The organism is Streptomyces sp. NPDC096079, assembly GCF_040303145.1.
Taxonomy (GTDB): Bacteria; Actinomycetota; Actinomycetes; order Streptomycetales; family Streptomycetaceae; genus Streptomyces.
Window position 1 is genome coordinate 56,547 of sequence record NZ_JBEOST010000020.1, and the last position, 56,397, is coordinate 112,943.

Here is a 56,397-nt window from a genome sequence, read left to right on the forward strand (position 1 = left end):
CGGGCCAGATCGTCGCCGAGGCCTCGGGCCGGCCCTTCCCCTCCTACGTCGACGAGCACATCCTCAGGCCGCTGGGCATGACGCGTTCCACGGTCGCCCAGCCGCACCCGGAGCCGATCGCGGCGCGTCTCGCCCACGGCTACCGGCCCGGCGGTGCGTCCGGCTGGACCGAGGACAGGGGTCAGTACGGCGCGTGGAGTCCGGCCGGGCCGGGGGCCGTCAGCACCGCCGCCGACATGGGCCGTTGGATGACCGACCAGCTCGCCGGGACAGCTCCGGCGAACCGCCTGATGCAGCAGGTGCACCACCGGCAGGATCCCCGGCTGCCCGGCGTCGGCTACGGCTTCGAGGAGTGGCGGCGCGACGGCCGGACCGGCTGGTTCAAGGACGGCGACATCCCCGGATTCCACTCGAACCTGCTCCTCGTCCCCGGCCGTGATCTGGGGGTGTTCGTCGTCTTCAACGGTGACGGCGAGGACGGCCGGGCCGCCTGGGACGGCAAGGACCTGATCAACCGCATCATGGACGCCCTGATCCCGGACCGCCCCGCGACCGCGGCCCCGAGCGCGGCCGGCGATGCCGCCACGGACCCCGCCCTCGACTCGTACACCGGCACGTACCGCCCCGCCCGGGTCAGCCGAACCGGCCTCATGGCGGTCGAAGGCCTGGACTCGTCGGTCGACGTGGAGAGGGACGGCGCGAACGGGCTGCGCACCACCGGTCTCTCCCTCGACCCCGACCAGCCCGAGCAGAGCTGGCTCGCCCTCGGCGACGGCCTCTTCCGCGAACGCGGCGGCCACGGCGCGACGCTCGCCTTCACCAAGAGCGGGGTACTGGTCTCGTCGGCGACGCCTTCGACGGCGTACGAGGAACTGACCTGGCGCCAATCTCCCTCCCTCCACAGGGGATTGCTCGCCTTCGGCGTAGGCGGACTGATCATCGGCGCGCTCGCGTTCCCGGCAACCGCCCTGCTGCGCCGCGCCCGTGGCCGGACCCCGCATCCGCCCGCCGCCCGGGCCACCCGGGCAGCGGCCGCGGTGACCGGCCTGATCGCGGCGGCCTTCACCGCCGCACTCGCGGCGGTCGTCGCGGACGGCAACGCGATGATGGAGACGGTCCCCCTGGGGTCGCCGCTCCTGTCGGCCGTCACGATGCTGGGTACGTCACTGGCGGTCTTGACCCTGGGCGTGGTGGCGGGGGCGGTCGCGGCCTGGCTCCGCGGATGGTGGACCGTCGCGGGCCGCCTGCTGTTCACCCTCACGGGAGCGGCCGCGACCGCGACGACGAGCATGCTGCTCCTCTACCACCTGGCGGGGTTCCCGTTCGCCTGACCGGCCGGGTGGCCTCGTGGCGCAAGGGGCCGGAGTGCGTCCGTCGCGCGGATCGGCCGGTCGGCTCGTCGCGTGTACGGCGGCTCTGATCAGGGTGGCGACCCGGGTGGGCTCGGACAGGGTGACGGCGTGGGAGGCGTTCGGGAGTTCCACGACGGTGGCGCCGGCTCGGGCGGCGCCGGAGCGTTGGAGTTCGGGGCTGATCATGCGGTCCGCGCCGGTCACCAGGGCCCAGGACGGTGTGGTCCGCCACGCCGCCGTGGACACGGTCTCGGTGAAGGCGGCCGTGGCGAGCGGGCGTTGGGCAGCCGCCAGGACGCCGGCGACGTCCTCGGGCACGTCCGCCGCGAAGACGGAGGGAAAGGCGGCCTCGTCGATGGTGAGCTCGACCGCGGAGTCGCCGTCGCGGAGCGGGTACGTCCGCTCCTTCAGGCTGTCCGTCAGCGGGGTGGCGGGGAAGCCCGCCTGGAGCCCGTGGAGGCTCTCGCCCTCCCGGGGGACGGGGGCGGCCACGTAGACGAGCCCCACGACGTGGTCCGCGGCGCCCGCCACGGTGATCAGCGCACCGCCGTACCCGTGGCCGACGAGTACGGCCGGGCCCTCGACCTGCGCCACGAAGGAGGCCAGATAGGCGGCGTCAGGCGTCAGGCCCCGGAGCGGGTTCGAGGGCGCGATCACCGGGATGCCGCTGGTCCGCAGTTCCGAGATGACGCCTATCCAGCCTGTCGCGTCGGCGAAGGCACCGTGCACGAGGACGACGGTGGGGGTGGTCATGCGCGTTCTGCTCTCGGTGTCGGGTCATGTCGGGCCGGCGCCGGTGGTCGTCGTCGCGAAGGCCGAGGTCGCCAGTGCCTGCCATTCGCTGGGGCTCATGCCGTAGGCGCCGCGGAACGATCGGCTGAAGTGCGAGGGGCTGCTGAAGCCCCAGCGGTGCGCCACCGCCGCCATGGTGACCCTGCGGTGGGTGCGGCCCAGCTCCAGCCGGCAGAACTCGAGCCTGCGCCGCCGTATCCAGTGGCTGACCGTGCTGCCGTCGTTCTGGAAGAGCTTCTGCAGGTACCGGACGGAGATGTGGTGGGCGCGTGCGATCGACTCCGGTGAGAGGTCGGGGTCCATCAGGTGCTCTTCGATGTAGCCGTGGATGCGGGTCAGCGTCTCGTTGCCGGTCCCGGACGCCTCGTCGGTCCCGTCGGTCGTGTCCGCGTCGAGGAGCTCCATGACCAGGACGGAGAGGAGGTGGACGGCCGTCCGGGCGCGCCGGTCCCCGATCGTGGACCGGCGGAACTCCGCCTTGGCGGCGAGCGCGGTCAGGAACTCGGACACCAGCGCCCCGATCCCCTCCCCGCCGCGTACGGGTACGCCGAGCACCCGGTCCAGTTCCGCCTCCGTGAGGCCCAGGTAGCAGCGGGGCACCCGGAAGAAGATCATCCGGCAGTCCTCGCCGAACCGCAGCGGATGCCGTCGGGCCGGGTCGCAGAAGACCAGGTCGTTCGGCTCCAACAGGGTCCTGGCGGTGCCGTGGAGCACCGTGACGGGTCCACGGACGAGGACGCCGAGGTAGACGTGGGTCCGGTCGTTCGTCTCCGGCATCTCGGAGAGCATCTGGACCAGCCGCCCCGGGCGGGAGGAGGGCGGGGCGGGATCGGGCGCCTGCCGGGGCGCCGGGTCGGACGTACGGGACATCAGTGTGAGGGGCATGGGAGTTCCTGGCGTGGGTTCGTGCGGGCGGTGTACGGGTTCACACCCCGGTCGCCGGCTCCTCCGCCAGGAACTTCTCCACCACGGCGTTGAAGGCCGGCGGGTTCTCCAGGAACGGGAAGTGCGAGCCGGCCTCGTGGGAGGCGAAGACGTGCAGGCGCGCGCCGGGAATCCGCTCGGCGACGAAGCGCTGCGAGTCCGGGTGCACATGGCTTCCCTCGCAGCCGATCACCAGGGTCGGCACGTCGATCCGGGGGAGCACGTCGCGCCAGTCCTGCGCGCAGTGGTCGAAGAGCAGCGGCACGCCCGCGTAGGCGGGTGTCGACCTGATCTCCTCGGCGACGAAGGCCAGCACCTCGGCGTCCGGCTCACCGGAGAACATGCCGCGCACGAAGTCGGCGCGGACCGTGTCGCCCTCCGGCCCCGCGAGGGCCGCTCCCAGGTACACGAGTCCCGACACGTCGAAGACGGCGCCGGCGTCCCGCTGTTCCCGCTCGTTCATCCAGGGCACCGCGGCGACCGCCGCGGGCTGGTCGACGGCGACGAGACGCCGGATCCGCCCCGTCCCGTACTGGTCGACGAAGCTCCACCACACGGAGGCGCCCATGGACCAGCCCAGTGCGTCGAAGCGGTTCAGCCCGAGGTGGTCGACGAGTTCGAGCACGTCACGGGAGAGCCGGGCGACGCGGTAGCCGTGACGGGGTTTGTCGGACCTCCCGTGGCCGCGGAAGTCGACGGTGACGACGCGCCGGCCGGGCGCCAGCCCCTCGACCTGGTGGCGGAACATCGCCTGCGTCTGCCCCCAGCCGTGCAGCATGACCAGCGGGACGCCCGCGCCGCCGGTGTCCCGGTACGCGAGCCGTACGCCGTCCGTCGTGATCAGTTCCTTCATGACCTCTCCCCTGGTCAGAGGCGGTACTCACCGTTCCCGCCCGTCCCCACCATCATCGAAGGGGGCCCGCCGCCCGCACCACCGCGAGCTGTAGGAATCGGGCCGTGGATCCTCCTCGCTTTGTCGAAGCGAGTCGGCGGTCAGGCGGCTCCGTCGGAGCCCGGGGCGAGGAGTTCCTCGATCCTCAGGCCGAGGTGGAGCGTGAGCCGGTGGGCGCCGTCGTCGAGGTCGAGGCCGGTGGTCTCCTGGATCCGGCGCAGCCGGTAGTAGAGCGAGGTGCGGTGGATTCCCAGCGCGTCCGCGGTGCGGGGAATCGATCCCGCGTGTTCGAGGAAGCACCGCAGGGTGTCCCGCAGCCGGTCGCCGCCGTGCGCCTCGGTCAGGGTGCGGAGCGGCCGGGGGACCAGGGACGTGTTCAGGGCGTGCTCGGGGAGCTGGAACAGGACCGCGAGCTCCCCGAGCAGCTCCCAGTCGCCGGCCCGCCGCAGGGCGGGCAGCCGGCGTGCCGCGCGCGCGGCGACGAGCGCCTGCTCGTACGAGGTCCGGGCGTGGTCCGGTCCGGCGTGCCGGCCTCCGACGCCGACCACGGGGTCCGCCGACGGGCCCAGGAAGGTGCGGAGTTCGTCGAGGACGCGGGCGGACTGGGCGGCCACCTCGTCCGGGCCCGGCGGGCGGTCGCGGAGCTGGAGCATCGTCGCCCGCTCCGTGCCGATCGCGATGAGGCCGCGCGCGGAGCGCGTCTGCCGGAACCCGTCGAGCGCCGCCCGCAGGGCGGCCTCGGAATGCCGTACGGGCTCCGCCGCGCCGCCCAGTTGGACGACGGTGACCAGGACGTGCTCGGCCGCTCCGAGCAGTCCGAGTTCCCTGCCGCGCCGGCGTGCGGCGGTCCGGGTGGCGGCGTCGGTGCCGACGAGTTCGAGGACGAGGTCCCGCTCGTCGGCCCTCCGGGTGTCGGTGGCGACGTGCTCTGCGTACATCTGGGCGGCCATGGCGTCCGCGGCCCGGGCGATGGCACGCGTCTCGTGCTCCGCGAGCGCCTTCTCGGGCACGACCACCAGGAGCAGTCCGAGGAGGTGCCCCCGCTCGCGCAGCGGCACGACGTACCGGGGCAGCAGTCCGAGATCGTCGCGGCCGTCGATGAACCCGGCCCGGTGCCACTGCGTCACGCCCTGGGCGAGGACGTAGCGGATGGTCGCGTTGTCGGCGCGGCCCTGCAGCAGGGTGCCGATCCGTACCGGGTCCTCGTCACCGAAGTGGCGGCTCGTGCAGACCATACGGACCAGCGGGTCGTCGACGGCGACGGAGCGGCCGAGCCGCTCCGCGAGCTCGTCGACGAGCGCCTGGAGCTCGGGGCTGCCAGGGCGGGCTCGCTGGGGCCTTACGGTCATGCGCTGTTCCTCTCTCGACCAACGGTTCCCGCGGACGTCTCCTTTCCGCGGGCTCTTGATCATTCTGAGGAAGCGACGACGTCGGCACATCGCGTGAATCGTCCATTGCCCCGACGCCCTCGTGGGATACGAAGCGACTACTCTCCGCTGTCACGGTGCCTCGCCAGCCGGGTCAGCTCCCCGCGCGAGGTGACGTCCAGCTTGGTGAAGGCCCGCCGCAGGTGCGCGCTCACCGTGTGCGGCGAGAGGGCGAGGTGATCGGCCGCCTCTCGGTTGGTCAGCCCGCGGGCCACGAGCCGTACCACCCGCGTCTCGGCGGCCGTCAGCTCGGGCCACGCGCCGGAGCGTCCCGGGGACCGGGGCCGGCGGCGGACGCCGAGGGCCCGCAGGCGCCGGCGGACGCGTGCGACGTCCCGCTCGGCGCCCGCCCGCGCGTACAGCGTGAGGGCCTTGTCGAGGTGCGGCACCGCTTCGGACCCGCGGGTGACCGCCAGCTTCGCCCCGGCGTCCTCCAGGGCCGACGCCCGGGCCAGCACGCGGGGGCAGTCCTCGTACCGCCGGACGGCGTCCAGGAGGGTGGCGAGGTCGTTGTCGAGGAGTCCCCGGGCGTGCGCGGCGGTGGCCGCGAGGAACGTGAGGTCGGGGTTGAGCGCGGCTCGCCGCTCGGCCAGGGCCACTGCCTGCGCGGCCCGTTCGTGCGCGCCGGCCCGCAGCGCCAGGCGGACGAGGACCGGGGCGTCGGCGGGGTCGACCAGTCCGGCGTAGGCCGGCCGGTCCGCGGCGGGCGAGGTCATCACCTCGTCGAGTTCGGCCATGGCACGGTCGGGCCGCCCTTCGGAGTCGGTCTTCAGGGCCAGCATCCAGGAGCCGAAGTGCCGGACGACGGGCGCGGCGTCGCTCCGCATGCGCCGCGCCTCCGCCGCGTACGCCCGTGCGGTCGGCCGGTCGTCGGTGTGCAGGGCGACGCGCATCATCACGTACCGGAGCGTGACGTCGGCGAGGTTGCCCGGGCCGAGAGGGTCGGCCGGGGTGGACGCGGCCTCGGCGTCGGCCCGGGCCTCCGCCAGCCGTCCGGCTTCCAGAAGGATCCGGGACCGGGTCATGAGCCACATGCGGGTGGCTGCCGTCCGGCCCTGCTCCCTGGTGACCCGGATGCCGTCGTCCGCGGCGGCGAGCGCCTCCGCGGAGCGTCCGGTGGTGTGTGACAGGAGCGCGTGCCACAGGGCCTCCGGAACCCACAGCGAGGTGCTGACGCCCAGGGCGTCGGCCAGCGCGGCGGCACGCTCGGCCTGCCGGAACGCCTCGGTCAGGTCCATGCGGTGGAAACTCACGGCCGAGCGGACCGTCGTCAGCGTGGCCTCGGCGGAGCGGTCCCCCGCCGCCGCCGCGGTCTCCCACGCCTCCGCGGCGGCCCGCTCGGCCTTCGCGTGCTCGCCCGCCATCGACAGGCCGGCCGCGAGCATGGCGAGCAGCCTCCCCCTCACGTCCACGGGGATCCCGGGCAGTGCCGCGCCGGCGCGGGCCTGCCGGACCGCCTCGGAGAAGTCGAAGGGTACGGCGAGGCGTGCCAGGGCGAGGCGTACGCGCGCCTCGTCCCCGGGTCCGAGACCATCCGTCGCCAGAGCGGAGACTCCCAGCTCACGGGCCCGGACGGCCTGGCCCGTCTGCCACAGCAGCGGGATCGTCTCGGCGATGATCCGGGCCCGTTCCGGAGCGTCGGCCGGGGTGAGTTCCAGGGCCCTGAGGCTGCGCTCCGCGGCGGGTCCGGGGGCGGTGGCCGCGAGTTCCGCCGCGTCGGTGCGCAGCCGGTCGGCCTCCGTGGCGTCGGTGCGCGGCCGGTCGGCCTCCGTGGCGTCGGTGCGCGGCCGGTCGGCCTCCGTGGCGTCGGTGTGCGGCCGGTCGGCCCCAGGGGGGTCCCCCGGTCCGGCCGTCCGGGCCTCCGGCACCTGCCCCGGTCCGGTCGTCCGGGCCTCCGTCCCGGCCTCCGTCGCCTCCCCCGGTCCGGCCGCGGCTTCCACGGTCTCGCGGATCAGGTCGTGGCGGAACGCGAGGCGATCACCGCTCTCGGAGAGCAGGTCGGCGTCCAGGGATTCCCGGACCGCCGTGATGAGCGCCGCAGAGGACCTGCCGAGCCGTTCGGCCAGCAGCGCGACGGTGACCGGGCCGCCCACGGCGGCCGCCGCCCGCACCAGCTCCCGCGCCCCGTCGGACAGCCGGTCCAGGCGGCGCGCGACCGAGGGGAGTTCCCGCGGGGCGGGGGGTCCGGCCGACAGCCTGGCCGTGCCGCCCTCGATCGTGACCTCCGCCCCGTCCCGCAGCGAGCCGAGCAGTTCGACGAGCAGCTGCGGGATCCCCTCGGCGCGGCGGGCGACACGGAGGACGTCCGGGGCGGGAGCGGCACCGAGGACGTCCTCGGTGATCCGTGCGGCGGCCCGGTCGTCCAGCGGTCCCAGCGCCAGCTCGTGCGCGCCTGCCCGCCGGATCCTGTCGAGGGTGGTGCGCACGCCCGACGGCACGCTGCCGCCGCGCACGGCGAGCAGCCACAGGATGGCGTGGGACGAGAGTCCCGCCGCGAGGGTGTTGAAGGTGAGGAGGGTCAGGTCGTCGCACCACTGGAGGTCGTCGAGGACGACGAGCAGGGGGCCGTTTCGAGCCGTCTCCCGCAGCCGGTCCCCCAGTTCCTGGAGCAGCCAGAAGCGCCGGCCGGGTGTCGTGGCGAGGTCCCTGAGGCGGACGGCGCCCGGCAGCGGTTCCTCGCCGGAGAGCAGGCCTTCGAGGAGCGGGCCGAGCGGTGCGACGCGCGCGTCGGGGTCCGCCGCTCCCTCGAACACCCTCGTCCCGCGCCGCCTCGCGGCTGCCGCGGCCTCCGCGAGGATCCTGGACCTGCCGATGCCGACGGGGCCTTCGACGCGGACGATCCCGCCTTCGCCGCGGTCGAGCGCGTCGAGCCGCGCCTCGATGAACGCCAGTTCGGCGTCCCTGCCGCGGAGCGGTGGCCGTAGGCCGTCGCCTTCCCCGGGCACGGCCCTCGTCGTCACTCTGTTCACGCTCATACGGCGGATCAGTATGAACGATGCGCACCACGCCGGCGGAGCCCGGCCCGGGGGCCGGGCGACGCGGGGAGTTCCGGCGTCACCCGGCGGTGCGGCGGTGGAGCGTCACTTCGCCAGGAAGGCGAGGAGGGCGGCGTTGACCTCCTCGGCGTGGGTCCACAGCAGTCCGTGCGGGGCGCCTTCGATCTCGACGTACTGTGCGGACGGCAGCGCCTTGTGGAAGGGGCGCGCGGTGTTCTCGGCGGGCAGGATGCGGTCGGCGGTGCCGTGCACGATCAGGGCGGGGACGTCGACGGCCGGGATGTCGGCGCGGAAGTCGGTGTACCAGGTCGAGGGTGCCGCGGAGGCGGCGAAGGAGCCGCCGCCGGCCGCGGTGTTCCAGCTGTTGCGGACCGCTTCCTCGCTGATGCGGGTGCCCAGGTTCTCGTCGAGGTTGTAGAAGTCCTGGAAGAAGGCGGTGTAGTAGGCGTAGCGGTCGGCCTTCACCGCGGCGACGACGCCGTCGAAGAACTCCTGGGGGGCCGCGCCGTCCGGGTTGTCGTCGGTCTTGAGCAGGAAGGGCTCCAGCGAGGCCAGGAAGGCGACCTTGGCGACGCGGGCGGAGCCGTACCGGGACACGTAGCGGGCGACCTCGCCGGTGCCCATGGAGAAGCCGACGAGGACGGCGTCCCTCAGGTCGAGGGTCTCCATCACGGTGTTCAGGTCGGCCGCGAAGGTGTCGTAGTCGTAGCCGGTCGTCGGCTGGGAGGACTGCCCGAACCCACGGCGGTCGTACGTGATGACACGGTGGCCCGCGTCGAGCAGCGCGGCGGTCTGCCGCTCCCAGGAACGGCCGTCGAGCGGAAAGCCGTGGATGAGGACGACCGGCTGACCGGCGCCCTGGTCCTCGTAGTGGAGCTCGATCGGGCTCGTGTTCTCCTGGCCCACGGTGATGTACGGCATGCGGTGCTTCCTCGCTTCGGGGTGGCCGGTCCGCGCGTCGGATCGGCGCGGTGCCCGTCACGCTAGGACCGTTCCCGCGCCTCCTGTTGCCGCACGGCGCACCGTGCCTTGCACGGGGGCGCAGAGTTCGCTCAGTCGGCGGCGGCCGGATCGTCCTCGCCCTCGGCGAGGACGATCCGCGCCATGTGGACCCGTGAGCGCACGGAGAGCTTGCGGAAGACCGACGCCAGGTGGGTGTTGACGGTGTGCGGGGAGACGACGAGGGCCTGGGCGGCCGACCGGTTGGTGTGTCCCGCGGCGATCAGCCGGGCCACCTTGCGTTCCGAGGCGGTGAGCGCCTCCCAGCCCCGGTCGGGGCGCGGCCGGGGGCCTCGCGCGCGCCGTCCGGAGCGCCGGGTGGCGCGCTCCGGTTCGTCCCGGACCCGGTCGGCCTCGGCGTGCGCCCCCGCCTGGGCGTAGAGGTCGTGGGCCCTGGTCAGGGCGGCGGTCGCGGCGGGGTCGCCGGCGGCGCGGAGGGCGTGCCCGTGGTCGGCGGACGCGGCGGCGAGGGGCAGCGGCCGGCGGCCGGTGAGGAGGACGCGGACCGCCCGCTCCAGGAGTGCGGGGTCGGCGTGCGCCAGGGCGGCGGCGTGGGCGGCCGTCCCCTGGGCGGTGGGCACGCCGGGGTTGCGGGCGGCGTGGGCGGCGGCCTGGGCCGCGAGGTCCTCGGCCAGGTTCCGGTCGCCGCCGCGCAGAGCGATCCGTACGGCCTGGACGACGTGGGGGCGCAGCAGCCGCCACCGGAGGAAGGGGTGGTCCCGCTGCGCGGAGCGGACGAGGTCGGCCGCTGCCGCGTGGTCGCCGTCGGCGTCGGCGACCACGGCCTCCAGGTAGCGGTGTGCGGCGTGGTTGCCGGTGTTCGGCCGGTCGGCCACGGTCGCCCGCACGAGGTCCAGGTGTTCCCGGGCGGCGGCGCGGTCGCCGCGCAGCAGCGCGAGCAGGCCGCGGTTGACGCGGATGTTGACCAGGTTGCCGGGTACGCGGAGGTCCGCTTCGAGCCGCTCGGCGGTGACGAAGTCGGCGTCCGCGTCGTCGAGTCGGCCGAGGCCCATGTTCAGGGTGCCCTGGGCCCAGATCAGCATGGCGGGGCGCAGCGGAGCGTCGCCCGCGGTCCTGAGCAGTCGCCGTACGGTGTCGAAGTCGTCCGCGTGGATGCGGGCGACGGCCTCCTCGGGCAGGAAGGCCGTGTCGAACACGCTGAGCGCCGTGTGGTGTGCGACGGCGGCGGCGCAGTCGCCCGCGTTGAGGGCGATCTCGCCGAGGCCCCACAGCGCGAGGACGCGGGCCTCCCGGTCTCCGGACCGTTCCGCCTCGGCGAGCGCGCGTTCGGCGGTCTCGCGCGCGGCTTCGAGGTCGCTCCCGCGGGAGTGGGCGAGGGCCTGCCGGGCGGTGAGCCGGGCGCGGATCGCCGGGTCGGTGACGGCCGCCAGCGCGGCCGTCGAGCGGCGGGTCAGCTCGTGGACGTCGTCGAGGTGCCACAGCGTGTCGCCGAGTACGGACTGCAGGCGGGCGAAGACGTCCAGGGGCGGCCGCCGGGCGAGCAGCGCGTCGCCGGTGTCCCGTGCCTGGGTGTACCGGCCCGCGCGGGTCAGCGCGACGACGGCCCGTTCTCCGACGTCGAACAGCGGGGGCGCGTGCGGCGGTACGAGTTCCAGGGCGCGTACGGCCAGGTCGGCGGCGAGTTCGGGCAGCACGGCGATCACGTCCGTGGCGGCCGTGCCGAGCAGCTCGACCGCCTCCTGGTCGCCGGGTTCGGCGCTCTCCAGCAGGTGCGGTACGGCGTCGGTGGAGCCGCGGCCCGTCGCGACGAGCCGGCGCGCGGCCTCCCGGTGCAGTGCCCGGCGTACGGAGGGGGCGAGGTCGGCGTACACCGCCTGCCGGAGCAGGTCGTGGCGGAACCGGAGGCGGTCGCCGTCGTCGTGGAGGAGGGCGGCGGCGATCGCCTCGTCCACCTCGGCGCCGAGTCCGGAGGCGGGCCGGCCGCACAGGGCGGCGGCGTCCGCGAGGGAGAACGCGCGGCCGAGGACGGCACCGATCCGCAGGAAGTGGAGGGTGTCCGGCCGGAGATCGGCGAGCCGGTCGCGTACGCCGAGGATCAGCCGCGGGGGCGGTTCCGGCCCGTCCGCGCCCGACGCCGCGATGCCCGTGAGCATCTCCGCCGCGAGGAAGGGGTTGCCTCCCGCCCCGTCGAGCAGCTCCGCGGCCGGTGCCGGTACGTCTTGGCCGAGGACGTCCCGTGCCAGCTCGGCCAGGGCCGTGTCGGTCAGCGGCCGCAGGGGGAGGGTCGTCGCCCGCGGGCCCCGGCCGTACAGTTCGGGGTCGTTCCGGCCGGTGAGCACCCAGAGGACCGGGGAGCTGAGCAGCCGGGCCGGCAGGACGCCGAGGGCGAACCGGCTCAGCGGGTCGGCCCAGGGGACGTCGTCGACCGCGATCAGTACGGGCGTGCCCGCCGAGCGTTCCTCGATCAGCTGGGCCAGCCGTTCGACGAGCCAGATGCGCTGGTCGTGGTGGCCGGCGAGGTCCGCGAAGTCCGCGCTGGACAGCAGCGGCGGGTCACCGTGCAGGAGGCCCGAGGCCAGTGAGGCGAGCGGTGCCAGCTCGTGCAGTTCCTCGGCGCGGCCGTGGCTGACGAGGAATCCGCGGGCCCGGGCGAGCGCGACGGTCTCCTGCAGCAGGACGGTCTTCCCGATCCCGGGTTCGCCCAGGAGCTGCACGACTGTTCCTCCCTCGCCGTCGCGCACCGCGTCGACCAGGGAGCGAAGCCGCTCCAGCTCGGCTTCGCGGCCGCGCAGTCCGGGCCGGCTCAGGCCCGCGCTCCCGGGCGCCGCCCCGTTCGTCCCCCCGGGCCGGTCGGGGCTCATCCCTTGACCGATCCGGCGAGCAGGCCCCGGGCGAAGTGCCGCCTGAGCGCGAAGAAGACGAGCAGCGGGACGAAGGCGGCCACGAAGGCGCCCGCGGTGAGCCGCTGCCACTCGTTGCCGTACGTCCCGGCCAGGCTCGCCAGTCGGACCGTCATCGGCGCGGTCTCGGCCGTGCCGCCCGAGAGCGTCAGTGCCACGAGGAGGTCGTTCCACACCCAGGTGAACTGGATGACGGCGAAGGTGGCGAGGGCCGGGCGGGCCAGGGGCAGCACGATCCGGAGCAGCAGCGTCCCGTGGGACGCCCCGTCGACGCGGGCGGCCTCGATCAGGTCGCGGGGCAGCCCGGCCAGGAAGTTGTGCAGCAGGAAGACCGCGAACGGCAGCGCGAAGGCCGTGTGGGCGAACCAGACCGGGCCGAACCGCGCCGGCCCGGTGGGCTGCCACCCGGGCAGGAACAGCCAGCCCTGGGAGAAGAGCTTCAGGAGGGGGACGAGCGCCATCTGGAGGGGCACAATCTGGAGCGCGAAGATGCCGACGACGAGCGCGTCCCGCCCCCTGAAGTCGATCCACGCCAGGGCGTACGCCGCGAAGAACGCCAGCACGAGCGGGAACAGCACCGAGGGAAGGGTGATGACGACGGAGTTGACGAAGTGCTCCGCGAGCCGCCCCGCCCCGTTCCCTCCACCGGACATCACCTCGCCGTAGTTGTCGAGCGTGAGGTGCGGCGCGCCGAACACGGTCCACCAGCCCGTCGTCTTGATCTCGTTCCCGGGGCGGAACGAGGAGAGCAGGAGGCCGAGGGTAGGCGTCGTCCAGAGGACCGCGATCAGCACGGCGATCGTCGTGAAGGCGCGGGAGGCCAGACGCGCGCGGACGCCGTTCATCCCGCCCTCCGCCGGGCCCGGACCTGGTGGGCGACGAAGGGGGTGACCAGGACGAAGAGGAGCACGGCGAGTGCCGCGCCACGGCCCGTCTCGCCGTAGGCGAAGGCCTGGTCGTACATCTCCAGGGCGAGCACGCCGGTGTCGAACTGTCCTCCGGTCATGGTCTTGACGATGTCGAAGGCCTTGAAGGTGCCGATCGCCTGGGCGAGGACCACGACGAGCAGCGTGGGCCTGATCGACGGCACGGTGATCCGCCAGAAGACCTGCCGGGCGGAGGCTCCGTCGAGTCGCGCCGCCTCGGTCAGCTCACCGGGGACGGCCCTGATCGCGCCGGCGAGCAGGACGGCCGCGAAGCCCGCCTGGGTCCACACCATCGCCACGATGAGGAAGAGGACGTTCCAGGGGGAGTCCACGAGCCAGGGGCGCGGTTCGCCGCCGAAGGCGACGACCAGCTGGTTCAGCAGCCCGATCTGCCCGGCCGTCGCGGGACGGTAGGCGTAGACGAACTTCCAGACGACTCCGGCGCCGACGAAGGAGATCGCCATGGGCATCAGGACGAGGGACAGCGCGAACGTCCTGAACCGCGACCGCACGACGGCCGCCGCGTAGAGCAGACCGACCGCGGTCGCCGTCAGCGGTACGAGCACCACCCACGCCAGGGTGTTGCGCAGCGCCACCCGCGCCCGGGGGTCGGTGATCATCCAGCGGTAGTTGTCGAAGCCGGCCCACGCGTCCCCTCCGCTGTCGGTGAACGACAGCACCAGGGTCCGCAGCGCCGGCAGGAGAAGACCGACCGTGAGCAGCAGCAGCGCCGGGGCCAGCAGGATCAGGGCCGCGGCCCTCCCCCGTACCGGCGCCCGGTGCAGTGTCAGCAGGATCAGGGAGACCACCGCCGCGAAGGCGGCGACGCCCTGGAGCAGGTACAGCAGCTTGGGCTGCTGGGCGACGGCGTCGAACGACATCAGCGGCTCGGCCAGGACCGCTCGATGGAGGCGGCGACCTGCCGGCTGCTCGCGCCGCCGATCCAGTCGACCGCTCCCTGCCAGAACGTCCCGGCGCCGACCGAAGCGGGCATCAGGTCCGAACCGTCGAACCTGAACTGCGTCCCCGGATCCTGGAGCAGCTGGATCGAGAGCCTGTCGACCGGGTTCGCGGCGTTCGCGGGATCCACGCCCCGGTTCGCCGAGACGAAGGGGCCCTTCCTCATGCGGGCGTTCGCGAAGTCCGCGGAGGCCAGGTACTCCTGGAACGCCCGCACTTCGGGACGGTCGGCGAACGCCGCGGCGAACACCCCACCGCCGAGTACGGGGCGGGCGCCCGGCTCGGTCCCCGGCAGGAGGAAGGCGTAGACGTCCTTGTCCGGCCCGATCTCGGTGCCCTTCGGCCACAGGTCGGCGTAGAACGAGGCCTGGCGGTGCATCGCGCAGTCGCCGGAGAGTACGGGTGTGCCGGCCTCCTGGTAGGAGATCGACGCCATCGACCGGGCCGGCCCGAAGCCGCCGTTCGCGAACCGGTCGTTCTTGAGGATGGACCCCACGGTGTCCATGGCCTCGATGACCCGCGGATCGTCGAACGGGATCTCGTGGGCGACCCACTGGTCGTAGACGGCCGTGCCCTGCCGGCGCAGCAGGACGTCCTCGATCCAGTCCGTCACGGGCCAGCCGGTCGCCTCGGCGGACTCGATGCCCGCGCACCAGGGTGTGACGCCCGAGGCGGCGATCTTCTCCGTCAGGGCCGTCAGCTCGGACCACGTGCGGGGAACGCTCAGTCCCCTGTCGCGGAAGAACGTCGGCGAGTACCAGACGAACGACTTCACGTTCGCGACCAGCGGCGTGCCGTAGAGGGTGCCGTCCACGGTCGCGTAGCCGTTCCAGTCCGCCGACCAGCCCTGCCGCGCGAGGGCCTCGACCCCGGCGCTCGCGGGCTTGAGGCTCCCCGCCCGCGCGAAGCGTTCCAGGAGCCCGGGCTGGGGGAAGAACGCCACGTCCGGCGCGTTCCCGCCGTCGACCCGGAGCTGGATCCGGGCCTCGAACTCCCCGTCTCCCTCGTACTGGACGTCGATGCCCGTGCAGGCCGCGAAGTCCGCCCAGGTCTCTTCGAACAGGTCGGCCTCCCGGTCCCGGTTCTCCGCGTAGACGGTGACCTGGGTGCCGGGGTGTTCGCCGTACCCGGCGTACGGCCGGCAGTCCGCGGCGGTGTGCTGCTGCGCACCGCCGTTCCGCGGGGATCCGCAGGCGGTGGCAAGGGCGGCGAGGGCGATGACGGCGAGCGTGAGCCTCGCGCCGAACCTCATGGGTGTATCTCCTCCGATCGCCCGCCGAAAGGTTCTCGGGGGCGATCAGAAGCTATCAGCGCTCGAACATCATCGACTAATCGTTCGATCCTGAACTATCCGGTCAGCGGAGCGTGGCCCGGGCCGCGTCCTGGATCAGCTCCACCACGGCCCGGGGCTGGGCGAGCATGACCAGGTGGGAGGAGTCGACCTCGACGGTGGTCATGCCGGCGCGCTCGTAGCCGTAGCGCTCCACGTCGGGGTTGATCGTGCGGTCGGAGGTGGCGACCAGGCCCCACGAGGGCTTGGTCCGCCACGCCGCGACGGGCGCCGCCTCCGCGAAGGCACGGGCCGCCAGGGGGCGCTGGGACACCGCGAGCACCGCGGCGGTCTCGGGGTCGACGTCCGCCGCGAAGAGCGCGGGGAACTTCTCGGGCTCCACCGAGACGTCGATGCCGGTCTCGGTGGAACCGGCCACCGGGAACGGGGTGCGGACGAGCGCGTCGGCGAGGCCGGAGTCGGGGAAGCGGCCCTGCAGCTCGCCCAGGCTCTCGCCCTCCTCCAGCGCGTAACCCGCGAGGTACACCAGTGCCCGGACGTTGTCCTCCGTGCCGGCGAGGGTGATGACGGCGCCGCCGTAGGAGTGCCCCACCAGGATCACGGGGCCCTCGACGGCGCGGATCACCGAGGCGATGTACGCGGCGTCGTCGACGAGGCCGCGGTTGGGCACCGCCGGAGCCACCACCTCCATGCCGGCGGCGGTCAGTTCGGGGATGACGCGGGCGAAGCCCGAGGCGTCGGCGAAGGCGCCGTGGACCAGGACGACGGTGGGGCGGGCGTGTCGGGACATGGGGGAACTCCTCGGTGGAAGGCGGGGAAGGCGGGGAAGGCGGGGAAAGGGGAGGGGAAAGGGGAAGGAGACGCGCGAGGCGGCCGCGGGGTCTCAGAGTCCGAAGCGGGCGCGCCGCGCCTCGGGCACCAGGTCGGCGTACTCGGGGTGCTTGCCGATCCAGCCCCGGACGAAGGGGCAGTACGGCAGGACGCGCAGCCCCCGGGCCCGGGCGTCGTCGAGCGCTCCCCGGGCGAGGAGACCGCCGAGGCCCTGCCCGGCGAACCGGTCGTCGATCTCGGTGTGGAGGAAGGCGATCTCGCCCTCGGAGAGGTGGTACTCGGCGAAGCCCGCGGTCTCGGTGCCGTCGCCGGCGAGGATCTCGTACCGGGACTTCTCGGGGCGGTCCGTCACCTGCGGTTCCATGGGTGCTCCTGTGCGGTCGTGGGGTCGGGGCGGTCTTCAGAGGGTGCGGCGCACGCCCGCCTGGCGCTCCAGGTTGCGGAGCTGGACGGACAGGTCGCCTTCCACCGCGAGGTGGGCGGGGCCGCTGCGGCCGATGGGCAGGACCTGCTCGCCGCGCATGTCCTCGAGCATCAGGGCGAACGCCGTGTACATCGCGACGAGCGCCACGAGGAGGCCGAGCGCACCGGACGTGCGGGTGAGCCATTCGGCGCCGGTGATCCCCGCGAGCCCGGTGGCGGCCCAGCGGGGCAGGGAGGCAGCGAGCACGAACCACAGCGCGCGCTTGGGCCGGGTCACGGCGGTCATCAGGGCCCCGAAGCAGAGGAGCGCCAGGTTGAACACGCCCAGGACCTGCGGGCCGTCGGGCGCGCCGCTGAGCATGACGAGCGCGTAGGGCAGCCAGCTGCCCGCGAACACCGCCATCAGTGTCGCCGCGATCACGTCACGGGCGCCGAAGGCCAGGACGCTCACCAGGAGCTGGAGGACGAAGGCCGGCAGCACGGTGAAGGCGACGGCGGCACGGGCCGCCTCGTCGAAGACACCGAGCTGGAGGCAGCCCGTCATCACGGAGGCGAGGGCGATCGTGAAGAAGCCGAGCGGCATGGGTGAGGCGATGGGGCGCAGGGTGATCCGGGTCATCGACCGGAGGTCCGGTTCGAAGCGGCGTGCCGGGGGCGCGTCCGGTGGGGGTGGGGTGTCTCCGCCGTCGGCGGCGGGGGAAGGGGTACTCATGGTGCGGTCTCTCTCAGTGCTCGAAGCAGGGGTCGACGAAGGACGGCGTCGCGTCGGGGACGGTGCCGCGGGCGACGCGCCACCGGCGGTGCCGCTCGGACTCCGCCGCGGCCTCGGCCACGAGCGAGGCCTGACGGGCACCGCTCTGGTAGCCGCCGAAGTGGGCGACGGGGCTCCATTCCGGGGTGACCGGCGGGACGGCCTCGTCGAGGCCCTCGTACTCCGCGCTCGCCCAGACGATCCGGCCGCCGACGACCGTGAGCACGGACTCGATGCCGGGGACGGCGTCCTCGGGCACGGTGAGGAAGTCCTCGGACAGGACGGCGAGGTCGCCGTACCATCCCTCCCGCAGGCTGCCCTTGACGTCCTGTTCGCCGGTGAGCACGGCGCCGCCGCGGGTGTAGAGGCCGAGGGCGGTCTCGCGGTCGAGCGCGTGCCCGGACGGCCGGAGCGCGGTGCCGCCGACGGTCCTGCCGGTGATCAGCCAGTGCAGAGCGACCCAGGGGTTGTACGAGGAGACGCGGGTGGCGTCGGTTCCGGCGGCGACGGTCAGGCCCCGGTCGAGCATGGCCCGGACGGGCGGGGCGTGGGCGGCGGCCTCGGCGCCGTAGCGGTCGCGGAAGGCCGTGCCCTGGAAGGACATGCGGTTCTGGACGGACAGGGCGCCGCCGAGGGCCGCGATCCGGTCCAGGCTGTCGGCCGACACGGTCTCCGCGTGGTCGAAGAGCCAGCGGTTGCCGCCGGGGAAGAGTCCTTCCGCGGCGAGCTTCTCGAAGACGGCCAGGTCACGGCGGATCGTCTCGTCGTACGTGGCGTGCAGCCGGAAGCCCCAGCCGTTCTCCATCAGCAGCCGGACGGCCTGTTCGAACTCGCCCTCGTATCCCGCGGTCAGCTCGGGACGGGGCTCGGAGAAGTTCTCGAAGTCGGCGGCCGCCCAGGTCAGGTTCTCGCCCGCGCCGTTCAGCCGGAGCCACTCGTCCCCGTCCCCGGGCCTGACCGTCGCGGTCCAGCGCTTCAGGTCGGCGAGTTCCTGACCGGCCGTCTGCGGGAACAGGTGGTAGGCGATCCGCAGGGTCAGCTCCCCCGCCCCGGCGAGGTCGGCGACCGTGGCGTAGTCGTCGGGGAAGTTCTGGAAGCCGCCGGCGGCGTCGACCGCCGAGGTCAGTCCGAAGCGGTTCAGCTCCCGCAGGAAGTGACGGGTCGACGTCCGCTTGCCGGCCGCGTCGAGGGCCGGCGCCTTGGCCAGGGTCGAGTACAGGACGAGCGCGCTCGGCGCCGCGAGGAGCACTCCGCTGGGCGCCCCGTCCCGGTCCCGCACGATCTGTCCACCGCGCGGATCGGGGGTGTCGCGGGTGAACCCGGCGGCCCGTACGGCGGCCCGGTTCATCAGCGCCGACTGGTAGAGGTGCAGGACGAAGACCGGGGTGTCGGGCGCGGCGGCGTTCAGCTCGGCGACGGTCGGCATCCTGCGCTCGGCGAACTGCTCGGCGGTCCAGCCGCCCACGACCCTGATCCACTGCCCCTTCGGGGTGCGGCCGGCCTGCTCGCGGAGCATGGCCAGGGCGTGGCGGAGGCTGCGCACACCGTCCCAGCGCAGCTCCAGCACGTAGTTCAGGCCGCCGCGGATGACGTGCAGGTGCGAGTCGTTGAGGCCGGGGACCACCCTGCGGCCCAGGGCGTCGACGACCCGGGTGTCCGGGCCCACGAGGTGGGCGAGGTCGTGGTCGTCGCCGAGGGCCGCGACCCGGCCGTCGCGGATCGCGACGGCCCGTGCCCCGGGGCGGGCGGGGTCACCGGTGAACACCTTCGCGTTGCGGACGAGGAGGTCGGCCTGCGCGGGCTCCCGCCGCGGGGCGGGCTGGAGGCCCGCCACCGGCATGCTCGTCGGGCGCCGGGTCATGCCAGTGCCTTGCGGAGGGTGTCGACGGCGAGGCCGATGGCGAGCTCCGCGCCCCGCGTCTCGCGCAGGGCGTTGAGCATGACGAAGTCGTGGATGACCCCCTGGACGCGCAGGGCGGTGACGGGGACGCCGGCCTGGCGCAGCTTGTTCGCGTATGCCTCGCCCTCGTCGCGCAGCACGTCGGCCTCGGCGGTGACGACCAGGGCGGGCGGCAGGCCGGTGAGCTGTTCGGGGGTCGCGCGGAGCGGGGAGGCGGTGATCTGTGCCCGGTCGGCCTCGTCGGTCGTGTACTGGTCCCAGAACCACCGCATGGCGTCGCGGCGCAGGAAGTGGCCCTCGGCGAACAGGTGGTACGAGGCGGTGTCGAAGTCCGCGTCGGTGACCGGGTAGAAGAGGACCTGGTGGGCGATGCGGACGTCGCCGCGCTGCTTGGCCACGAGGGTGAGGGCGGCGGTCATGTTGCCGCCGACCGAGTCGCCCGCGACGGCGATCCGGGTGCCGTCGAGGTCCTTGTGGTGGCCCTCGCGGGCGATCCACTGGGCGACGCCGTAGTTCTGTTCGATGGCGACGGGGTAGCGGGCCTCGGGCGAGAGGTCGTACTCGGGGAAGACGACGGCCGCGCCCGTGCCGACGGCGAGTTCGCGGACGAGCCGGTCGTGGGTGTGGGCGTTGCCGAAGACCCAGCCCGCGCCGTGGATGTAGAGGATGACGGGGAGGACGCCGGTGGCGCCGCTCGGCCGGACGATCCGGGCGCGGACGTCGCCGGCCGGGCCGCCGTGCACGGTGACCCACTCCTCGTCGACGGCGGGGAGGGGCACGCCCTCGCCGCTCTGGACGTCGTCCACGGCCTTGCGGCCCTCGGCGACGGGGATCTGGTGGAGGTAGGGCGGCCGGGCGGTGGCGTCGGCGAAGGCCCGGGCGGCGGGTTCGAGGACCGGGGCGGGCGCGGGGGTGTGCCTCGTGGGCTGCATGAGGGTTCCTTGTCGGAGGGGTGAAGAGGTCGGAGGGGTGAAGAGGTCGGAGGGGTGAAGGGGACGGGTGTGGGGCGCGCGGGCGTACGGGCTCGCGAGCGAGGACGAGAGGTGGCTGTCGGGCGGGCGCGCGGTTGCGGGGGTGCGGCAAGGCGCGGCGGGTGGGCTCCTCGGCTCAGAGGGCTCAGAGGCCGTACGCCTCCAGGAGCCGTAGCCAGACCTCGCTCACCGTCGGGAACGCGGGCACGGCGTGCCACAGGCGTTCCAGCGGGACCTCGCCCACGACGGCGACGGTGGCCGTGTGGATGAGTTCGGTGGCCATCGGTCCGGTGAGGGTGCAGCCGACGACGACTCCTCGGGTCTCGTCGACGACGAGCTTGGCGAGGCCCCGGTAGTCGTCGGCGTGGAGCGCGGCGCCGGCGACGTCGTCGACGCGGTACTCCACCACGCGCACCGCGAGGCCCGCCGCGCGGGCCGCGCGTTCGGTGAGGCCGACGCTCGCGACCTCGGGCCGGGTGAAGACGGCCTGCGGGACGGCGATGCGGTCGGCTCCGGCGCTCCAGGGCCGCAGGCCGTCGGTGGCGGCCGGGCGTCCCGCGGCGCGCTCGGCGATCGCCGCGGCGCAGGCGCGGGCCTGGTACTTGGCCATGTGGGTCAGCGGCGCACGGTGGTTCACGTCGCCGACGGCGTAGAGCCACGCGCCCTCCACCGCGGTGACCCGGCAGGTGTCGTCGACCTGGAGCCAGGCGCCGGCCGGCAGGCCGACGGAGTCAAGGCCGAGGTCCGTGGTGCGCGGCCGCCGGCCGACGGCGGCGAGGACCTCGTCGCATGCGAGGGCGGTGCCGTCGTCGGTGCGCACGGTCACCGTGCCGGTGCCGGCGTCGCGGGCGACCCCGAGGGCCGACACACCGAAGCGGATCGTGACGCCCAGATCGCTCAGCCCCCGGGCGACCTCTTCGCCCGCGCACGGTTCCCAGCCGGTCAGCAGGGCCTGGTCGCGGACGAGCAGGGTGACGGAGGAGCCGAGCGAGCGCCAGGCGGTGGCCGTCTCGCAGGCCACGACTCCCCCGCCGATGACGACGAGCCGCTCGGGCACCGCGTCGGCGGTGGTGGCCTGCCGGTTGGTCCACACGCCGATCCGGTCGATCCCCTCGACGGGCGGAAGGGCGGGTTCCGTGCCGGTGCAGATCACGACCGCGCGCCGGGCCCGCAGGGTGCGGACCGTGCCGTCGGTCCCGGTCACCTCCACGGTGCGCTCCCCGGCGAGCCGTCCGTGCCCCCGCACGAGCGCGATGCCCGCGCCGGCGAGCCAGTCGGCCTGGCCGCTGTCGTCGCCGCGCCCGGTGAAGCGGTCGCGGCGGGCCAGCACGCGCGCCGGGTCGAGCGGCGCCGTGACGGTCTGCCGGGCCCCGTCGACCGAGCGGGCCTCCGCCCGGGCGGCGCCGGGCCGCAGCAGGGCCTTGCTCGGCACACAGGCGCGGTAGGAGCACTCCCCGCCGACCGCCTCGGCCTCGACGACGACGGCGGTCAGCCCCGACCGGACGGTCCGGGCGGCGACGACCTCGCCGGCCGGTCCGCCACCGATCACGACCACGTCGTACGTGTCCATCAGCCGCGTACCAGCGGGGTGTCCACGAGGTGCTCGGCCAGGAACCACACCTGCGCCTCGCCGGTGCGGACGACCTGGGAGACGAGCAGGTCGGTGCTGCCCTCGTCGCCCTCGGCGGAGATCCGGGCGGCGGCGTCCCGCGCGTCGACCAGGATCCGCTCGTGCGCGTCGAGGAGCCGCGACAGCATGACGGGAACCGGCTCCACGCCGTCCGGCGGCCGGGGGATCGAGGTCAGCTCCGCGACGTGCCGCGGGTCTCCGGCGGCGACGCCGCCCAGGCTCTGGATCCGCTCGGCCAGCGCGTCCACGATGGCCAGCTGGGCCTCCGCGTGCCGGTCCAGCATGAGGTGCAGCGAGTAGAAGGTCGCCCCGCGCATGAGCCAGTGGTGCTTCTTGTAGAGGGAGTACAGGATCTGCGTGTCGGCGAGGACGCGGTTCAACCGCTGGCAGGCGTACATGCGGGTGTCGTGACCGAGGCCGATCGGCAGCTGCTTGAGCGTGCCGAACGCCTGGGTCTCGGCGCCCTTCTGGTGCAGCAGCGGCTGGCCGCCGCCGTGCGGGGTCGTGAGCGTGTCCATCGGGTGCTCCTGTTCGGGAGAGAGGGGAAGGGTCCGGCCGTCCGGTCGGGGGCGCGGGCGGCCGGACCCGGTCTGTGTGGTGCGCGCTCAGCGCCCGGCGGGTGCCGGGGCGGGCGGCCGGTGCAGGACGAGCCGGGCGAGGAGCCCGCTGCCGAGACCGGCCGCGAGCGCGAGGGCGGCCCACCCCAGGGGGTACGGGGTGAGGCCGAGGGCCGCGTCGAGGGACCAGGCGCCGGGTCCGGTGGCGGCGAGGGCGGCGGCGGTGCCGATGAGGACGAGCGGGTACTCGTAGCCGTCGTTCTGCACCCACAGGCCGTTGTGCCGTTTCACGGTGAGCGCGACGGTCATGACCCCGATGGTCCCGGTGGCGGCGAGCGGGGTCAGGAGGCCGGCGGCGAGCAGCAGACCGGATCCGATCTGGCCGCCGCCCGCCGCCAGTGCGGTGAGGACTCCGCCGCGGAAGCCATCGGCGCGGAACTCCTCCGTGCCGCCTTCGAGTCCCCTGCCGCCCAGGTGCGAGCTGATCTTCTGCACGCCGTGGCCTGCGACGAGCAGCCCCACCAGCAGACGCAGGATCAGAAGGCCGGTGTCCAAGGAGGTCAGCCGGCCGCGTGCGCGCCGATGACGCTCTGCGCGTACACGACGCCCAGGCCGTACGCGCCCGCGTGCGCCTTGACGATCTCCATGACCGCGCCGTACGTCTCCTGTCGCGCCCAGTCGCGCTGCAGCTCCAGAAGGACCTGGACCCAGGTGACGGGCACCGCGCCGGCGGCGATCATCCGCTGCAGGGCGTGCTCGTGGGCGGCCGGGCTGACGCCGCCGGAGGCGTCGGTCACGACGTACACCTCGTACCCCTGCTCAAGGGCCGAGAGGGCGGGCAGCACCAGGCAGACCTCGGTCCACAGACCCGACAGGACGATCTTCCTGCGTCCGGTCGCCCTGACCGCCGCCACGAGCGTCTCGTCCTCCCAGGCGTTCATGGTGGTGCGGTCGATGACCTCGTTCTCGGGGAACACCTCGGCGAGCTGCGGCAGCAGGGGGCCGGAGAACGACTCGGCGGCGACCGTGGTCAGGACGGCGGGGACGTCGAAGGCGCGGGCCGCCTTGGCGAGGCCCACGGTGCTGTTGATGATCGCGGCGCGGTCGCCGCTGCCGGTGCCGAAGAACATCTGCGGCTGGTGGTCCACGAAGACCATGACCGCGTTGTCGGGCGTCAGCAGGTCAGCGCTCGGGGCGGCCTGCACCGTGGTGATGTCGAACATGGGGGTCCTCTCGGAGGGAATCGGTGACGTGCCCACCGCGACCGCGGCTCGGCACCTCTTCACGCTAGGAGCGACCCGGCGGGCGGCGTTGACCTTCCGCGCCCAGGCGTTGGCACGACGGCGCACAACCGGTCGGGGGCCGGGGCGGCACGTGGTCTCCCGGCGGAGGGCACGGCTGTGGGGGCGCCGGTTCCGGTGCGGCGGGCCGGATAGGGTGGGCGTGCTCCGGAGGACCGGGGCCCGAGCACGCGTGGGGTGGGGAATGCCGAAGCACCGGTTGTCCAGGAAGGGGCGGTACATCGCCCTGGCGACCACGGGGGTCGTCGTCGTGGCCGGTGCCGGGATCGCCGCGCAGACCTCGATGGCCGCCTCGGCGTGGCCGGCCCAGAGGACGTACACGGGCCGGGCGTTCGACGCCTGTACGGCGCCGTCGCTGTCCGCGATGAAGGCGTGGAAGAAGGACGGGTACTACGGCGGCGTCGCGGTCTACATCGGCGGCAGGAACCGCGGCTGCGCCCAGCCCAACCTGACCAGGTCGTGGGTGAAGTCGGTCGACACGCTCGGCTGGCGGGTCGTCCCGCTGTACGTCGGCGCGCAGCCGCCCTGCCAGAAGAGCGGCAACAAGGAGCGGTTCACCGCCGCCACCGCGGCCTCGGTCGGGGCGAGCAACGCCAACGACGCGGTCGCCAAGGCCGCGGCGCTCGGCATGAGGGCCGGCAGCCCGATCTACCTCAACATGGAGTCGTACGACACCGCCGACCAGGCGTGCAACGACGCGACCCTGACCTACGTGCGGTCCTTCACCAGGACCCTGCGCGCCAAGACCTACCGCGCCGGCCTCTACGGCTTCAGCAGCTCCGGCGCCAAGGCGATCGCCACCGCCAAGAACCGCACGGACCTGCCGGGCAACCTCTGGTACGCCCTGTGGAACGGCCAGGAGACGACCACCAGGGACTGGCCCTGGGACCCGAAGCTGTACACCGACCACAGCCGCGGCCACCAGCACAAGGCCAACAGCAAGGAGACCCGCGGCGGCTACACGATCAACGTCGACCGCAACGCCTGGGACGCGCCGGTGGCCATCGTCGGCTGACGGCAAGTCCCCTGTGTTCCCCGCCCTTTGGTTGACTCGGCAACATCGCGTGCGGGGCGCTCCGAGCTGCGGTCCGGCGCCGCCTCGATATGCTGGTAGAGGGGAATTGTGCTAGGGAGTACCACTCGTCACACAGGGTGAGAGCGATCGGCCGGCGATCACCCCTCGCACACGGAGCCCCTTCGGGGGCGCTCCCGGGGGTGGGACGCACCCACTGTTGAGGAGTCGCCATGCCCATGCTGCTCATCAAGGGTTTCTACGACATCAAGGGCTCGCAGCCGGACGGGGACACGGTCCACTTCACGGCCGACGACCCGGCCGAGTGGGGTCTCGTCGGCGGAGGCGGCGGCCGTGCCGTCGAGCACAACGCGGCGGGACGGACGACGCTCCGCCTGGACGCGGTGGACGCGCTCGAGACCCACTACGGACCGGGCCGTGTCCACCAGCCGCTGCAGTTCGCCCACGCGGCGCGCGACGACCTGCTGAAGACGCTCGGCTTCACCGACGTCCAGCGGCAGAAGGAGACCGTGACCGCCACCACGCCGGAGACCGTTCCCGGCTGGGTCCTCACCCGTGGCGCCGACATCCACGGCCGCTGCATCGCCCTGGCGGGAGCCGGTGCTCCGCCCGGCACCAGCGGCCTGGACATCGACGTGGACGTGGCCGTGCTGCGGAAGACGGTCAATCACCATCTGATCGTGGAGGGGCTCACCTACCCGATGTTCTACCGGAGCCTGTTCACCACGCTCCGGACGGAGCTGGCCGCCGTGGCCGTGCAGGCGCGGGAGGCGCGCCGGGGGCTGTGGGCGAGCGACGTCACCACCACCGGGGCGAAGGTCACGGGGCTGTCCTCGCTCACCGACGACGTGGTGATCCTCCCCAAGCTGTTCCGGCGCGCGGTGGACTATCTCGCCCTGTCGATGCCCCTGTCGTGCTTCCCGGCCTTCCTGGCCGGTGTCCAGGACCGGTACTCCGTCCTGTCCACCGGCGAACGGCGCGCCGGGCTGCACCACATCGTCGAGGTGACGAACGGTCATACGGTGCGGATGACGCACCAGCCCGAGGACCTGGTCTTCGAGGACGCCTGACCTCCCCTTCCGGTCGGGCGTCGAGGGCTCAGCCGTGTGCGGCGGCCGTCAGGGCCGTGAGCACACGGTGGGTCTTGCCGGCGGGGAGCGGGGACGGCGTCAGCCCCCGGTCGAGCAGCTCCGCTTCGAGTCTGTCGAGCCTGCGCCCGACCCGCTCGTCGAACTCCTCCGCGTCGTCCCCGTCCTTGGGCTTCACGCGCAGCGACGCCTCCAGGAAGCGCAGGCCGGCGACCGACCAGTCCTCCAGGTCGACCTCCAGGTCGCCGAGCGGCACGTCGTCCGCCTTCGTCGAGAGGATCGGCCCCAGGGCGACGAGGCCGTCGAGCGGGACGTCGGGCTTGCAGGCGTGCAGGAACTGGTCCTGCACCGGGTCGATCGGCCCGGCGGGGTCGGCCCCAGGCCCCAGCACGGCCGCCAGTGTCCCCGGCGGGTGACGGTGCGCCAGGGAGGCCGCGAGAACACGGCCGTTCCTCGTCCAGTCCCCTTCGATCTTGTACGTGAGGGGCTCCGCGTCGAACGCGGCGGAGAAGCGTCCGACCAGCTGGTCCCGGGTGCAGGGGCGCAGCTTGACGACGAGCTCGTCGGGGCCTCCGCCGGTTCTGAACCGTACGATCACACCGCTGTCCAGGAGCGGCACCGCCCCCCGCGCGACACCGTCCCGGTCCTCGGCGAACCAGATCCGACGCGTCGTCAGCAGGCGCTGGGAGGCCCCGAGAGCGGACATCGCCCCCGTCGCGTCACCCTCGATGTCGACCTTGATCTCGACCGGCAGCAGGTCCATGACACCGCTCCTGCACACGTATCGAAAGCACGGGAGTCCTTCCCTCCAGGATATCGACACCGCGTTCGGGCCGCCCCGCGTGCCGGGCGTCGACGGCTCAGGCGGCGGCGCGCCCCCGTGAAACCTCGGCGGTTCCGGGCAGAATGAGGTGCCATGGGTGACCTCCTCCTGATCCGCCATGGTGCGACGGAGTGGAGCGCCACCGGGCGGCACACCGGCCGTACGGATCTGCCGCTCACGCCGGACGGCGAGGCCGAGGCGCGCACGCTCGCGCCGTTCTTCACGAGCCGCTCCTTCGCGTTCGTGCTCACCAGCCCGCTGCGGCGGGCCCGGCGCACGGCCGAACTGGCCGGCCTGCGGGGAGCCGGGACCGACGAGGACCTGTGCGAGTGGGACTACGGCGGGTACGAGGGGCTGACCACGGCCCGGATCCACGAGACCCGGCCGGACTGGTCGCTGTGGCGTGACGGCGTGCCCCCGCACCCCGACGGACGTCCGGGCGAGTCCGCCGAGGACGTGGGGCGGCGGGCCGACCGGGTCCTGGCCCGTCTCGCGCCCCGGCTCGCGGGGGCCGCGGAGGACGGTGTGGTGGTGGCGCACGCGCATCTGCTGCGGGTGCTCACCGCCCGCTATCTGGGCCTGCCGGCATCCGAGGGGCGGCTGTTCCTGCTGACGACGGCCACCGTCGGCCGGCTGTCCACGGAGCACGGCCTTCCGGTGGTCGCGGGCTGGAACGAGCACCCCTTCCCCCGCACGTGACCGGCGGGGCGCCGGGCGCCCGGTGGACGGCGCTGCCGCCGGCGGCCGGTGCCGGGGTGCTCGCCACCGGCATCCTGTCCATCGGGTTCCACCTGACCGGCCTCGAAACGGTCTCGGTGGTGGCGCTGTGCCTGGCGGCGGCGCTGTGGCTGCTGCTCGCGTACGACTTCTCGGCCCTGCTGCTCGGGGACCGGCGCCGCTGGGCGGCGAGCGCCGACACCCCGCCCGCGCTCACCGCCGTGGCCGCCACGACCGTGCTCGGCGCCCGGTTCGAACTCCTCGGCCGCACTCCGGTGGCGGTGGCCCTGCTCGTCCTGGCGGCGGCGGTCTGGCCGGTGCTGCTCGCCGCCGTCCTGCGGCATCTGACCCGGCGGGCGCCGGGCGCGGTGTTCCTGATCTGTGTGGCGACCCAGGGCCTGGCGGTGCTGTCCGCGCTCCTCGCCCCGGAGGCCGGGGAGTGGCTCGGCTGGGTGGCCCTCGCGTTCTTCCTCCTCGGGCTCCTGCTGTACGCCGACGCGCTGGCCCGCTTCGACCTCCGTGAGGTGGTGCGGGGGGCGGGCGACCACTGGATCGCGGCGGGGGCGCTGGCGATCTCGGCGCTCGCCGCGTCGAAGCTCCTCGCCTCGGGGCAGTGGTCGGGCGGGGCGGAGACGACGCTGCGGGCCACCGCCTTCGTGCTGCTCGCGCTGGATCTGGCCGGGTGCGCGGTGCTGCTGTGCGGCGAGCTCGCCCACCGGCGCCCCGGCTACGACGTGCTGCGCTGGGCGACCGTGTTCCCGCTGGGCATGACGGCGGTGGCGTCGCTGTCGACCGCGGCGGTGACGGGGGTGGACGGGCTGGACACGCTGGGGCGGGTGGTGCTGGGGATCGCGGCCGCGGCCTGGCTCCTGACGGCCTACGGTCTGGGCCGCGCCGTCAGAGGCCGTCGAGGGCGGAGACGAGGCTGGCCACCGTGACGGTGTTGAAGACGAACGCGATGGCCGAGTTGGCGGTGACGGTCCGGCGCATCTCCCGGGAGGTCACGTCGACGTCGGTCGTGCCGAACGTGGTCATGACCGAGAAGGCGAAGTAGAGGTAGTCGGACCAGAGCGCGGGCTCCGCTCCGGGGAACTCCAGCGCCCGCTCGTCCTCCACGAGGTTGTCGGCCTGGAAGGCGACCGCGAAGGAGATGGCCACGCAGACCCAGGCCAGGACGACCATGACGAGGGCCACCGCGGCCCGCGCGGCCGGTTCGAACGAGGAGCCGATGTGGCCGGGGCGCCACACCACGGCCACCACGAGCGCTGCGCCCGAGATGAAGAGCGACACCCCGGGTCCGGGAGCCGAGCCGTACACGTACCGCTGGAGGACCGTGCCCCGCGTCTCGCGGCGTGCCCAGGCACGGACCCGCTCCGGTGAGGCGGTCGAGAAGGCGACCGTCGTGATCAGGAGGTACGGGAAGAGGTACGCGACGAGCAGCAGCACGCACCGGTCCGCCCCGGAGACCTCCGCGCGGCCCCGGTCGACGGCGAGGAGGAGCCCCGCGGTGCCCACGGCGACGCAGGCGCTGACCGCGGAGCGGCGGCGCTCGGAGAGCCACCGGTTCCGGCGGCGCGCGGACGGGGGTGGGGTCACGACGACGATCCGGCGGGCCGCTCCCGCCGGCCGAAGGCGAGGTCGAGGATCCGCGGCCACCGCACGGGCGGCACGGTCGCGGGGACGCCCGGGCGGTCGCGCGGGACCAGGACCCGCAGGGCGCCGGGGCGCAGCGTGCACACGACCGGGGTGGGCATCCGCAGCGCCTCGCCGTCGACGGCGACCGGAATCTCGTCCGCGGCGGCGGTCACCTCGACGCGATGGGCGGTCAGGACGGTGAGGCCGGTGGACTGCGAGCCCCGTACGGCCAGGTCGGCGGCCTGGGCCGCGTCCTCGACCCGGATCCCGACCACCCCGAGCTCGCCGTCGTCGAGGCTGGGGCGGCGCCCGGCGCCGCTGAGCTCGTCGGGGGAGATGTACGGGTTGTTGCTGACGAGCAGGGCCTGCTGGGCGGAGAGCGCGGTGCCGTCGACGCGCGCGTCGAGCCGGCGCACCGCGTCGCCGAGCAGCAGGTCCGGCATGAGGGCGAGGGCGGTGCCCGCCTTGTCGTCGCGGTACTCGGGGCGCTGCACGACGTCGGCGTACACCCCGAAGGAGACGGTGTTGACGAAGGCCCGGCCGTCGACGTCGCCGAGGTCGATGCGGAGTTCCTCGCCGTCGTTCAGCGCGTCGAGGCAGCGGGACGGGTCGGAGCGGTCGAGACCCAGGTCCATCGCGAAGTGGTTGCGGGTGCCGGCGGAGATCACCAGGAACGGCAGGTCGTGCTCGGCGGCGACGGCGGCGACCAGCGCCTGGGTGCCGTCGCCGCCCGCGACGCCGAGGAGGTCCGCGCCCTCGGCCACGGCCTCGCGGGCCAGTTCGGCGACGTCGGCGGGGGCGGACGGGTCGAGCAGGATCACCCGGGCGCCGAGCCGCTCCGCCCGCTCGACCAGGTCGAAGCGGCCGACCTTCCCACCCCCGGACTTCGGGTTCATGATCAGGACCGGTCGTTCCGGCCGCGCCGCCGGGATGCCGGGCTTCTCCCGCGCGGGAGAAGACCTGCGCAGCGCCGCCCGTGCGCAGGCCAGCGCGGCGGCCCAGCACAGGCAGAGGACCAGTGCCGTGACCCAGAGGCCGTCGTGCGCGTAGAGGACCAGGACGCCGACGGGTGCGGCGACCGCGACGAGCGCGCCGACGAGGCGCGCGGCACCGCGGTGGGCGACGAACCACCAGCCGCCGACGGCGCAGAGGACGAGTCCGAGGAGTCCGGCCCCGACCACCAGGAGGCCGCCGTCCCCCAGCGCCAGGAGCAGGACGACCAGCGAGCCGACGGCGGCGAGCACCGCGAGACGCGCGAGCAGCCGCGCGGCGCGGTCTCCGTCGGGGCCCCTCGTACGCGTGCTGCCCATGGTGTCCCTCCGTGGTGTGCGACCGCGAGCACAGTCCGGGCACCAGCGTGCACGGCCCCGGCCGGGAGGGCATCCCGGCCGGGCCGAGGGGATGACGGGCGCGGTCCGCGTGGTGCCGGCCCTGCGTCCCGTCGCGCGCCCGCGTCAGATGACGCCCTGCGCGAGCATGGCCTCCGCCACCCGCAGGAAGCCGGTGACGTTGGCGCCGAGGACGTAGTCGTCCGCGTCGGCGCCGTAGGCCTCGGCGGTGGCGCGGCACTGGGTGTGGACGTCGCGCATGACGGCGGCGAGACGGGACTCGGTCTGCTCGAAGGTCCAGGTGTCGCGGGCGGCGTTCTGCTGCATCTCCAGGGCGGAGGTGGCGACGCCGCCCGCGTTGGCGGCCTTGCCGGGGCCGAAGAGGACGCCGGCCTCCCGGAACACCTCGACCGCCTCGGGCGTGCAGGGCATGTTCGCGCCCTCGGCGACGGCGCGGACCCCGTTCTTGACCAGGGCCACGGCGTCCTCGCGGCGCAGCTCGTTCTGCGTCGCGCAGGGCAGGGCCACCTCGCAGCGCAGGTCGAAGACCGAGCCGCGGGCGGAGAAGCGCGCGCTCGGCCTGGCCTCCGCGTACGCGGAGATCCGTGCCCGGCGGACCTCCTTGACCTCCTTCAGGAGCTCCAGGTCGATGCCGTCCTCGTCGACGAGGTACCCGGTGGAGTCGCTGCAGGCCACGACGCGGCCGCCGAGGGCGTGGACCTTCTCCACGGCGTACACGGCGACGTTCCCCGACCCGGAGACCACGACGCGGCGCCCGTCGAAGCTCTCGCCGCGGGTGGCGAGCATCTCCTGGGCGAAGAACACCGCGCCGTACCCCGTGGCCTCGGTGCGGGCGTGCGAGCCGCCCCACGCCACCGGCTTGCCGGTGAGGACGCCCGACTCGTACCGGTTGGTGATCCGCTTGTACTGCCCGAAGAGGTAGCCGATCTCCCGGGCGCCGACGCCGATGTCCCCGGCGGGCACGTCGGTGTGCTCGCCCAGGTGGCGGTACAGCTCGGTCATGAAGGACTGGCAGAACCGCATGATCTCGGCGTCCGAGCGGCCCTTGGGGTCGAAGTCCGATCCGCCCTTGCCGCCGCCGATGCCCATCCCGGTCAGCGCGTTCTTGAAGATCTGCTCGAAGCCCAGGAACTTCACGATGCCCAGGTTGACGCTCGGGTGGAACCGCAGGCCGCCCTTGTACGGGCCGAGGGCGCTGTTGAACTCCACCCGGAAGCCCCGGTTGACCCTGACGACGCCCTGGTCGTCGACCCACGGAACCCGGAACATCAGCTGCCGCTCGGGCTCGCAGAGCCGCTCCAGGATCCCGCTGTCGGCGTACTCCGGGTGCCGTTCGAGCGCGGGCGCGAGGGATTCGAGCACCTCGGCCGCCGCCTGGTGGAACTCGGCCTCGCCGGGGTTGCGACGCCGGACCTCCGCGTAGACGGACTCGATGTGGGCGGTGACGTTCATGTGTGTCTCCCTGGTCGGTCGTTGTCGTCGATCACGCCTCCGGTTCGGGACGGCGGGCGAACCAGCGGGCGATGGGTTCCATCGTGATGCCGTGCAGCACGATGCTGAGCAGAATGGTGGCGCAGGTCACGTCGACGACGAAGTCCGCGTCGTCGTCCGCGAGCTGGGCGAAGGCGAGGACGGCGAAGACGATGGACGTGACGCCCCGCGAGCCGAACCAGCCGACGGCGATCCGGTCGGTCCGGCTGAAGCGGGTACCGGTGAGCGCGGCGAGCACGGGCACCATCCGGGCGACCGTGAGCGCCAGCAGGGCGTAGCCGAAGACCGCGGGGTCGATCCCGCGCGCGAACGCGTCGGCCACCAGCGCCCCGAAGGTGAACCAGGTCCCCACGGCCATCAGGAGTCCGATGTCGTGCAGGAGGCTGAGGTTGTCGGTGCCGAGGGCGTGCGCGGTCCGGCCGTAGCAGAGACCGGCGACGAAGGCCGCGACGAAGCCGTTGCCGCCGATCTGCACCGACACCGCGTACGCGAGGAACGGCAGGGCCAGGCTCGCCATCCGCAGCCCCGTGGCCAGGGCCCAGCCGGCGTCCAGGCACCGGCGCACCAGCCAGGCCGCCAGGAGGCCGACGACACCGCCCGCGAGGACCGCGTATCCGGCGCCCTTGACCGCGTTCAGGACCAGGTCGCCGAACGAGTCCCCCTCGGCGGAGACGAGGTTGGACACGCAGAACACGAAGAAGGGGGACACCAGACCGTCGTTGAAACCGCCCTCGATGTTGAGGGCGGCCCGCACCCGCAGCGGGACCCGCTCGTCGCGCAGGAACATCGTGAGCGGCGCGAGGTCCATCGGCATCACGACGAGCGCGGCCACGGCCAGGAGCCATCCGTTCGTGCCCGGGAACAGCAGGGCGCCGAAGAGGACCGCGAGGAGGACGGAGGCCGGCAGCGCCAGGCCGAGCAGGCGGCCCCCCGGCGACGAGCCCAGCCGTTCGTACCCCCGGGTCTCGGTGGCATCCGTGAACAGCATCACGGCGAGCACGAGCTCGACGGACACCTGGAAGGTGTGGGTGTCCATGTCGAGCGCCAGGGCCGGTTGGTCACCGCTCGTCAGGATCACTCCGGCCACCGCGAAGGCGATGGGCGCGGTGATGTTCCAGCGGGCGAGCCGGGCCGACACCAGGGCCCATACGAACAGCAGCGACAGCAGGACGAGGAAGGCGACCATGGCGACTCACAGGGGACGAAAGGGATGAAGCGGTCCGTTCGAGCATCCTCGCAGGACCGCGTCCCGCCTCCCCGCCCGTGCCCCGTCCGCCCTCCGCGTGTCGATCCCGCGCCGGGCGGACCGGGTCACCCCGGCGTCAGGCCCGGCAGCGCAGCAGCTCGAAGGGCGGGTTGGCGAGGCAGTCCGCCCAGAACTCCTCCCCGAACTCGGCGACACCGGCGTCGGAGATCTCCAGCGGCACCCAGGTCAGGTCGCCGAACCCGGCCGCGCGCAGGGACCCCTCGTAGACCTCGCGGCGCGGACAGGCGCCGACGAAGGAGATCGGCGGGTCCAGCAGCGCCGTGATCCGGACGCGCGGTCCGGTCTCGATCTCCTCGCCGGTCGCCTCGCACAGGAAGCCGTACCGGGCGAGGGACGGTCCGTCGAAGCGGTAGTCCGGCCTCTGCACGAGGAGGAAGAACTCACCCCCCGGCTTCAGGCTCCGGTGGACATGGCGGCACATCGCCTCCATCGTGGCGATGTCCGGCGCGTAGTTGAGCGCCTGGACCCCCAGCGCGAGGTCGAAGCGCTCTTCGAGGGGCCGCAGTTCGGCGAGGTCCCCCACCTCGTAGCGCACCCCGAGCGGCTCGCTCTCCTCGAACGCCTTCGCCGCGGCGACCATTTCCGTGGAGATGTCGACGCCGAGGACGTCCGCGGCACCGCGCCGCTTCAGCTCCCTGCTGTAGAAGCCGGTTCCGGACGCGAGGTCGAGCACCGTCCTCCCCCGCACGTCGCCCACCAGCTTCAGGAAGCTGGGCACCTCCCCGTACCGTGTCAGCGGCAGGGACTTGAAGCCCTCGAACGCCTCACCGATCTCGTCGTACAGCTGCACGCCCATGGCGCGGTCCTCCCCAGTGCTCGGTCATGCCTGGTGATCCGTCATGCCCTGGCAGTCTTGCCGGAACGACGCGCGAGCACGTATGGGCGGAAGCCACGAAGACCCGGCCGGCGCCCTGGCCTCCTCTACGGGACCCCGAAGGTTCCCGGAACTCGTGCGCCGATTCCTGTTATCGGTCCGCCTCCCCCCGATCTCCCTTGTGTTGGCCGTCGACGACAGCGGAACAGGCAGGGTGATTCGGAGCATGGGCGCACAGCAGGGTACGGAACTGGTCAGGGCGGCACAGAGCGGAGACCCGCGGGCGCAGGACCGGCTCGTCGCTCTCCACCTGCCCCTCGTCTACAACATCGTGGGCCGGGCGATGAACGGCCACCACGACGTCGACGACGTCGTCCAGGAGGCGATGCTGAGGGCGCTCGCCGGCCTCGGCGACCTGCGCTCCCCGGACAGCTTCAGGTCCTGGCTCGTCGCCATCACCATGAACGCCGTACGCGGCCACTGGCACCGGCAGCAGGCCGGCCTCCCCGCGCGCGGCCTCGACGACGCGCACGAGATCCCGCAGCCCGGCTCCGACTTCGTGGAGCTGGCCGTGGTCCGGCTGAACCTGTCCGGGCAGCGGCGCGAGACCGCCGAGGCGACCCGCTGGCTGGAGCCGGAGGACAGGGAGCTGCTCTCGCTGTGGTGGCTGGAGTGCGCTGGCGAACTCGCCCGCCACGAGGTGGCCACCGCGCTCCAGCTGTCCCCGCAGCACACCGCGGTGCGGGTCCAGCGGATGAAGGACCGCCTCGAAGCCGCGCGGATCGTCGTGCGGGCCCTGGCGCAGAACCCGCCCTGCGAGACGCTGCGGTACGAGACGGGGACCTGGGACGGGCGGCCGTCGGCGCTCTGGCGCAAGCGTCTGGCCCGGCACGCGCGCGCGTGCGCGTACTGCGCCGGGCTGTGGAGCGGTCTCGTCCCGGCGGAGGGGCTGCTCGCGGGACTGCTCCTGGTGCCGCCGGCGGCGCTGCTCCTCGCGGGCGTCCGCGAGCGGGCGGGCTTCGAGACCGTCGCCGCGGCGGGCCGGCTCACCGACCGGGCCTCCGGACACACCGCCGACCAGGGAGCGGCCTGGGGTGACCCGGCCACGGCCCCGCACTCCGGCTGGGGTGCCGACCCCGCCCCCGGCACGGCCCCGCACTCCGGCTGGGGCTCCGGTTCCGGTTCCGATTCCGGTTCCGGTCAGCCGTCCGTGCACGCCGCCGAGACGCTCGCCGCCCCCCTGGCCACCCCGCCGGCCGTCCCGCCCGCCCCGGCGCGGCACGGGGCCGGGGGCGCCGCCGGGTCCGGGCCGGGCGAGGGGGCCGCGGGCCGCGGTGCCCGGAGCACGCGGGCCGTCCGCCGCCGGCGCCGGCAGCGGCGCGGCCGCAGGCGCGTCGTCGTCGCGGCGGGCATAGCCGTGGCGGCCGTCGCCGGCGGCGCCTTCACCCTGACCACCGGACCGGACGAGGGGACGGAGGGCCGGGACACGACCCTGAGCGCGACCGCCGACCACGGCCTGCCCACCGCGCTGAAGCCGACCGCGTCCTCGGCGACGGCCTCCCCCTCGGCCACCCCTTCGCCGTCGGCGTCGAAGACCGCCCACGCGTCCGCCACGCCCTCGCGCCCCACGCCGCCCCCCTCGCGCACCGCGCGGCCGGTGCCGCCCCGGCCGACCCGTACGACGGCACCCGCGCCCGACCCGGTGCGCACCACCACGAGGCCGACGTCCGGATCCGGGGCCGGTTCCGGTTCCGGTTCCGGTTCCGGTTCCGGTTCCACCGAGCAGGAGGTGATCAGCCTGGTCAACGCGGAACGGTCCAAGGCGGGCTGCGGGCCGCTCACCGAGCACCCCCTCCTGACCAAGGCCGCCCAGGGCCACTCCGACGACATGGCCGCGCGGAACTTCTTCGACCACACCAACCCCGACGGCGACGGCCCCGGCGAGCGCGTCACGGCCGCGGGGTACACGTGGTCGACGTACGGCGAGAACATCGCGCAGGGCCAGACCACCGCGGCGCAGGTGATGGACTCCTGGATGAACAGCCCCGGCCACCGGGCGAACATCCTGAACTGCGACTTCAAGGAGATCGGCATCGGCCTGCACCAGTCCGGCGGCCCCTACTGGACGCAGGTCTTCGGCGCCCGCTGACACCCACGGGCTCCCGGTGTGACAAGCATGACGTCCGACAGGGGGATCTTGACGCTTCCCTGACGCGTGACCCCCGGTCGGCGCCCCACGGTCTGCTTAGGCTTGCCCGGCCGTCCGTCGGATGGCCGAAAGCCGACACCCACACCACCCCAGGGACACCCGATGGCCACCACGAACGACGCCCGCACCGGACGATTGCGCGCGTGGATGCTGGAGGGCCTCTCCGACATGGGGAAGGGCAGGCCTTCCCGGCCGGTGGAGTCGGCGCCGGACGCCGGACACAAGGGCCAGCGCTGGTGGCGCGTGATGTGCCTGACCGGTGTCGACTACTTCTCGACCCTGGGGTACCAGCCCGGCATCGCGGCCCTGGCCGCCGGGCTGCTCTCCCCCGTCGCGACGATCGTCCTGGTGATCGTCACCCTGGCGGGGGCCCTGCCCGTCTACCGGCGCGTGGCGGAGGAGAGCCCGCGCGGCGAGGGCTCCATCGCGATGCTCTCCCGGCTGCTCTCCTTCTGGAAGGGCAAGCTCTTCGTCCTCACCCTGCTCGGCTTCGCCGCGACCGACTTCCTCATCACCATCACCCTGTCGGCGGCCGACGCCTCCACCCACCTCGTGGAGAACCCCCACCTCGAAGAGGCCCTGCACAACAAGCAGATGATCATCACCTTGGTGCTGATCGCCCTGCTCGGGGCGGTCTTCCTCAAGGGCTTCCTGGAGGCCATCGGCGTCGCCGTCGTCCTCGTCGGCGTCTACCTCGCCCTGAACGCGGTCGTCGTGGTCACCGGCCTGTGGCACGTGATCACCGAGGGGCACGTCGTCACCGACTGGACCGCGGCCCTGACCGCCGAGCACGGGAACGTCTTCGCCATGGTCGGCGTCGCCCTGCTGGTCTTCCCCAAGCTCGCGCTCGGCCTGTCGGGCTTCGAGACCGGCGTGGCGGTCATGCCGCACGTCCAGGGCGACCCCGGCGACACCGAGGAGAGGCCCGCCGGCCGCATCCGGGGCACGAAGAAGCTGCTCACCACGGCCGCGCTGATCATGAGCGTCTTCCTGATCTGCACGAGCTTCATCACCACCGTCCTGATCCCCCACGAGGAGTTCGAGTCGGGTGGCGACGCCAACGGCCGCGCGCTCGCCTACCTCGCCCACGAGTACCTGGGCAACACCTTCGGCACCGTCTACGACGTCTCCACCATCGCGATCCTCTGGTTCGCGGGCGCCTCGGCCATGGCCGGACTGCTCAACCTGATGCCCCGCTACCTCCCCAAGTACGGCATGGCCCCGCACTGGGCCCGCGCCGTGCGCCCCATGGTCATCGTCTTCACGCTGGTCGCCTTCCTGGTGACCTGGATCTTCGACGCGGACGTCGACGCGCAGGGCGGCGCGTACGCCACCGGCGTCCTCGTGCTGATCTGCTCGGCCGCCATCGCGGTGACGATCGCGGCGCGCAAGGCCGGTCAGAAGGGCTGGACCATCGGCTTCGGCGTCATCTCCGCCGTCTTCCTCTACACCACCGTCGTCAACGTCATCGAGCGCCCCGACGGCGTGAAGATCGGCGCCTGCTTCATCGCCGGCATCATCCTGATCTCGCTCCTCTCGCGTCTCGGACGCGCCTTCGAGCTGCGCGTCACCCACATCGAGCTCGACGGGATGGCCGAGCGCTTCATCCAGGACATCTCGCGCCGCACCCCCCGCTTCGTCGCGAACGAGCCGGACTCCCGGGACGTCGCCGAGTACCGCGACAAGATCGAGCAGATCCGCGCCGACAACGACCTGCCGACCACCGAGGACTTCGTCTTCATCGAGGTGACGGTCACCGACCCCTCCGAGTTCGAGGCCGGCCTGACCGTGCGCGGCGAGGTCATGCACGACCGCTACCGCGTCCTCACCGTGGAGTCCTCCTCCATTCCGAACGCGCTGGCCGCCCTCCTGCTCCACGCCCGCGACCTCACCGGCGTGAGCCCCCACATCTACTTCGAGTGGACCGAGGGCAACCCCTTCGCCAACTTCCTGCGCTTCTTCCTCCTCGGGCAGGGCGAGGTCGCCCCCGTCACCCGCGAGGTGCTGCGGGAGGCGGAGCCCGACCGCGACCGCCGCCCCCGCGTCCACGTCGGCTGAGCCGGGAGCCGGGGCTACGCCCCCGGCAGCAGGGCCAGTTCCGCCTCGACGGCCTCCCGCATGAGGGTGCGGGCGTGGTCGATCGCGAGGCCTCCGCTCAGCCAGCGCATGCTCAGGCCTTCGAGGAGGGCGGTGAGCCGCTCGGCCGCGGAGGCCAGCGCGGCCGCGGGCGCCAGGGGACGCACCTGGCCCAGGAGCCCGGCGACCTCCTGCACCCACTGGAGGGTCGCGCGGGCGAGGTCCTCGCGCAGGACGGGGTCGAAGACGGCGCTCGCGCGCAGTTCGCCCCAGGCCGAGCTGTTCTCCCGCACCTCGGGGGTGTCCTGGAGTTCGAGGCAGAGGACCTGGTCGAGTTCCTCGCGCGGGCTGAGGGGCTCGGCGTCGGGGTCGTGCGCGGTGTACCGCTCGGCCCGGTCGTTGATGAACTCCAGCGTGTGGCGCAGGATTCCGGTGCGGTCCTTGAAGTGGTAGTAGATCAGGCCGGTGGAGACCCCGGCCTCGGCGGCCAGTTCCTCCACGCGGAGCCCGCGGACCCCGCGCCGGGCGATCACCCGGGCGGCCGCTTCAAGGATCTGAGTACTACGAGACGCCATGTCACGAAGCCTATCCGGAGCGGCGTACGGAGTGATCGTCGGCGCCGGTTCCGCGCCTCCCGCCGGGCGTCGGCGGGCGCCCCGCCCCGCGCCTCGGGTCAGCCCTCCTTCCGGTACCGGCTGAGGACCACGGTGACCGGGCCGGTGCCCGCCGCCCCGTCGACGAGCCGGGCGACGACGAGGCTCCGGCCGTCGGGGCTGCGGACGCAGAAGGGGCGCTCGTCGGCGAGGTCGTCGAGGGGCAGGCTCGTGACGGGCTCCGTCTCGATGCCCCGGTCGCAGTCCTCGGGGCCGAGCACGTACCCGGAGGCGACGAAGGCGTCGGCGTCCTCGGGCAGGACGAAGCCGCCCTTGTCGCGGCCGAGGTACCAGTCGGCGGTCTCGGCGGCGACCACCTTCCCGGCGCCGAGGTCGAACTCGTACGCGTCGTCGGGGGCGGTCAGCTCGACGTCGGCGTACACCGGCGTGAAGGAGGGGTACGCCTCGGGGTCGTCCAGGTAGTACACGGCCCCGGCCGCCGCCCCGAGCAGGACGACGGTGGCGAGCCCGGCGGTCAGCGCCGTGCGCCCGCGTCGGCGGCGGGCCCGGGCGGCACCCCGGCGGGGCTCGGCGCGGGGCTGCGGGTGCGGCTCCGGCACCCGCTGTGTGGGCACGGGGGCGGCCGCCCCGGCGTGGGTGGGCCGGTCGTGGAGGGGGTGCGGCGCGGGAAGGGAGGCCCGCACCGCGGCCCCGCCCGGCAGCTCCTGCCGGACGGCGCCCGGCAGCCAGCCCTCGGTGAACTCCGGGGCGGGGCCGACGGCCGGGTGCGCGTGGGCGGCGGCGATCAGCTCGGCGGGCCCGGGGCGGTCCTCGGGCCGCTTGGCGAGGCAGCGTTCGAGGAGGGCGTGCAGGTCGGAGGGGACGGCGGAGAGGTCGGCCGGCTCGTGGACCACGCGGTACAGCGCGGCCGACTCGGGACCGGCGCCGAACGGCAGCGTTCCTCCGGCGATGTACGCGGCGAGCGCGCCGAGCGCGAAGACGTCGGTGGCGGGCGTCACCGCGAGGCCGAGGGCCTGCTCGGGCGCCATGTACGCGGCGGTGCCGATCCGCAGCCCGGTGCCGGTGAGCCCGGTGGCGTCGGCCGCCCGCGCGATGCCGAAGTCGATGACGCGCGGGCCGTCCTCGGCGATCAGGACGTTGGCCGGCTTGAGGTCGCGGTGGACGACGCCCGCGCCGTGGATGGCCTGGAGGGCCTCCGCGATCCCGGCGACGAGGAGGAGCACCGTGCGGACGGGGAGCGGGCCGTGGCGCTCGACGACCTGCTGGAGCGAGGGTCCGGGGACGTAGGCGGTGGCGAGCCAGGGGACGGGGTCGTCGGCTCCGTGGTCCACGACCTGCGCGGTGAAGAGGCCGTGGATGCGGCCGGCGCTGGCGACCTCCTGGGCGAAGCGCAGCCGGAACTCCGGGTCGGCGGCGAAGTCCTCGCGCACCGCCTTGAGGGCGATGGGCCGCCCGCCCGGGGTGTGGGCGAGGTAGACGACGCCCATGCCGCCGGCGCCGAGCCGGGCCTGGATCCGGTAGCCGCCGATCTCTCGGGGGTCTTCGGGCGCCGGCGGCGCGTGGGCCGGCCGCGGCCCGGGAGGGTACGTGGAGGACATGGGCACGATCGTGCCTTTGACCAAAGTTTCAGTCAACATGACACGGGCGAAACGCCCCGTGGGCCTTGCCACACAAGGGCCGACGCATCGCGCTCCCGCCGTCCGCCGACCGGGCGACACGGCACCGCCACGCCGCTGCGGCCATTTGACTGAATATCCAGTCAGTGCCACAGTGACGCCACGGCCACCCCCACTCACGCCCGCCGCGCCGCCCGACCGGGCGCACGGCACGGCCTGAGGCCAGGCCCGCGATTCCCGCCGCCGCGTCACGCGATCCGCCCGCCGCCGGACAGTCTCGCCAGCCCATGATCGGAGCACACCGTGTCCCACCGTCACCCCTCCCGCCGCACGGCCCTGCGGACGTTCGCCGGAATCGGCGGCGCCCTCGCCCTCGGGGCGGCCGCCTGCGGTCCCGAGGAGTCCGCTCAGGGCGGCGCCGCCGCCGGTACGAGCAGCACTCCGGGCACCCCGCCCGCGGCCGGCGAGCGCCGCTTCGGCGCCGAATGGGAGAGCCACACCCGTACCTTCATGTCCTGGCCGGCCCTCGACTCCGTCTGGGGGGAGGAGCTCCCGTACGTGCGGGAGGACATCGCCCGCATCGCACGGGCCGTCTCGGAGTACGAGGCGGTCGTGATGATGGCCCGCCCGGCCCAGCTGGCGGGGGCCCGGAAGGCCTGCGGCGATCAGGTCGAGGTCATCCCGATGCCCGTCGACGACCTGTGGGCCCGCGACACCGTCCCGGTCTTCGTCGAGGACGACGGCGAGCTCGTCGGCATCGACTTCAACTTCAACGGCTGGGGCAACAAGCAGACCCACGACAACGACGCCCTGGTCGGCCGCAGGCTGCTCGCCAGGTACGGCATCCCCCGCGAGGTGGCGCCGCTGACCGCCGAGGGCGGCTCGTTCGAGACTGACGGCGAGGGCACCCTGCTCGTCACCGAGAGCTCGATCGTCAACGACAACCGCAACCGCGGGAAGACCCGGGACCAGATCGAGGACGAGCTGATCGAGACGCTCGGCGTGGAGAAGGTGGTCTGGCTCGCCGGCGTCCGCGGCCAGGACATCACCGACGCCCACGTGGACAGCCTCGTACGGTTCACCGCGCCCGGCGTGGTCCTGCTCGACCAGGCGTTCCCCGGGACTCCCCCGGACTCCTGGTCCCGCTCGGCCGACCAGGCCCGCGCGGTCCTGGAGAAGGCCACCGACGCCCGGGGCCGGCGCTTCGAGATCATCGACCTGCCGCAGCCCGATCTGGAGCTGATCACCGGCGAGGGCGACGACTTCGTGTCCACGTACGCGAACTTCTACGTCGCGAACGACTCGGTCTTCCTGCCGAAGTTCGGCGACCGCAAGGCCGACGACCGCGCCCGGGGCATCCTCCAGGACCACTTCCCCAAGCGCGAGGTCGTGCAGCTGCAGATCGACACCATCGCCTCCGGCGGAGGTGGCATCCACTGCTCGACCCACGACCAGCCCGGCAAGCCCGCCGCCTGACCGGCCCGGCGGTCAGGGCAGCTGGACGATCTGGATCAGATTGCCGCAGGTGTCGTCGAGGACCGCGACGGTGACCGGGCCCGCCTCCGTCGGTTCCTGGGTGAAGCGGACCCCGAGGGCGCTCAGCCGCTCGTGCTCGGCGCGGACGTCGTCCACGGCGAACGAGGTGGCCGGGATGCCGTCCGCGACCAGGGCGCGCGCGTACGCCCTGGCGGCGGGGTGCGCGTCCGGCTCCAGGAGCAGTTCGGTGCCCTCGGGGGCCTCCGGCGACACGACGGTCAGCCAGCGGTAGTCGCCGAGGGGGACCTCCGTCTTCTTCACGAAGCCCAGCTTCTCGGTGTAGAAGTCGAGGGCCTTGTCCTGGTCGTCGACGAAGACACTGGTCACATGGATCCGCATGGCGATCTCCTTGGCGGCTACGGGTCTGGGCCACCGACGTAACCACTGCCCGCCGCCCCGCGGGAACCCGACACGCCCCGCGTACGACTCCTCCAGGACCGACGGCCCCGGAGGAGGGCGCGGCGGGGGCGCGAACGGGACGGGTGGATGGGCGGACTGGACGTAAGGATGCGCGGGGTCTCCTGCCGGCACGGCCGCAGCGAGACGGTCGGCGGGGTCGACCTGGACATCGCCGCCGGCGAGCGCGTCGCGCTGACCGGCACGAACGGTTCCGGCAAGACGACGCTGCTGCGCGCCGTCCTCGGCCTGCACCGGCAGGTCGCCGGGACCGTCGAGGTCGGGGGCCGCGAGGCCCGCTCGGCGGCCGGGTGGGCCTGGCGGCGCCGGGCCTGCGCCTGGATCCCGCAGAAGCCGGCCGCGGGCCGGTTCCCGCTGCTCGGCGAGGAGCTCCTCGCGAGCGGCTCCGACGCGGGGGCCGCGGCTGCGGCGGCGGAGCGACTCGGCGTGGGAGGGCTCGCGCGGCGGTCCCTCGACACCCTCTCCGGGGGGCAGTTGCAGCGCATGTACGTGGCGCGTGCGGTCGGCGCCGTGGCCGCCGGGGCGGGCGTCCTGCTCGCCGACGAGCCCACCGCCGCCCTCGACTTCGAGGGCCAGGAGGAGGCCGCCGGCCTGCTCACCGCGCTCCCCGTCACGCTCGTGGTGGTGACGCACGACCGGGCCCTGGCCGCGCGCTGCGACCGGGTCCTGGAGATGGCGGCCGGCCGCCTCCGGGAGGTCCGGTGAGCGCGGGACCCGCGACCGCGGCGGCCCTCGCCGCCGGGCTCGACGCGGGTGGCCGCGTCCCCCTCGCCGCCGCCGATCTCGGGACCCTGCTCCAGCTGGTCCCGGTGCAGCGGGCCGGGACCGCCCTGCTCGTCGCGGCGGTCGCCCTGCCGGTCGTCGGCGTCGTGATCGTCGGGCTCGACATCATGCCGGTGCGTTTCGCGATGATGCACGTCGCGCTGCTGGGGATCGCGGTCGGTCTGGTCACCGGCATCGACCCGATGGTCTGCGCGCTCGTCGCCTGCGCCCTCTCCGGTGCCGGGATCGCGCCGCTGGCCCGGTCGCCCGGCGGACTCTCCGGCGCCATGGGCCTGTTGATGAGCCTGGCCATCGCCGCCGCCCTGCTCGTCCTCGCCGTCTCCGGCGTCAACGCCTCCGGCGCCTTCGCCCTGCTGTGGGGCTCCATCCTGTCCGTCGGCACGCCCGACCTCGTCGTCCTCGGCGTCCTCGCCGCCGTGGTGCCCGGCCTCTTCTGGTGGCGGCGGCGGGAGATCGGCCTGCTGCTGTACGACCGGGAGCTCGCCGAGTGCTCCGGCGTGCCCGTCAGGGCGCTGACGACGGCCCTCCTGGTGCTGGTCGCCGTCGCGGTGGCCGGGGCCATCAAGCTCACCGGGGCGCTGCTCGTCGACGCCCTGACCCTGCTGCCCGCGCTGGCCGCCCGCCGGCTCGGCGGCTCGCTGAGGTCGATCACCCTGTGGGCGATCGGGATCGGGGTCGCGGTCAATCTGACCGGCTTCCTCGTGGCCCTCCGGCTCGACTGGCCGCCGGGGCCGGTCCTCGTCCTGACGGCGGGGGCGGTCGTCCTCGCCGTCCATCTGCTTCCCGAACGGAGAAACCGCTCATGGCGGGCACCCGCGTCCGTATCGCTTCCCTCGGCCCGCTCCTCGCACTGAGCGCGGCGCTCCTGCTCACCGCGGGATGCGGCGACGACCCCGCACCCCGCGGGCAGGGCGGTGCGTCCCGTACGGAGGAGGGGAGGAAGACCGGCCCCGTCGTGGTCGTGACGACCACCTGGGAGGGCGCGTTCGCCAGGGCCGCGGGGGCCGAGGACGTCACGGTCATCGTGCCCCGCTCGGTGCACCACGCGCCCGACTACGACCCGAAGCCCTCGGACCTCGCGGCCGTGGCCGGCGCGGACTTCGTGCTGTACGCGCCCTTCGAGCCGTACGCCGCGAAGATCAAGGAGGCCGCCGGGTCGAAAGCGAAGCTGGTGGAGGTGGACCTCGACAACGACGCCGAAACGGTACGGGCCGAAGTGACCCGGCTCGCGGGGCTGTTCGGCACCGCCGGCGAGGCGGCGACCTGGCGGACGGGCTTCGACCGCGAGTACACCCGGCTGAGGAAGGAGCTGAAGGCCGCATGGCCGGGAGGCAGGAGCCCCGTCGTCGTCAGCCAGGTCTTCACCACGTGGTCGGCGGAGCTCGCCGGCGTGACGCCGGCCGGCACCTACGGCCCCGAGGCCGTCACACCCGCCCAGCTCGCCGAACTGTCGGGCCGCAAGCCGCGGTTCGTCCTCGACAACGCCCACATGTCGACCGGCACGGTCCTGCCGGACTCCGGTGCCGAGCAGATCGAGATCGTCAACTACCCGGACGAGAGCCTGGATCTGCTGGAGGTGTACCGGGGCGCCGCCGCCGAGCTGAAGAAGGCCCTGGGCTCGTAGGAGAGGACGAGGGGCCCGGTGACCCGTGGTCACCGGGCCCTTCGCCGTCAGGCCGCGCCGCGCGGGGCCCCGGCCGGTTCCGCCCCGGCCACCCGCCGGGCCAGTGCCGCGCGGTCGGGCTTTCCCGCCGCCGTGAGGGGCAGCTCGGCGACGACGAGCAGCCGCTCGGGATGCTTGCGCGGTTCGAGGCCCACGGCCGTCAGATGCCGCCCGAGCGAGGCGAGCGTGGGTTCGGCGCCGTCGCCCGAGGGCACGACACAGGCCGCGAGACGCTCCCCCATCAGCGCGTCGGGAACCCCGACGCAGACCACGTCCCGCAGCAGGGGGTGCCCCGCGAGCGCCCGCTCCACCTCGGCGGGGCTGATGTTGGACCCGCCCCGGATGACGACGTCCTTGAGCCGCCCGACCACGTGCAGCACGCCCTCGGCGTCGAGGAGGCCCAGGTCCCCGGTGCGGACCCAGCCGTCCTCCGTGCGGTGCCGGGCGTCGAGTTCGGGCGCGCCCACGTAGCAGAGGGGCGTCATCGGGCCGCGGGAGAGGATCTCGCCGACGGCGCCGGCCGGGACCGGTCTCCCGGTGTCGGGGTCGGCGACGCGGATGTCGGTGACCCGGGGGTCGGGCCGTCCCGCCACGACGCCGGAGCCGTCGGCGGGCGGCAGGGCCTCACCGAGGCCGGTGTGGCAGTTGACGCCGTCGGCGGAGCCGTAGAGGTTCACCACCGCGCAGCCGAAGGCCTTCGCCGCCTCCCCGGCCGTCCGCGCGTCGAGCGGAGCGCCGCCGAGCACCAGGGCGGTCGGGGCCGGCAGGGGGTCCGTGCCGTCCGGCCCCCCGCCGAGGCGGTCCAGCATCATGCGGATCATCGTCGGGACGCCGAGGACATGGGTCGGCGCGTGCGCGCGGATCGCCGCGAGGGCCGCCTCCGGGGTGAAGTGGTCGAGCAGGACGAGGGTCCCGCCGTGCCGGGCGAGCGTCACGGCCGTGCCGTTGGAGCCGAACGCCGACGCCAACGGGACCAGGAACAGACAACGCGGCGGTCCGCCGTCCGGGATCAGGGACGCCAGGAAGTTGCCCCGGCCGCCGGCCAGGGCGTTGTGGGAGTACGCGACCATCTTCGGCTCGGCCTCGGAACCGGAGGAGACGAGGATCCGGGCGGCGGAGTCGGGGTCGGGCCGGGCGGGCGCGAAGCCGGTGGCGTCGGTCCGCAGGAGCCGGGCCAGGGGTACCGTCCCCTCGGGCGCCGGGCCGGGTCCCGCGGCGACGACGTGGCGGAGCGCGGGCAGCGCGGCCCGCAGCGCGTGCAGCTCGGCGGCCGGGTGCGCGCCGCGGTGTTCGGTGGCGGCGAGGACGGCGACGGCGCGGGCCCGGCCGAGCAGGCTCTCGGCCTCCCGTACGCCGCGGCCCACCGGGAACGGCAGGGCGACGGCGCCGAGGGCGGCGAGCGCCAGGTCGGCGACGACGGCGTCGCGGTGGTTGGGGAGCTGGACGCCGACGACGTCACCCGGTTCGATGCCGAGCCCGGCGAGTCCGGCGGCCAGACAGCGGGCCCTGCGGTCGAGGGCGGTGTAACAGAGCGCGCCCTTGGCGTCGAGGAGTGCCGTGCGGTGCGGGTCGGCGATCCGCCGGGCCCGGAACAGCCCGTAGAGATCGACGTCGGGGCAACTCCCGTCCGCCGCCCAGGCCCGCCGGAGCGCGGCCGGGAGCAGATCGCGCAGCGGGACGCGGTCGGAGGCCGGCGGGGCGCTCCGGGCCGGGTGCGACGGCCGGGACGGCTCCTGGGTCCGTGGTGTCGGCGGGGCGGCGGTCATGCGTGGCTCCAGGGGGTGGGGACGGCGGGAGCGCCGTGCGCGTCCCTGCCGACCGGGCCGGTCAGGCGCGGGTCGTGGTGCAGCTCGTTCAGGTCGGTGGTGACGCGGGTCGCGGCCAGTCCGTGCCGTCCCAGCTGGGCGAGGGCCTCGCGGGTGGAGAGCTCCCGCAGGTCGTACGCGGCGGTCGCCGCCGCGCAGGCGTCCGTGGCCGCGACCCAGCCGTCGGCGGTCCGCACCGGGTGCCTGAACCCGGCCGGGCGGCGCGGGTCGCGCCCCCGCCGGACCCGGTCGAGCGCGGGCCCGGTCAGGGTGTCGGCGGCGCCGAGGAGCGAGGAGTCGACGCGGACGCCGCGCCCGGTGCGTTCGCGGAGCAGCAGCCCGGCGAGGACGGCCTCGGCGCCGAGCAGCCCGCCGAGGACGTCGAGGAGCGTCATGAGGGACGGCGCCGGCGGCTCCCCCGCGGGGCGCACGGCCTCGCCGGTGCCGGTGCGGGCCTGGACCATGAAGTCCGTGCCCATGGGGGCGTCGTCGATCCGGTCGGCCCAGCCGCTGGTGTAGGCGTGGACGAGGGCCGGGTTGACGGCGCTCAGGTCGTCGGCGTCGAGGCCGAGTGCGGCGGCCTTGCCTGGTGCCCAGTTGTGCAGGAACACGTCGGCCCCGCGGGCCAGTTCCCTCAGCAGGTCGCGGTCCCGCGCGGACTTGATGTCGAGTTCGACGGCCCGCTTGCCCCGGTTGAGGGCCAGCCAGCGGGCCGAGATCCCGGAGCAGGCGGGCGGCATCCCGCGCAGCGGGTCGCCGCCCGGCGGCTCGATCCGGATCACCTCGGCGCCGAACAGCCCGAGGAGGTGCGCGGCGAGCGGCGCCTGGATCCTGCGCCCCGCCTCCAGGACGGTGAGCCCGGCGAGGGGGCGGCCGGGGGGCAGGTCGCGGGGCGTGGAGGCGCGGCCGGGGCCGAGGACCCGGAGCGCCCAGGGGTCGGCCCCGTCGTCCTCCCGGGCGCGCTCGGCGAGGGTGCGCAGCGGGCACACCTCGGCGCCGGCGAGGGCGGCCGCGCGTCGGAGGCGTTCCATCGGGTGGGCCCGGGTCACGGCGTGCAGGGCGGCGGGGAGGGGGGCGCAGGCGGTGGCGTAGCGGAACTGGAAGGGCCGCCAGCCGATCCGTATCGCCTCGCCGGGGGCGTCGAGGGCCCGCCAGAAGGCGGCCCAGGCCCCCGGGTCGAGCGTCTCCAGCTCGAACAGGACGCCGTCGGCGGAGGTGAAGGGCGGCCCGCCGGGGGCGAGTTCGGCGGCTTCCGGCTCGTCGGCGCCGGCGGCGGCGAGGTACTGGGAGACGACGAGGAGTCCGGCCCGGTCGGCGCTGGTGGTGACGGTCGCGGCCGGCCGGCCGCCGCGCGCCTGGCCGATGAGGTCCGCGAGGAGGCCCTGGACGGTGAGGACGCCCGTGGCGGTGGCCAGGTAGTCGGCGGCGAGTCCGCGCGGGGCTCCGTCGCGCCGCCCGTGGACGCTCATCACGCCGGTCGCCGCCTGGACGGTGGCCTCGTCGACGAGACCGGAGCCGGGCGGGCCCCAGGCGGCGCGGGCGGTGACGGGTGCGAAGGCGTCGCCGGTGAGGACGGTGAGGGCCTCGGCCGGGTGGGCGGGGTGGGGGCCGGCCGGGTAGGCGGGGTGGGGGTCGGCCGGGTGGGCGGGGTGCGCCTCGCCCGGGTGGCCGGGACGGAGGTCGCCGGAGCGGGCCGGGTGCGTCCCGCCGCCGTTCCCGGCGGCCTCGGGTCGCTGCCGGGCGCCGAGGCGCCGGAGGTGGTCGCGCACGACCCGGGTCAGCGGCGGGGGCCCCGCCACCTGGAAGGCCAGTGTGTCGAGCGGCCGGACGGTCTGCGGGGTCGCTGGGGACGCCATGCCTCTCCTCTCGTCGCGCGGCGATGGCCGGCGCTGGGGTCCGTACGGAGCGGGGAACCGCCGGGCCGGTCCGCCCGACCCCTTCCCCGGGCAGACAGTCGGACGGGTGTTCTGCCGAGTTCCCGGAGCGGGGAGACGAGAGCGGAGTGGACGCGTGACGGTCGGCGGCGGGACGGTGCGGGACGGGGACGAATGGCGCACGCGGGTGGCGGAGTTCGTACGGGAGCGGGTGGTCCCGCACGAGCAGGAGCTCGACGCGGGCGGTCGGGGCGCCGTGGCCGTGCGGCGCAGGCTGCGCGCCGAGGCGCGGGAGCGGGGCCTGTGGGCCCTGCCGCTGCCCGCGGAGCTGGGGGGCGGCGGGCTGTCCCTCGCCGCGTACGCTCCGGTCGCGGAGGCCGAGGGCGCCAGCGACCACGGTCCGGCCGCGCTGGGCTCGGCCTCCCTCCTCGACGTGACGATGCTGGCGCGGCACGGCTCGCCGGCCGTGCGGGAGGAGGTCCTCGGCCGGCTGGTCTCCGGGGAGCTGCGGTCGTGTTACGCGATGACGGAGCCGGACACGCCGGGCAGCGAGCCCGTCCTCACCGCCACCCGCGCGGAGCGGCGGCCGGGCGTCGGGTGGAGCGTGACGGGACGGAAGTGGTTCGTCTCGGGCGCGGGCGACGCGGATCTGGTGACGGTCCTGGCGCGGACCGGCGGGGCGGCCGGTGACCGGGACGGCCTGTCGCTGCTGCTGGTGCCCACGTCCGCGCCCGGATTCCGCGTGGTGCGCGAACTGCCCGTGCTCGGTGCCGGCGGGCAGTACGAGATCGCGTTCGACGGTGTCGTGGTCCCCGACGACCACCTCGTCGGGGAACCGGGCCGGGCCCTCGCCGTCGCGGGTGAGCGCCTCCAACTGGGCCGCACCCTGCGCGCGTTGCGCTGGACCGGGCAGGCCCAGCGCGCCTTCGACCTGATGTGCGCCCGCGCCCGGGCGCGCCGGGGCGTGCGGGGCCCGCTCGCCGAGCACCCCCTGGTCCAGCAGCACGTGTTCGAGGCGCTGCTCGCGCTCCGGACGACCCGCCCCCTCGTGTACGAGGCGGTGGAGCGGGTCGCCGAGGGCCGGGACGCGCACGTGGAGGCGGGGCTCGCGAAGACCGCCGCCGCCCGGACCCTCCAGGACGTGGCGGACCGCGCCGTCCAGGTCCACGGCGCGGCGGGCCTCGGCCCCGACACCCCGCTGCCCGCTCTGCTGCGCGGCGGCCGGACGGCCCGCGTCCTCGACGGCCCCGACGAACTGCACGTCACCTCGGTCGCCCGCCGGATCCTGCGCGAGCCGGTGCCGGGCGCTTCCTGAGGGGTGGCCGCGGAAGGGCGCGCTCAGACCTCGGTGAGGTCGATGTCGCCGAGCAGCGCCCCGAGGCCGAGGGCCAGGAAGAAGTCGCCCCAGACCAGCGCGTGGCGGGTGGCCGTGTCCGTGGCCGCGTCGTAGCAGCCGTCCCACAGCAGCCCTTCCGCGCAGTGGGTCCGGGTCAGGTGCCGCAGGACGTCCTCGGCGCGCGTGCGGTACGCGGCGGAGCGCGGTCCGGGGAGCAGCGCCAGCTTCAGCAGGGCGACCGCGCCGATCGCGGCGGCCGAGGTGTCGACGGGCCCGTCCGGGTGGCGGGCGCGGGCGGGCGGGACCAGGGGTCCGTGCAGGAACCGCCCCTTCAGCAGGAGCAGTTCCGCCGCCTCGTACAGCCTCTCCGGTCGCCAGGCCGCGTTCCCGGCGCGGAGCAGGGCGTCGGCGACGGCGAGGAGCAGCCAGGCCTCGCCCCGGGTCCAGCCGGGCTCCGGCTCCGGCTCCGGGCAGGGGCGCCAGCCGGTGACGCCGGCGAACTCCCATGACGGGGAGGGGCGTTCGCCCGGAGATCCGTCGAGGCACAGGTCGAGGTGGCGGTGGAGATGACCGGCCGCCGCCGCTTCTCCGGCGGCCCCGGCGGAGGCCAGCAGGGGGACGAGGCCGGGGACGCCGTCGGCGCGGGCCCGGAGCCGGGGGCCGCCGAGGGCCGCTCCCCAGGGGACGAGCCCGAGGGCCGGCTCGTACGCGGCGAGGACGCAGCGGGCCGCCCGTTCCCGCAGGAGCCGGGCTTCCGCGCCGTCGTCGAGTGCCGTTCCGTACCAGAGGATCAGACCCCGGGCCGCGGTGTCCGCCTCCGCCCAGGGCGCGAGCCGGGCGGTGCACGCGGCGGCCGCCGCGCGGTCGGCTGCCTCCCCCGTGCGGCGCGCCCGCAGCCGGAGCAGCCCGGCCCAGAACCCGCCGGTCCAGGAGCCCCGGCCGGTCGTCGTCCAGCGCCCGTCGACCGGGTCCGCGTACAGCGGGAACCGTTCCCCCGCCGCCCGCGCCGCCGCTCCGACCCGGTGCAGCAGCGACGCCGAGGCCCGCTCCGCCCAGTCGAGTTCCCCGGTCATCGGCCGACCGCCGTCCGCGTGCGGCGGTCCCTGACCGCCCAGGTGACGGCGACCGCCGCCGCCACCGCGAACTCGGCGGCGACCAGGCCCCAGCCGACCTCGTGGCGACCGCTCTCCGCGAGCCGGCCGAAGAGCGGCGGCCCCACGGCGAACCCGGCGAAGAACCCGGCGGCCACCCGCGCCGAGTCCCGCCCGGCCCGGCCCGGTGCGGAGCGCTGCAGGACGAGCACCATCGAGACGGCGTTGCCGGACACCGCGCACACCCCCACCGCCACCGCGGCCGCCCACACCAGCGGCGGGGCGTACGGGGCGGCGGCCAGGAGCGCCGCCGCCCCGACGGCACCGGCCGCGAGCCCGCCCGGCAGCCACTCGGCGCGGCCGGGCACGGCCGCCCGCGACCACCCGATCCGGCCGACGATGCCCGCCACGCCGAGCACGGCGATCAGCGCGCCCGCCACGGCCGGGCCCATGCCGAGGCGCTGGACGCCGAACAGCACGAGGTAGGTGTTCACGGACGCGATCCCGGCCCCGAGGAACAGCGAGAACCCCGCCAGCCAGGCCACCGGCCCTCCGGACGCCCCCGCGACGGAGTCCGCGGCACCGCTTCGCTCCGGGCCGGTCGCGGGACGGCCGGTCCGCCGGTCCACCACGGGATCCGCCGGCAGCGACCGCCACGCCCAGACGGCCGCGAGGAGCGCCGCGCCCGCCGCCGCCCCGACCGCGCCGCGCCAGCCGACGAGTCCGGCGACGGTGGCGAGCGGGAGTCCGGCGGCGAAGGCCCCGAGCTGGACGCCGGACTGCTTCGTCCCGGTCACCGCGCCCCGCCGCGCGGCGGGCACGGCGGCCAGGATCGCCTTGTTGGTCGCCGGATTGGCCAGGGCCTGCGGCACTCCGCCGAGCGCGACCGCGACGAGCAGCAGGCCCGCGCCCGGGGCGGCGCAGACCAGTCCGAGCGCCACCGCCGAGAGCACGAGCAGGGCGACCAGGGAGCGGCGCGGGCCCGCCCGGTCGACGATCCGGCCGCCGACGGGCGAGAGCAGGGCGGCCGTCCCGAAACCGACGGTGGTCGTCAGGCCCAACTCGGTCGCGGACAGGCCGAGTCGGTCGACGAGCCGCGGACCGAGCGCGCCGAGCAGGAAGAGCTGCATCATCGAGAAGGCCATGGCCGTCGTGAGCAGCGCGGTCAGGCCGCGCGCGGAGCGGCTTCCGTGCTCGGGCGACGCCTCCGTCGCCGTCCTCTCGGTCCTCACACACCTCCCCTTCCCGCGGCGGTCGAGGCCCGGACGCGTAGGCCGCCGACCGGAGAAGTCGGCTGCGGCGGCACGGGAGTTCCCGAGGTGCTCTTGTGGGACGCGCCACATCTCGCGTAGGCATGTGCCGGACAGGTCGAGGGGGCGGCCACGGTGGCGACGCCCGCCCGCACACCTCCGAAAGGGGTGCAAGGATGGGCGCGCCATGACACCAGGCCGATGTTCCCGAGCGGTGCGCGCCGCGTTGTTCGCGGCCGTCTGCGTGCTGCTCGCGGCCACCGGCCACATCCTGATGTCGGGTCACGCCGTGCCCGGCCGGACGCTGGGCGCGGCCCTCGCCGGGACGGCGGTGGGCGCGTGGGCCCTGGGCGGGCGGGAGCGGGGGCTCCTGGCGGTGACCTCGGCCGCGGTCGCGTTCCAGTCCGCGCTGCACCTGGTCTTCTCGTGGTCGCAGTCACCCACCGCGACGTGGCCGACGGGCGGGGCGGCCGGGGAACAGGGCGGCAGCTCCGGTGACATGACGATGTCTCCCATGGGCATGGGCCACATGGAGCACATGGGCCACATGGGCCCGGGTCAGTTGTCCATGGACCACCTGAGCATGGGCCACGTGGGCATGGGCCACTCCGCCCTGGACCCCCTGGCCATGGACCACATGGCCATGGGGCACCTGCCTGGCACGGCCTCCCCCGTCGTGTCCTCCGGGCACGACATGACGGACATGACCTCCTCCGTCGGCATGCTCTCCGCCCACCTCCTCGCCGCCCTCCTCAGCGGCCTCTGGCTCGCGTACGGCGAGCGGGCCGTGTTCCGTCTGCTGCGCACCGTTCCCGCCCGGCTCTTCCGGCCCCTCGGCCTGCTCCTCGCGGTGCTGCCCGTGGTCGCGGACCGGCCGCGGATCCGGCGGGCGCGGACCGGTGACGGGCGGGTCCCGCGCCGTCTCCTCCTCGCACGCACGCTGCTCACGAGAGGGCCTCCTCGGGCGTTCGCTGTCCTCTGACAGCCGGATCCCCGACGGCGACGGACGCCTGTTCCCCGCCCCGGGCACCGGCCTGCCGTCCGGCAGGCCGTACGACTCGCCCGGCGACGCCCGACCCGCGCGCCGGACGCCTCTCGTCCCAAGGACCTTCGGCGATGACTCCTGCCCCGCACACCCCTACCCACCCCCCGCTTGTGAACGCACGCACAAGCACGGCGCGCACCGCGCCCTCGGCCGAGGCCGACGCGGCGACGACCCGTCTCGCGCTGGCCGCCCGGGACGGCGGCCCCTCACAGGCCGACCTGTTCGTACGGGCGCTGCACCGCGACGTCTGGCGTTACGTGGCGTACCTCAGCGCCGACCGCCAGGCGGCCGACGACCTCACTCAGGAGGTCTTCCTGCGGGCGCTCACCGCGCTGCCGCGATTCGAGGGCCGCTCCTCCGCCCGCACCTGGCTGCTCTCCATCGCCCGCCGCACGGTCGTGGACAGCCTGCGGCGCGCGGCGGCCCGGCCCCGGCTCTCGGACCAGGACGACTGGCAGTCGGCGGCGGAGCGGGCACAGCCCCGCGGGCTCCCCGGCTTCGACGACGGCATCGCGCTCGCGGAGCTGCTCGCGGCGATCCCGGCGGAGCGGCGGGAGGCCTTCGTCCTGACCCAACTCCTGGGCCTGTCCTACGCGGAGGCCGCCGAGACCGCCGGCTGTCCGGTCGGCACGATACGGTCCCGGGTCGCGCGGGCCCGCGCCTCGCTCGTCGCGCTCCTGACGGCGGGCGAGGGGCCCGCGCCGGCCGTGCCGGCCGAGGAGGGCGGTGCGACCGGGCGGCGGCAGCGGCTGCACGCGCTGCCGGTCCTCGCCTGACGGCCGGCGTTCCGCGCCCCCTGGTGCCGTCGTCGGACGGCACCAGGGGGTCCCGCACGGGCAGGTGACGGGTGATCAGGAGATGGCGAGCGGGTCGTTCGGGGCGAGCGCGGCCGCGATGCGCTCGGCGACCACCTCGGCCTGGTTTCCGTCGGGGGTGGTCGGGGTCTTCGTCGCGGAGACCGCGATGGCGAGCCGCTTCGACGGGAGGTAGGCCTGGATCGCCGCGTACCCGGAGAACGACGGGTTCTGCAGCACCCAGCCGTTGACGACGATCACGCCGAGGCCGAAGTGCTTCGCCTCGGTCTGCTTCAGGCAGATCGAGGCGGGGCAGGTGGGGCTCTCGCCGCCGAGACCGACGGTGCCCGGGTTCAGGAGGGTGCGGTAGGAGCGGTGGGAGAGGAGTTCACCGCTGCCGATCGCCCGCGCCGAGGTGGCGAGGTCGCAGATGTGGGTGGTGATGACCGCGCCGGGCGCGGTGGTCCACGAGGGGTTCCAGAACGTGGACTCCTCGTAGAGGCCCCGGTCCGAGGTGAAGGCGTGCAGGACCGGTCGCGGGATGTCGGGGGTGAAGTTGTTCTGCGTGTTCCACATCCCGAGGGGCCCGGTGACGCGCTCCCGGATCAGCTTGTCGATCCGGGTGCCGGTGATCTTCTCCAGGGCCTGGACGAGCAGCAGGTAGTTGGCGTGGGAGTAGCTCCAGCTGGTCCCCGGCTCGTACCAGAAGGAGTGGCTGTACGGGTAGGCGAGGAGCTGTGCCGGGGTCCACGCGCGGAAGGGGTGCGCCTCCAGCTCGGCTCCGAAGGCCGGGTCGGTGACGTAGTCGTGGAGGCCGGTGGTGTTGCTGGCCAGCATCCGCAGGGTGATCAGGTTCGCCTTGGGGACGTCGGGCAGCCATCGCTCCACGGTGTCGTCGAGGTCGACCCTGCCCTCCTCGACGAGCTGGAGGAGGGCCGTGCCGATGTGCGCGAAGGCCACGGAGCCGGCCCGGAAGTGCATGTCGGGCTCGGCGGGGACGCCGGTCATGGACTCGCCGAGGGCGTCGGTGAGGACCTCGCGTCCGTCGAGGGTGACCCGCACCTCGACGGACTTGAGCGCGAGGTCGGACTTGGCCTTGCGGGTGATGTCCAGGACCCGGCGGGCCTTGCCGTCGAGGGGCCGCTCGGTGCGCACGCAGTCGCGCCCGCCCGGGCCGCCGGGCCCCTCGGGACCCGAGGCGAGGACGGGGGCGGCGGCGCCGGCCTGGACGGTGAGGGCGAGGAGGGCGGCGCAGAGGAGGGCCCTGCGGGACCGGGATCGCGTCCGGGTCCGGGGCCGGTGGGGGGTCGGAGTCATGACCGCACTATGTCGGGAGCAACCGGATGTCTCGTGCCGAACACTCCCTAATCGACACGAGAGGCATCCATGTGGGGCAGACGGAAGAGCCGGCACCCTGGGGGCACCGGCTCTCGCGAGGGGGCACGGGGTCAGGCGACGAGCTCCTTCTCGTCGGCCCCTTCGGCGGCGGCGTCGGCCGGGGCGGTCTTGGCGTCGCGCATCACCAGGGTGGCGAGGACGGCCGCCGCGAGGACACCGATGGCGCTGATGGTGAAGGTGGTGGTCATCGAGGAGGTGAAGGCCTCGCGGGCGGCGGCGATCAGTCCGGCGTCGCCCTGGGCGGCGGCGAGGGCCCCGCCGATGGACTGCTTGGCCGGCTCGGGGGCGTCGGCCGGCATCTCGGCGGAGTAGGTGCTGGTCAGGAGCGAGCCGAGGATGGCGATGCCGAGCGCGGTGCCGGCCTGCTGGATGGTGTCGTTGAGGGCGGAGCCGACGCCGGCCTTCTCCGCGGGGATGGTGCTCATCAGGGCGCCGACGGCGGCCGGCATCGCGACACCGGCGCCGAGGCCGAGCAGGCCGAGGGCGACGGCCGGGACGGTGAAGCCGGACTGCGCGTCGACGGTGGTGAGCAGGGCGAAGGAGGCGGCCATGACGAGCATGCCGGCGAGGATCAGCATCCGGTTGCCGACCTTGGCGGCCAGTCCGGCGCCGGCGGCGTTGCCGGCGAGGGCGGCGACGGCGAGCGGGACGAAGGCGAGACCGGCCTTGACGGGCGAGTAGCCGAGGACGAACTGCAGGTACTGGGTGAGGACGAGGAGCAGTCCGCCGTTGCCGATCTGCACGAGGGTCAGCGAGAACGAACCGCCGCTGAAGTTGCGGTGCTTGAAGAGGACCAGCGGCACCATCGGCTCGGGGGTGACGTTCTCCCAGACGACGAACCCGGCGAGGGTGACGACGGCGACCGCGAGGGTGATCAGCGAGCGGCCCT

At 74.4% G+C, this 56,397-nt stretch carries 47 protein-coding genes and 1 pseudogene (2 of these 48 running past the window's edge); 14 read left to right on the forward strand and 34 right to left on the reverse strand.

Going from position 1 to position 56,397, the window contains the following annotated elements; all coding sequences use genetic code 11:
• A protein-coding gene (locus ABTY59_RS30160; protein ID WP_352022232.1) for a serine hydrolase domain-containing protein crosses the window boundary here: on the forward strand, positions 1-1,331 show its 3' portion. Its footprint begins 643 nt before the window's first position; the window shows 1,331 of its 1,974 coding nt (coding positions 644-1,974); its start codon lies beyond the left edge, outside the window; its stop codon occupies positions 1,329-1,331.
• Between the two features lie 63 nt (positions 1,332-1,394).
• Here the strand turns inward: ABTY59_RS30160 and ABTY59_RS30165 are convergent.
• The 19 genes and pseudogenes from ABTY59_RS30165 to ABTY59_RS30255 all read right to left on the reverse strand — a co-directional run.
• Positions 1,395-2,105: pseudogene (locus tag ABTY59_RS30165) on the reverse strand (alpha/beta fold hydrolase); the annotation flags it as partial.
• A gap of 24 nt (positions 2,106-2,129) precedes the next feature.
• Positions 2,130-3,029 carry a helix-turn-helix domain-containing protein gene (locus tag ABTY59_RS30170; RefSeq protein WP_352022233.1) on the reverse strand — a complete coding sequence of 300 codons (900 nt, stop codon included), beginning with the start codon at positions 3,027-3,029 and terminating at the stop codon, positions 2,130-2,132.
• 40 nt (positions 3,030-3,069) lie between these two features.
• Positions 3,070-3,921, reverse strand: coding sequence for an alpha/beta fold hydrolase (locus ABTY59_RS30175; RefSeq protein ID WP_352022234.1), 852 nt, complete (start codon positions 3,919-3,921; stop codon positions 3,070-3,072).
• 140 nt (positions 3,922-4,061) lie between these two features.
• Positions 4,062-5,309, reverse strand: coding sequence for a PucR family transcriptional regulator (locus ABTY59_RS30180; protein WP_352022235.1), 1,248 nt, complete (start codon positions 5,307-5,309; stop codon positions 4,062-4,064).
• 137 nt (positions 5,310-5,446) lie between these two features.
• Complete coding sequence (locus ABTY59_RS30185) at positions 5,447-8,362, reverse strand: helix-turn-helix transcriptional regulator (protein ID WP_352022236.1); 2,916 nt, start codon at positions 8,360-8,362, stop codon at positions 5,447-5,449.
• Positions 8,363-8,467: 105 nt separating this feature from the next.
• Entirely contained in the window at positions 8,468-9,304 is an 837-nt protein-coding gene (locus ABTY59_RS30190) for an alpha/beta fold hydrolase (protein WP_352022237.1), read from the reverse strand.
• Between the two features lie 131 nt (positions 9,305-9,435).
• A complete protein-coding gene (locus ABTY59_RS30195; protein ID WP_352022238.1) occupies positions 9,436-12,204 on the reverse strand; it encodes an ATP-binding protein in 2,769 nt (922 codons plus the stop codon).
• Positions 12,201-13,088, reverse strand: a complete 888-nt coding sequence (locus ABTY59_RS30200) for a carbohydrate ABC transporter permease (protein ID WP_352022239.1) — start codon at positions 13,086-13,088, stop codon at positions 12,201-12,203. The genes ABTY59_RS30195 and ABTY59_RS30200 overlap by 4 nt, the downstream gene beginning before the upstream one ends.
• Entirely contained in the window at positions 13,085-14,050 is a 966-nt protein-coding gene (locus tag ABTY59_RS30205; protein ID WP_352022240.1) for a carbohydrate ABC transporter permease, read from the reverse strand. Before ABTY59_RS30205 ends, ABTY59_RS30200 begins: the two co-directional genes overlap by 4 nt.
• Entirely contained in the window at positions 14,050-15,381 is a 1,332-nt protein-coding gene (locus ABTY59_RS30210; RefSeq protein ID WP_352022241.1) for an ABC transporter substrate-binding protein, read from the reverse strand. The genes ABTY59_RS30205 and ABTY59_RS30210 overlap by 1 nt, the downstream gene beginning before the upstream one ends.
• Positions 15,382-15,484: 103 nt before the next feature.
• Positions 15,485-16,210, reverse strand: coding sequence for an alpha/beta fold hydrolase (locus ABTY59_RS30215; RefSeq protein ID WP_352022242.1), 726 nt, complete (start codon positions 16,208-16,210; stop codon positions 15,485-15,487).
• A 93-nt stretch (positions 16,211-16,303) separates the two neighbouring features.
• Positions 16,304-16,615: a GNAT family N-acetyltransferase gene (locus ABTY59_RS30220; protein WP_352022243.1), complete on the reverse strand. Its 312-nt coding sequence runs from the start codon at positions 16,613-16,615 to the stop codon at positions 16,304-16,306.
• Positions 16,616-16,651: 36 nt separating this feature from the next.
• A complete protein-coding gene (locus tag ABTY59_RS30225; protein WP_352022244.1) occupies positions 16,652-17,386 on the reverse strand; it encodes a GPR1/FUN34/YaaH family transporter in 735 nt (244 codons plus the stop codon).
• Positions 17,387-17,399: 13 nt separating this feature from the next.
• Positions 17,400-19,286, reverse strand: a complete 1,887-nt coding sequence (locus ABTY59_RS30230; protein WP_469539164.1) for an amidohydrolase — start codon at positions 19,284-19,286, stop codon at positions 17,400-17,402.
• Positions 19,283-20,257, reverse strand: coding sequence for an alpha/beta hydrolase (locus ABTY59_RS30235; protein ID WP_352022245.1), 975 nt, complete (start codon positions 20,255-20,257; stop codon positions 19,283-19,285). Before ABTY59_RS30235 ends, ABTY59_RS30230 begins: the two co-directional genes overlap by 4 nt.
• A 184-nt stretch (positions 20,258-20,441) precedes the next feature.
• Positions 20,442-21,866, reverse strand: coding sequence for a dihydrolipoyl dehydrogenase family protein (locus ABTY59_RS30240; protein ID WP_352022246.1), 1,425 nt, complete (start codon positions 21,864-21,866; stop codon positions 20,442-20,444).
• Positions 21,866-22,444 (reverse strand): Dps family protein, encoded by a 579-nt coding sequence (locus ABTY59_RS30245; RefSeq protein WP_352022247.1) that lies wholly within the window; start codon positions 22,442-22,444, stop codon positions 21,866-21,868. The genes ABTY59_RS30240 and ABTY59_RS30245 overlap by 1 nt, the downstream gene beginning before the upstream one ends.
• Before the next feature lie 87 nt (positions 22,445-22,531).
• Positions 22,532-23,038 (reverse strand): DoxX family membrane protein, encoded by a 507-nt coding sequence (locus ABTY59_RS30250; RefSeq protein WP_352022248.1) that lies wholly within the window; start codon positions 23,036-23,038, stop codon positions 22,532-22,534.
• Positions 23,039-23,043: 5 nt separating this feature from the next.
• Complete coding sequence (locus tag ABTY59_RS30255) at positions 23,044-23,706, reverse strand: hydrolase (protein ID WP_352022249.1); 663 nt, start codon at positions 23,704-23,706, stop codon at positions 23,044-23,046.
• Between the two features lie 262 nt (positions 23,707-23,968).
• On the opposite strand from ABTY59_RS30255, the gene ABTY59_RS30260 reads away from it, so the two are divergent.
• On the forward strand, positions 23,969-24,799 hold the full coding sequence (locus ABTY59_RS30260; RefSeq protein WP_352022250.1) for a glycoside hydrolase domain-containing protein: 831 nt from the start codon (positions 23,969-23,971) through the stop codon (positions 24,797-24,799).
• A 230-nt stretch (positions 24,800-25,029) separates the two neighbouring features.
• Complete coding sequence (locus ABTY59_RS30265; protein WP_352022251.1) at positions 25,030-25,887, forward strand: thermonuclease family protein; 858 nt, start codon at positions 25,030-25,032, stop codon at positions 25,885-25,887.
• 28 nt (positions 25,888-25,915) lie between these two features.
• Here the strand turns inward: ABTY59_RS30265 and ABTY59_RS30270 are convergent, their stop codons facing one another.
• On the reverse strand, positions 25,916-26,668 hold the full coding sequence (locus ABTY59_RS30270) for a hypothetical protein (protein ID WP_352022252.1): 753 nt from the start codon (positions 26,666-26,668) through the stop codon (positions 25,916-25,918).
• A 153-nt stretch (positions 26,669-26,821) separates the two neighbouring features.
• Here ABTY59_RS30270 and ABTY59_RS30275 point away from each other — a divergent pair, with 153 nt between their 5' ends.
• Positions 26,822-27,427, forward strand: a complete 606-nt coding sequence (locus ABTY59_RS30275) for a histidine phosphatase family protein (protein WP_352022253.1) — start codon at positions 26,822-26,824, stop codon at positions 27,425-27,427.
• Positions 27,424-28,383, forward strand: coding sequence for a tellurite resistance/C4-dicarboxylate transporter family protein (locus ABTY59_RS30280; protein WP_352022254.1), 960 nt, complete (start codon positions 27,424-27,426; stop codon positions 28,381-28,383). Before ABTY59_RS30275 ends, ABTY59_RS30280 begins: the two co-directional genes overlap by 4 nt.
• On the opposite strand, the gene ABTY59_RS30285 is transcribed toward ABTY59_RS30280, so the two are convergent.
• From ABTY59_RS30285 to ABTY59_RS30305, 5 genes are all read right to left on the reverse strand, one after another.
• On the reverse strand, positions 28,343-29,041 hold the full coding sequence (locus tag ABTY59_RS30285) for a DUF1345 domain-containing protein (protein WP_352022255.1): 699 nt from the start codon (positions 29,039-29,041) through the stop codon (positions 28,343-28,345). The genes ABTY59_RS30280 and ABTY59_RS30285 overlap by 41 nt on opposite strands.
• Positions 29,038-30,390 (reverse strand): diacylglycerol/lipid kinase family protein, encoded by a 1,353-nt coding sequence (locus ABTY59_RS30290; RefSeq protein WP_352022256.1) that lies wholly within the window; start codon positions 30,388-30,390, stop codon positions 29,038-29,040. The genes ABTY59_RS30285 and ABTY59_RS30290 overlap by 4 nt, the downstream gene beginning before the upstream one ends.
• Before the next feature lie 144 nt (positions 30,391-30,534).
• Positions 30,535-31,881: an NADP-specific glutamate dehydrogenase gene (gene gdhA / locus ABTY59_RS30295; RefSeq protein WP_352022257.1), complete on the reverse strand. Its 1,347-nt coding sequence runs from the start codon at positions 31,879-31,881 to the stop codon at positions 30,535-30,537.
• 31 nt (positions 31,882-31,912) lie between these two features.
• The gene (locus tag ABTY59_RS30300; RefSeq protein ID WP_352022258.1) at positions 31,913-33,106 is read right to left on the reverse strand and encodes a cation:proton antiporter domain-containing protein; all 1,194 of its coding nucleotides are present in this window, start codon (positions 33,104-33,106) and stop codon (positions 31,913-31,915) included.
• A 136-nt stretch (positions 33,107-33,242) separates the two neighbouring features.
• The gene (locus tag ABTY59_RS30305) at positions 33,243-33,983 is read right to left on the reverse strand and encodes a class I SAM-dependent methyltransferase (protein WP_352022259.1); all 741 of its coding nucleotides are present in this window, start codon (positions 33,981-33,983) and stop codon (positions 33,243-33,245) included.
• 244 nt (positions 33,984-34,227) lie between these two features.
• Here ABTY59_RS30305 and ABTY59_RS30310 point away from each other — a divergent pair, with 244 nt between their 5' ends.
• Entirely contained in the window at positions 34,228-36,150 is a 1,923-nt protein-coding gene (locus ABTY59_RS30310) for a sigma-70 family RNA polymerase sigma factor (protein ID WP_352022260.1), read from the forward strand.
• Positions 36,151-36,312: 162 nt separating this feature from the next.
• Positions 36,313-38,268: an APC family permease gene (locus tag ABTY59_RS30315; protein WP_352022261.1), complete on the forward strand. Its 1,956-nt coding sequence runs from the start codon at positions 36,313-36,315 to the stop codon at positions 38,266-38,268.
• 14 nt (positions 38,269-38,282) lie between these two features.
• On the opposite strand, the gene ABTY59_RS30320 is transcribed toward ABTY59_RS30315, so the two are convergent.
• Both ABTY59_RS30320 and ABTY59_RS30325 read right to left on the reverse strand, forming a co-directional pair.
• Positions 38,283-38,861 carry a TetR/AcrR family transcriptional regulator gene (locus ABTY59_RS30320; RefSeq protein ID WP_352022262.1) on the reverse strand — a complete coding sequence of 193 codons (579 nt, stop codon included), beginning with the start codon at positions 38,859-38,861 and terminating at the stop codon, positions 38,283-38,285.
• A 98-nt stretch (positions 38,862-38,959) separates the two neighbouring features.
• On the reverse strand, positions 38,960-40,498 hold the full coding sequence (locus ABTY59_RS30325; protein WP_352022263.1) for a serine/threonine-protein kinase: 1,539 nt from the start codon (positions 40,496-40,498) through the stop codon (positions 38,960-38,962).
• Between the two features lie 321 nt (positions 40,499-40,819).
• Here ABTY59_RS30325 and ABTY59_RS30330 point away from each other — a divergent pair, with 321 nt between their 5' ends.
• Positions 40,820-41,992, forward strand: a complete 1,173-nt coding sequence (locus tag ABTY59_RS30330; RefSeq protein WP_352022264.1) for an agmatine deiminase family protein — start codon at positions 40,820-40,822, stop codon at positions 41,990-41,992.
• Positions 41,993-42,004: 12 nt separating this feature from the next.
• Here the strand turns inward: ABTY59_RS30330 and ABTY59_RS30335 are convergent, their stop codons facing one another.
• Positions 42,005-42,391: a VOC family protein gene (locus ABTY59_RS30335; protein WP_352022265.1), complete on the reverse strand. Its 387-nt coding sequence runs from the start codon at positions 42,389-42,391 to the stop codon at positions 42,005-42,007.
• A gap of 147 nt (positions 42,392-42,538) precedes the next feature.
• Here ABTY59_RS30335 and ABTY59_RS30340 point away from each other — a divergent pair, with 147 nt between their 5' ends.
• The 3 genes from ABTY59_RS30340 to ABTY59_RS30350 all read left to right on the forward strand — a co-directional run bounded on the left by ABTY59_RS30340 (position 42,539) and on the right by ABTY59_RS30350 (position 44,876).
• Positions 42,539-43,174, forward strand: a complete 636-nt coding sequence (locus tag ABTY59_RS30340; RefSeq protein ID WP_352022266.1) for an ATP-binding cassette domain-containing protein — start codon at positions 42,539-42,541, stop codon at positions 43,172-43,174.
• A gap of 86 nt (positions 43,175-43,260) precedes the next feature.
• Positions 43,261-44,106 carry a metal ABC transporter permease gene (locus tag ABTY59_RS30345; protein ID WP_352022302.1) on the forward strand — a complete coding sequence of 282 codons (846 nt, stop codon included), beginning with the start codon at positions 43,261-43,263 and terminating at the stop codon, positions 44,104-44,106.
• The gene (locus ABTY59_RS30350; protein ID WP_352022267.1) at positions 44,055-44,876 is read left to right on the forward strand and encodes a metal ABC transporter solute-binding protein, Zn/Mn family; all 822 of its coding nucleotides are present in this window, start codon (positions 44,055-44,057) and stop codon (positions 44,874-44,876) included. The genes ABTY59_RS30345 and ABTY59_RS30350 overlap by 52 nt, the downstream gene beginning before the upstream one ends.
• A gap of 47 nt (positions 44,877-44,923) precedes the next feature.
• Here the strand turns inward: ABTY59_RS30350 and ABTY59_RS30355 are convergent, their stop codons facing one another.
• The gene (locus tag ABTY59_RS30355) at positions 44,924-46,681 is read right to left on the reverse strand and encodes a class I adenylate-forming enzyme family protein (RefSeq protein WP_352022268.1); all 1,758 of its coding nucleotides are present in this window, start codon (positions 46,679-46,681) and stop codon (positions 44,924-44,926) included.
• Positions 46,678-48,576 (reverse strand): CoA transferase, encoded by a 1,899-nt coding sequence (locus tag ABTY59_RS30360; RefSeq protein ID WP_352022269.1) that lies wholly within the window; start codon positions 48,574-48,576, stop codon positions 46,678-46,680. Before ABTY59_RS30360 ends, ABTY59_RS30355 begins: the two co-directional genes overlap by 4 nt.
• 154 nt (positions 48,577-48,730) lie before the next feature.
• Here ABTY59_RS30360 and ABTY59_RS30365 point away from each other — a divergent pair, with 154 nt between their 5' ends.
• The gene (locus ABTY59_RS30365) at positions 48,731-49,909 is read left to right on the forward strand and encodes an acyl-CoA dehydrogenase family protein (RefSeq protein WP_352022270.1); all 1,179 of its coding nucleotides are present in this window, start codon (positions 48,731-48,733) and stop codon (positions 49,907-49,909) included.
• Between the two features lie 23 nt (positions 49,910-49,932).
• On the opposite strand, the gene ABTY59_RS30370 is transcribed toward ABTY59_RS30365, so the two are convergent.
• On the reverse strand, positions 49,933-51,003 hold the full coding sequence (locus ABTY59_RS30370) for a sugar ABC transporter permease (RefSeq protein ID WP_352022271.1): 1,071 nt from the start codon (positions 51,001-51,003) through the stop codon (positions 49,933-49,935).
• Positions 51,000-52,166 (reverse strand): MFS transporter, encoded by a 1,167-nt coding sequence (locus tag ABTY59_RS30375; RefSeq protein WP_403539313.1) that lies wholly within the window; start codon positions 52,164-52,166, stop codon positions 51,000-51,002. The genes ABTY59_RS30370 and ABTY59_RS30375 overlap by 4 nt, the downstream gene beginning before the upstream one ends.
• A 319-nt stretch (positions 52,167-52,485) precedes the next feature.
• On the opposite strand from ABTY59_RS30375, the gene ABTY59_RS30380 reads away from it, so the two are divergent.
• Both ABTY59_RS30380 and ABTY59_RS30385 read left to right on the forward strand, forming a co-directional pair.
• A complete protein-coding gene (locus tag ABTY59_RS30380) occupies positions 52,486-53,253 on the forward strand; it encodes a hypothetical protein (protein ID WP_352022273.1) in 768 nt (255 codons plus the stop codon).
• Between the two features lie 134 nt (positions 53,254-53,387).
• Positions 53,388-54,092 (forward strand): sigma-70 family RNA polymerase sigma factor, encoded by a 705-nt coding sequence (locus ABTY59_RS30385; RefSeq protein WP_352022274.1) that lies wholly within the window; start codon positions 53,388-53,390, stop codon positions 54,090-54,092.
• A 75-nt stretch (positions 54,093-54,167) separates the two neighbouring features.
• Here ABTY59_RS30385 and ABTY59_RS30390 read toward each other — a convergent pair whose 3' ends face one another.
• Both ABTY59_RS30390 and ABTY59_RS30395 read right to left on the reverse strand, forming a co-directional pair.
• Positions 54,168-55,427 carry a serine hydrolase domain-containing protein gene (locus tag ABTY59_RS30390; protein ID WP_352022275.1) on the reverse strand — a complete coding sequence of 420 codons (1,260 nt, stop codon included), beginning with the start codon at positions 55,425-55,427 and terminating at the stop codon, positions 54,168-54,170.
• 131 nt (positions 55,428-55,558) lie between these two features.
• Positions 55,559-56,397: the 3' portion of an MFS transporter gene (locus ABTY59_RS30395; protein ID WP_352022276.1), read on the reverse strand. It continues 670 nt past the right edge of the window; 839 of the gene's 1,509 nt are visible here — the last part of the coding sequence; its start codon lies beyond the right edge, outside the window; its stop codon occupies positions 55,559-55,561.

Bases quoted from the DNA above. Each gene is read 5' to 3' on its own strand.
- ABTY59_RS30305 (WP_352022259.1), bottom strand. From the start codon at position 33,983: ATGGGCGTGCAGCTGTACGACGAGATCGGTGAGGCGTTCGAGGGCTTC.
- ABTY59_RS30385 (WP_352022274.1), top strand. From the start codon at position 53,388: ATGACTCCTGCCCCGCACACCCCTACCCACCCCCCGCTTGTGAACGCA.
- ABTY59_RS30170 (WP_352022233.1), bottom strand. From the start codon at position 3,029: ATGCCCCTCACACTGATGTCCCGTACGTCCGACCCGGCGCCCCGGCAG.
- ABTY59_RS30190 (WP_352022237.1), bottom strand. From the start codon at position 9,304: ATGCCGTACATCACCGTGGGCCAGGAGAACACGAGCCCGATCGAGCTC.
- ABTY59_RS30175 (WP_352022234.1), bottom strand. From the start codon at position 3,921: ATGAAGGAACTGATCACGACGGACGGCGTACGGCTCGCGTACCGGGAC.
- ABTY59_RS30215 (WP_352022242.1), bottom strand. From the start codon at position 16,210: ATGTCCCGACACGCCCGCCCCACCGTCGTCCTGGTCCACGGCGCCTTC.
- ABTY59_RS30180 (WP_352022235.1), bottom strand. From the start codon at position 5,309: ATGACCGTAAGGCCCCAGCGAGCCCGCCCTGGCAGCCCCGAGCTCCAG.
- ABTY59_RS30255 (WP_352022249.1), bottom strand. From the start codon at position 23,706: ATGTTCGACATCACCACGGTGCAGGCCGCCCCGAGCGCTGACCTGCTG.
- ABTY59_RS30220 (WP_352022243.1), bottom strand. From the start codon at position 16,615: ATGGAACCGCAGGTGACGGACCGCCCCGAGAAGTCCCGGTACGAGATC.
- ABTY59_RS30290 (WP_352022256.1), bottom strand. From the start codon at position 30,390: ATGGGCAGCACGCGTACGAGGGGCCCCGACGGAGACCGCGCCGCGCGG.
- ABTY59_RS30310 (WP_352022260.1), top strand. From the start codon at position 34,228: ATGGGCGCACAGCAGGGTACGGAACTGGTCAGGGCGGCACAGAGCGGA.
- ABTY59_RS30300 (WP_352022258.1), bottom strand. From the start codon at position 33,106: ATGGTCGCCTTCCTCGTCCTGCTGTCGCTGCTGTTCGTATGGGCCCTG.
- ABTY59_RS30205 (WP_352022240.1), bottom strand. From the start codon at position 14,050: ATGTCGTTCGACGCCGTCGCCCAGCAGCCCAAGCTGCTGTACCTGCTC.
- ABTY59_RS30350 (WP_352022267.1), top strand. From the start codon at position 44,055: ATGGCGGGCACCCGCGTCCGTATCGCTTCCCTCGGCCCGCTCCTCGCA.
- ABTY59_RS30320 (WP_352022262.1), bottom strand. From the start codon at position 38,861: ATGGCGTCTCGTAGTACTCAGATCCTTGAAGCGGCCGCCCGGGTGATC.
- ABTY59_RS30355 (WP_352022268.1), bottom strand. From the start codon at position 46,681: ATGACCGCCGCCCCGCCGACACCACGGACCCAGGAGCCGTCCCGGCCG.
- ABTY59_RS30325 (WP_352022263.1), bottom strand. From the start codon at position 40,498: ATGTCCTCCACGTACCCTCCCGGGCCGCGGCCGGCCCACGCGCCGCCG.
- ABTY59_RS30315 (WP_352022261.1), top strand. From the start codon at position 36,313: ATGGCCACCACGAACGACGCCCGCACCGGACGATTGCGCGCGTGGATG.
- ABTY59_RS30275 (WP_352022253.1), top strand. From the start codon at position 26,822: ATGGGTGACCTCCTCCTGATCCGCCATGGTGCGACGGAGTGGAGCGCC.
- gdhA (WP_352022257.1), bottom strand. From the start codon at position 31,881: ATGAACGTCACCGCCCACATCGAGTCCGTCTACGCGGAGGTCCGGCGT.
- ABTY59_RS30265 (WP_352022251.1), top strand. From the start codon at position 25,030: ATGCCCATGCTGCTCATCAAGGGTTTCTACGACATCAAGGGCTCGCAG.
- ABTY59_RS30270 (WP_352022252.1), bottom strand. From the start codon at position 26,668: ATGGACCTGCTGCCGGTCGAGATCAAGGTCGACATCGAGGGTGACGCG.
- ABTY59_RS30195 (WP_352022238.1), bottom strand. From the start codon at position 12,204: ATGAGCCCCGACCGGCCCGGGGGGACGAACGGGGCGGCGCCCGGGAGC.
- ABTY59_RS30200 (WP_352022239.1), bottom strand. From the start codon at position 13,088: ATGAACGGCGTCCGCGCGCGTCTGGCCTCCCGCGCCTTCACGACGATC.
- ABTY59_RS30390 (WP_352022275.1), bottom strand. From the start codon at position 55,427: ATGACTCCGACCCCCCACCGGCCCCGGACCCGGACGCGATCCCGGTCC.
- ABTY59_RS30225 (WP_352022244.1), bottom strand. From the start codon at position 17,386: ATGAGTACCCCTTCCCCCGCCGCCGACGGCGGAGACACCCCACCCCCA.
- ABTY59_RS30240 (WP_352022246.1), bottom strand. From the start codon at position 21,866: ATGGACACGTACGACGTGGTCGTGATCGGTGGCGGACCGGCCGGCGAG.
- ABTY59_RS30185 (WP_352022236.1), bottom strand. From the start codon at position 8,362: ATGAGCGTGAACAGAGTGACGACGAGGGCCGTGCCCGGGGAAGGCGAC.
- ABTY59_RS30375 (WP_403539313.1), bottom strand. From the start codon at position 52,166: ATGGCCTTCTCGATGATGCAGCTCTTCCTGCTCGGCGCGCTCGGTCCG.
- ABTY59_RS30245 (WP_352022247.1), bottom strand. From the start codon at position 22,444: ATGGACACGCTCACGACCCCGCACGGCGGCGGCCAGCCGCTGCTGCAC.
- ABTY59_RS30210 (WP_352022241.1), bottom strand. From the start codon at position 15,381: ATGAGGTTCGGCGCGAGGCTCACGCTCGCCGTCATCGCCCTCGCCGCC.
- ABTY59_RS30260 (WP_352022250.1), top strand. From the start codon at position 23,969: ATGCCGAAGCACCGGTTGTCCAGGAAGGGGCGGTACATCGCCCTGGCG.
- ABTY59_RS30335 (WP_352022265.1), bottom strand. From the start codon at position 42,391: ATGCGGATCCATGTGACCAGTGTCTTCGTCGACGACCAGGACAAGGCC.
- ABTY59_RS30340 (WP_352022266.1), top strand. From the start codon at position 42,539: ATGGGCGGACTGGACGTAAGGATGCGCGGGGTCTCCTGCCGGCACGGC.
- ABTY59_RS30370 (WP_352022271.1), bottom strand. From the start codon at position 51,003: ATGACCGGGGAACTCGACTGGGCGGAGCGGGCCTCGGCGTCGCTGCTG.
- ABTY59_RS30230 (WP_469539164.1), bottom strand. From the start codon at position 19,286: ATGACCCGGCGCCCGACGAGCATGCCGGTGGCGGGCCTCCAGCCCGCC.
- ABTY59_RS30235 (WP_352022245.1), bottom strand. From the start codon at position 20,257: ATGCAGCCCACGAGGCACACCCCCGCGCCCGCCCCGGTCCTCGAACCC.
- ABTY59_RS30360 (WP_352022269.1), bottom strand. From the start codon at position 48,576: ATGGCGTCCCCAGCGACCCCGCAGACCGTCCGGCCGCTCGACACACTG.